This window comes from Pantoea sp. AG702, assembly GCF_003182295.1.
In the GTDB taxonomy this organism is placed as follows: Bacteria; Pseudomonadota; Gammaproteobacteria; order Enterobacterales; family Enterobacteriaceae; genus Pantoea; species Pantoea ananatis.
The window spans coordinates 403,701-461,371 of sequence record NZ_QGTU01000002.1 but is presented as its reverse complement, the minus strand read 5'-3'; the positions used below and the strand labels follow the sequence as shown (position 1 = coordinate 461,371).

The window sequence follows — 57,671 nt, the reverse complement described above, 5'->3', positions numbered from 1 at the left end:
GCCAGAGTGAAAGGCAAAGCAGCCATAGGTATCGATAATCGAATCACCCGGCAGCGGCTGTTTAAAGCGATGTCCCATGGTTAATGCGCGGCCGTCAAAATTCACGTCCCACACCATCTGGCCCAGAAACGGCAACACAATTACCGTGCCCCGTCGGTTGTGAATGCGAATGGCTTCAATGCCCGCAGGATAACGAAACAGCTCGACGCTGAAGTCCTCGCTCTCCAGCAGCAGGCAAGGCGTGTAGGTGAACTGTTCGCGACAAAGCGGTAAACGGGTTTTCATCGCCCCTCCTCCGCCAGGTTTCCGCTAAGGCGAGGCTGCTTTTTGTGGCGCAGCTCGCCCCAAAAATAGAACCCAACCCATGCGAAACACAGCAGCGATACGCCGAATGCCAGCTGCATCGATCCCAGGTGATCGGAAACAAAGCCCTGCAGCGCGGGCACAAAGGCCGCCCCCACAATGGACATCACAATAAATGCTCCCGCGACTTCGGTGTATTTACTGTCAACGGTCGCGAGCGTCCCGGCATAGATCGTCGCCCAGCACGGGCCAAACAGCACGCTGACAAACACCGCAGCGTAGACTGCTGTGAAATTGGGCATCAGCATCACGTAGCCCAGCGTTGCGATGCCAAGGAGTGAAAAGGCGATAAGCACTTTCTCTGGCCGGAAACGCGTCATTAAAATGTTGGCGACAAACTTGCCAATAAAGAAACAGATAAAGCTGTAAATCATAAAGCTGGATGCCTCGCGCTCATTGGCCGCTCCCAACGTAAGCGCCAGACGGATGGTAAAGGACCACACCGCCACCTGCATACCGACGTACAAAAACTGCGCCAGAATACCGCGTTTAAAATGGCGATTTTTAGCCAGATAGCGAAAGGTTTCCCCCAGCGTTGGCAGCGATTTTTCGTTGCTTTGCGGCTTGCAGCGTGGATAGCGGGTGAACATAAACAGCAGCATGACAACCACCAGCACCATCACCAGATATTTATAGGGTTCCAGGGTATGTTCCAGCATGGACAGGCGGAAAGCATGCGCCTGCGCCGCCGTCATGTTTGCCATTTGCGTTTCCAGGCTTTCTCCATCCTGAAACACCAGATATTTTCCCAGCACAATGCCCATCAGCGCCCCCACCGGATAGAACGTCTGACTGATGTTAAGACGCAGCGTGGCATGCTGACGCTGTCCGATCATTGAGCTGTAGGTGTTCGCCGCCGTCTCCAGAAAGCTTAACCCAATGGCAATGGCAAAAATCGCCGCCAGAAACATGGTGTAGGTTGCCATATGCGAGGCGGGATAAAACAGCAGGCAGCCCAGGATGTACAACGCCAGACCGGCTAATATAGCCAGCTTGTAACTGGTTTTACGGATCACCAGCGAGGCAGGAATCGCAATCAGAAAATAGCCGCCGTAAAAGGCGCTCTGCACCAGGGCGCTGGCAAAATCGCTCAGGGCGAAAACGCTTTTAAACTGCGTAATCAGAATGTCATTCAGGCTTGCCGCACAGCCCCACAAGGGGAACAGGCAGGAAAGCAGAATGAACTGGAACAGCGGAGTCTTATTTAGATAACCGTCATTTTGCTGAACAATGTTCTGGTGCATGGCTGTACCTCACTGAAGGTCAAGAAAGCGCTGAAATTCCGCTGTATCAGGATAAGAACGTTGTGTGCCGCGCGCCGTCACGCTACAGGCCGCGTAGGCGGAGGCTTTGGCCATCGCCGCAGGAATATCGCCCGTTTTCACCAGTTCATGAGCGAAGCAGCCGATAAACGCATCACCGGCACCGCTGGTATCCACTGCCTTAACCGGCACAGGCGCAACCTGGTGCTGTGTCTCTCCGGTCATCCACAACGATCCGCGACTGCCCAGCGTAACGATCAGGTTTTTCAGGCCACGTTTCAGCAAGGACGCTCCGGCCAGCCTGACGTCATCATCCGTCCCCACCGGCATCCCGGTAAGAATTTCCAGCTCCGTCTCATTGGGCATAAAAAAGTCGCACTGGCAGGCATAGCGGATATCCAGGTCTGCCACGGCGGGCGCAGGGTTGAGGATGACGCGAATATCATGCTGACGGGCAAAATCGATAGCGTAGTACACCGTTTCCAGCGGAATTTCGAGCTGAAGAATGATCAACCGACAGCGTTTCAACGCATCACCCGCAGCGTCAATATCCGCCGGCTTGAGGTGCTGATTCGCGCCTTTGATAATTAAAATGCGGTTTTGCGACTGATCATCAACAAAAATGGGGGCCACGCCGCTGGAAACCCCTTTTTCGGTTGTGACATAACGCGTATCCACGCCCTGCTGTTGCAAATTAGCCAGCGTGGTGGGCGCAAACAGGTCATCGCCGACTTTACTGACCAGCATCACCTCGCCACCCAGTTTTGCTGCCGCCACAGCCTGATTGGCCCCTTTTCCCCCACAGCCAATCGCAAAATCGGGTGCCTCAAGCGTCTCTCCAGCTTTAGGAAAGCTGTTGGTATAGGTGATTAAATCCACCATGTTTGAACCAATAACGGCGATATCCATTTTTCCCCCGGTAATGAACAGCTAAAATGTTATAAAAATAACACTACCAATTCACCGGCGTTTAATATGTGATAAATTTCACATTTAACGTGACATTATTCCGCGATTTATCGGATTTTTCGCCCTCCAGATGTTACTATTATAACAAAGTCAGCTGTCTGAACTGTGCGTTATTCTTAGCTTTAGTGCAGGTTTGCGGGGTAATAACATTGCGGGTAAGATGAAAAATCTTAACCGGTGAGCACGCAACACCTTATATTTTTTGAAATTTGTCACAGCCTCAATAAAACCACGGCGATTTCAGGTAAATTTAATTGCGCGATAACAATGTGACAGGCACTGACGTATGACGTCTTCTTCAAGGAATACAGGTTCAGAAATGACAATGGAAACCCGCCGCGACGAACGCATTCGCAAACTGGCTCTGGCACTTAAGCGCACCGATAAATTACATCTGAAAGATGCCGCACAGCTGCTGGACGTCTCCGAAATGACCGTGCGCCGGGACTTAAGTGAACCGACATCGAGCGTGGTATTGCTGGGCGGTTATATTGTGAGCGATCCCCGAAACCACGCCGGACACTATTTCATCTCCGATCAGCATGGCCAAAATGCGGCCCGCAAGCAGCGGCTCGCTCAGGCAGCAGCCAGCCTGATTAGTGAAAACGACACGGTGTTTTTCGACTGCGGCACCACCCTGCCCTATGTCGTGGATGCGATTCCGGATGAGCTGCCCTTTACCGCTATCTGCTGTGCCATGAATACCTTTCTGGCGCTGAAAGAAAAACCCGCCTGCAACGTGATCCTGAGCGGCGGGGAATTTCATGCAGACAATGCCTTATTCACGCCCGTCGGCGGCCATTCCATTCTGGATGACCTGTGTCCCAGCCTGGCGTTTATCTCTGCGGCTGGCGTAGATCGGGATCAGGGAGCGACCTGCTACAACCTCAACGAGCTGCCGATGAAACACCATGCCATGCTGCGCGCCCGCCAACGTATTTTGGTTGCCGACAGCAGCAAATATGGCAAAGTGCTGCCCGCGCGCATTGGCGAGCTCGCCCGCTTTGATTTACTGGTCAGCGACAGCGCGCCCGAACCCGCCCTGCGTGAGTGGTTAACCCAACAGCACATTCCCGTCCGCCTTCCCTGACGCTTTTCTGTCACGCGGCGGCAACAGGCTATTGCTAAATTCTCGTCGCGGACAGAAGACGCGCTGCGCTAAGGCGGCCGTTTGCTGCTCCATCTGACAGCGGACACAAATCAAACAGTTACGCCTGACTGCACGACTGCGCGGAATTATCCCGGCGCATCGGCTGTGAATAGGCGGCGAAAAAGGCTAAACTTCGACATCATCCAAACGACAAACAGACCCAGAGGCTCAATACAACGTGGCTCAATTCGTCTATAGCATGCATCGCGTCGGCAAAGTAGTTCCGCCCAAGCGACATATTCTCAAGAACATCTCCCTTAGCTTTTTCCCCGGCGCGAAAATTGGTGTACTCGGCCTGAACGGTGCGGGTAAATCTACGCTGCTGCGCATCATGGCCGGTATTGATAAAGATATCGAAGGTGAAGCTCGCCCACAGCCCGGTATTAAAATCGGCTACCTGCCACAGGAACCGCAGCTTAACCTTGAGCACACCGTGCGCGAGTCCGTTGAAGAAGCCCTGTCCGAAGTGGTCGGTGCGCTGAAACGTCTTGATGAGGTTTATGCCTTATACGCTGAAGAAGATGCGGATTTCGATAAGCTGGCTGCCGAGCAGGGACGTCTGGAAGAGATCATTCAGGCACATGATGGTCATAACCTGAACACGCAGCTGGAACGCGCCGCCGATGCCCTGCGCCTGCCGGACTGGGACGCAAAAGTCGCAAACCTGTCTGGTGGTGAACGTCGCCGTGTCGCGCTGTGCCGCCTGCTGTTGGAAAAGCCCGACATGCTGCTGCTGGACGAACCGACGAACCACCTGGATGCCGAATCTGTCGCCTGGCTGGAGCGCTTCCTGCACGACTTCGAAGGGACCGTGGTAGCGATTACGCACGACCGCTACTTCCTGGATAACGTTGCTGGCTGGATTCTGGAACTGGACCGCGGCGAAGGTATTCCGTGGGAAGGTAACTACTCCTCATGGCTGGAGCAGAAAGATGCCCGTCTGGCACAGGAAGCCTCTTCCGAAGCCGCACGTCGTAAATCCATCGAGAAAGAGCTGGAGTGGGTACGTAAAGGGCCAAAAGGCCAGCAGTCTAAAGGCAAAGCCCGTCTGGCTCGCTTTGAAGAACTGAACAACACCGACTACCAGAAACGTAACGAAACCAACGAGCTGTTTATTCCGCCGGGTGCCCGCCTGGGTGACAAAGTGCTGGAAGTCAGCAACCTGCGTAAATCCTACGGTGACCGCGTTCTGATTGACGGCCTGTCGTTCTCCGTACCGAAAGGCGCCATCGTCGGCATCATCGGCCCGAACGGCGCCGGTAAATCAACGCTGTTCCGCATGATGTCCGGTCAGGAACAGCCGGACTCCGGCGAGATTGTGCTGGGTGAAACCGTGAAGCTGGCTTCTGTCGATCAGTTCCGTGACAGCATGGATAATGCCAAAACCGTATGGGAAGAAGTCTCCGGCGGTCAGGATATTATGCGCATCGGCAACACCGAAATGCCAAGCCGTGCCTATGTCGGACGCTTTAACTTTAAAGGCGTGGATCAGGGCAAACGTGTCGGCGAGCTGTCCGGTGGTGAGCGTGGTCGTCTGCATCTGGCAAAACTGCTGCAGGTTGGCGGCAACATGCTGCTGCTCGATGAGCCAACCAACGACCTGGACATTGAAACCCTGCGCGCGCTGGAAAACGCCCTGCTTGAGTTCCCTGGCTGCGCCATGGTGATCTCGCATGACCGTTGGTTCCTTGACCGTATCGCGACCCACATTCTGGATTACCAGGATGAAGGCAAGATCGAGTTCTTCGAAGGTAACTTTACCGAATACGAAGAGTACAAGAAACGCACGCTGGGCGCGGATGCGCTGGAGCCGAAGCGTATTAAGTACAAGCGTATTATTAAGTAACACAGGGGCGGCAGCGATGCCGCCCTTCTCTTTTCTTCAGTGGTAGAATTCGCGAAACACCGGCGACTGCAACGCAAATTCAATGTACTTCATCAGCGCAGGCGAGTTCAGTTTTCGGCTGGGATACACCAGCCACAGTTCATTCCCCTCCATTTCCCATTCCGGCAAGACCTGCACCAGGCGCGCATCATGCATCTCTCCGTCGATTAAAAAGCGCGGCAGAAGCGTAATACCGGCACTGCCTAACGCAGATTCGCGTGCGTACAGTAAATTGTCGGTGAGGTGTGCAGGCGGGAGCAGCCAACGGTGATACTGATCGTGCCGTTTTAGCACCCACTCGTTCCAGGCCCGGTGCGCAATGCAACGGTGCGCGGCCAACTGCTGAGGATGGGTCACCGGAGGATGCTGATCGAGATAGGCTTGCGCGGCCACCAGCGAGCGCTGGCAGTAGCCAACGCGCCGACCAATCAGAGACGACTCCTGCGGCTGGCCGGTGCGCAAGGCCAGATCAAAACCGTCCTGCACCAGATCGCGGATATCATCCGAAATGGAAATATCCAGCGTCACATCCGGATAGCGCCGTAAAAACGCGGCGTTGCAGCGGGCCAGTAAGGTTGCGCCAATACCCGCCGGGCTGGTAATGCGCAGGCGACCGCTGGGATTTTCCCGCAGACTGGCAATAGCCTGCTCAGCACGTTCGCTGGCCTGCATCATCTCCTGGCAATGCAGCAGGTAGCGTTCGCCCGCAAACGTCAGGTTTAACTGGCGCGTGGTGCGGTTTAACAGGCGAATGCCCAGCCGCTGTTCAAGCTGGCTGATGCGCTGACTGACGCTGGATTTGGGTAAGCCCGCCCGTTCTGCCGCGGCGGTAAAACTGCCACACTCTGCCACTAACGCAAACAGCGCCATATCCTGCCACTGACGAAACGCCATTGTTCACCTCAGACGAACACGCTAATAACGATTGTCCATCTTATCAGTATCGCCTCAGGGTTCTACACTTGAGAAAACACTACAGGAGATAAACCATGTCTGTTCGCGCGATTGCCGTCGATCCCGAAAACCCAAAAAACTTCGTCGAAATTTTTCCAGAAACCCTCACGCCTGGCGAATATGACCTGCGCGTCGAGGTGAAAGCCGCCTCGGTCAACCCGGTGGATACCAAAGTCCACAAAGGGGCGATCAAAAATGGTTTACAGGTGCCGCGTATTCTTGGCTGGGATGCCAGCGGTGTGGTACTGGAAACCGGCAGCAAAGTCAGCGGCTTTAAGCCAGGCGATGAGGTTTACTACGCGGGCGATATTACCCGCCCGGGCAGCAACAGTACGGAGCAGTTGGTCGATTCACGCATCACCGGCCACAAACCGAAAACCCTCGACTGGGCGGCTTCTGCCGCTATTCCCCTGACGGCGCTGACCGCATGGGAAGGCCTGTTTGAACGGCTGGATATGGCAGCCGCACGTGAAGATCAAACACTGCTTGTCGTGGGCGGCGCTGGCGGCGTCGGTTCTCTGGCCATTCCGCTGGCAAAAATGCGCAGCAAAGCCAAAGTGATTGCCACCGCCTCACGGGAAGATTCCGCCCAGTGGTGCCGCGATCGCGGGGCAGACCTTGTCATTAACTACAAAGACATGGTTGGGGAGCTGGAAAAGCACGATATCAAACAGGTCGATTATATTTTCTGCCTTAACGACACCGACGGCCATTGGGAAACCATGAGCCAACTCATCGCCCCTCAGGGCCATATCTGCACCATCGTCGAGAATGAACATCCGCTGTCGATGGATCAACTGAAGTTAAAAAGCGCCGCACTGCATTTTGAGTTCATGTATACGCGCAGCATGTACAACACGCCAGACATGGCGCAGCAGGGTGAAATCCTCAATACCGTCGCCAGCCTGCTGGACGAAGGCAAGCTGCAAAGTACACTCAACGAAACGCTTCATGGCCTGAGTGTGGAAACGCTTGAGACCGCTCACCAGCGCGTGCTGGAAGGCCATATGCGCGGCAAGGTTGTCATGGTTTACTGATCACTCGCGGGTGCCAGACAATACGGGCACCCGCGTATGGTTATTTTACGGGGAAGCCGAAGCCTGACTCAGCGTTGCCGTGAAAACCTGAGGATTACCCTGATCGTCCAGCGCGGTAAAGTTAAGGCTGCCCTCACCTGTGGCTAAAGACGGCGCATCACCCATGAGGGGATACGCTTTATGGGTGAAAGGTGCCAGCGTTTTATCCCCGTCCAGATAAACGGGATAACGTTTCCCCCCTGCCGTCACCGTCATTTTTCCCGGCGTAAAAAAGTAACGGCTATGATTCATGGCCTGAATAAAAAACTGTCCCTGCTTTTTTCTTACCTGAAAGGTGACCGCGTTTACCCGTGCCGCAAAGGGCGTAATGTCCGTGAACGGCCGGTTAATCACTTTAAGCTGAGTGTTCAGCGCCATGCTGATCTTGTCGTTGCCCGCCCGTAGCGTGCTTTTTTTCACTGCGCTGATCTCGTAAAGATTGAGCCAGTACAGGGATTCCCGATCCTTTGGCAGCTGTGCGGCCAGCTCGGTGCGCAGAACCGCAATCTGCTTTTTTTCATCTTTATTCAGCGTAAAAACGCCGGGAAGCGCAACAAAGGGAAAGGCTTTACTGCCGGGTGATCGTTCCGGTGAACCGCCGTCTATCCAGGTCTGGATCAGTACAGGCGCGTCACCACTGTTGACCAACAGCAACGGAATTTGTACCTCGCCAGGATGAAAGATGAGCCGGCTTTGCTGTGGAATCACTGCGGCATGGGCATGAATCGCGATAGACATAACTAACCAAAAAAACGTTTTCATGTTATTGCAGCCGAATAAGGATGGATGCGATCGCATCGACACGGCCCGCCGTCACTGTTTGACCGGGAATCTTTGCAAGACTGGCACTGAACGTACGCTGGTACAGCTTTTCGTCACTCTGCTGGCCACCGCTGATAACCTGCGCGTCTTCCAGTACCGGCCGCCAGCCCGCATTACTGCTGAACCTGCTCCAGCTCAAAAAGGAGACAGGCTGACCACTGGACGTCTGTAACTGAATGCCGACGCCTTTTGCCAGTGAAGGATCGCTGTCATAGCGATCGGACACCAGGTAGCGCGAGATACCGCCTGCCGTCGTCAAACTCAGTTGCTCGGCCTGCAGCCAAGCCGCGTAACTTGGCTGGAAGCCCAGTGACAGCTGACCTGAATGAATACCGGAAATCTTGTCTGTCCCGTCGGCACAGGCCAGCGTAATGCTGAGCGGTGCCGTCACGCTCTGGCCTTCATTAAGCCCATTAATGCTGATGCCGGGGAAAATGACGTTTGCGGTATAATTTTCTACCCGGCAGCCCTGGGTCATATTTTGCGTCAGGGTGGCGACCGGCGCGGTATTCATCCCAAAGGCCATATAACGTCCGGAACCCCAGGTTTCAAAATGGTTCCAGCTGTCCTGACCCGCTTCGGGCACATTCATTCCCGGCCCCATAAACACCACATAGCCATTGGGCTGATTACAACTGTATGCGCCGGTATAATTATCGGCTGCCGCCCAGGGGCAGCCCCATGACGCGTAACCGGGCGTGCGGTTGTTGCTGTCGGTACGAATGAGCTCCGCGCTGATGGGGCTGAAATCGCGCCCCCTGATCTTGATTTTGTTCCCGTCTATCTCATACTGCGTGAGCGGCACTTTTTGCCAGATACGGGTAAAAGGCTTACCACTGCGCACGTGAACCAGCTTTAATGCGGTAAAAGGAAAATAGGTCTGGAAATAGTTGTTCCCCATGTCCCAGGCACCGCCAACGTTGCTGTCACCGTTGGTGGCGAAGACTTCAAACAGTTGGTCTTTATCAGCAAGGTCACACTCGTACAACACGCGATCGGGATTGTTGTTAGCCACAGACGGCACCACCCGAAACACCGAACGGGCCAGCACGGTGCCGGCGGGCTGATAGCGAAGATTCATTAATCCGATATTGCCGAAATTCAGGGGCGCACCACAGGCATCACAGCCTTGATCGACCGGCTGTATACGCGTGCAGGTCGCGTGAGCCGGGAGCCACACCGTCCAAAAAAATACTGTTATTACCGCTAAAATGCGCTTCATCATTTATACCTCAGATTCTAAAAACGACAGACGGCATCCGCGTAGGTGATCACCGCGTCGGGCTTGGGTTTCGGGATGCGGTAATCAATTAAACAGGATGACTGTGCGCCCTCTCCCCAGACGGCCTTCAGTTGCCCCTGAGTTTTAGCCACCCGCAACCAGGCATTGCCGCCCTGACCAAATGTCCCCACCCGATTGCCCGACTCGTCCAGCAGATCTGCGCCCATCGGCACCGTGTTATCGCGATTGGTGCGGGTCTTTAACATGAGCGGATAACCGCGTAAGGTTCTGAACGACACCTTCACCATCGCACCGGCATAGGGCGCGACGATTTTCTCGCTGTCCTGTATCTCAACATGGCTATCGCTGCCGCCGGCTCCCAACGAAATCCGGTTGTAGTGATAGGGGTTAAGCGACGGCACCAGGGCATAGCCGAAGCGGTCGATCTCGGTACCCTGGCTGTTGAGAACGTGGGCGTTCCTGGCGCCTTTCGCTTCGACAAGGGCGAAGGTGTCGCCGAGATAATTTCCCAACGTCACGCCGCCGCTGTGGATCACTGCTGCGCCCATCGCGTTAACGGACATCTGGTTAAACCGCGAAGAGGTCGATGCGGTACCGGTCACGCTGGCTTCTGAAAACTTTTTGCCCAGGCTGCCACTTAACGTCGTATCACGTTGCTGCTGATCGCGATTCACATTTACGCTATAGCTGGTGCCGCTCTCGCCGCTCAGTCCGCTGAGCGACGCGTTGTAGTTACTGCCGTTCTGGCTTCCCCGCGTGCCGCCCAGAGCCAGATAGGGTGAGGTGGCGTCAGAGCCCAACGGCACAGAGAGGCTGACCTGCAACTGGGTATCTTTATAAAAGGTATCGTCTGCATGCTGGGCCATCACCGCCATACGCGGATCGGTTGAGTAGGCTCTGCGCGAATACTGGCGTGAGAGCGAAATATTCAGCGCGATATTTTTGGGCAGCACCGTGCCATAGCCGACCTGAAACTGCGTCGTCCGGGAGCGTCCATCATAGTAATTTTGCTTCGAGCCAGAGAGATAGACATTGCCCCACTGCCCCAGCGTTTGATTAAGGGTCATTTGCAGGCGGTTACGCTGCATATATTCGCTGTTGATAAGGTTGCGGCCGGGCGTTTCTGCATTATTCAGTGCAATCACGTCGTTAAGATCCCGGTAACCCTGAGTGGAATACTGGTATCCGGCAAAGGTCAGTGTGGTATTGGTAGGCTGAAAGGTTCGACTGTAACTCAGTGCGTAACGCCATCCCTGGGTCGACTCACCGCCGTTCAGATCGGCTTCAGAATACGCGCTGTTAAATCCCACTGCGCCGATGTCAGAGGCCCAGACGCCGCCGGCCAGCAAAGCATGATAGCGTTGGCCCAGCCGTACGCCGCCATTAAGGGTGATGGCGTTGGTCAGTCCGTGCTTAACGGTTAATTCGGTAAAGGCGTTGTCTTTACTGTAATCCCTGACTTTACCGGCAGCAAAGTTGTAGTCCGTCCGGCCAGGACGCAGCGACTGCGGTAACACCGCATAAGGCACGCTAAATTGATGAAGGCTGCCGTCAGACTCCTGAACCTCAACGCTGAGATCGCCGCCATAGCTCACCGGACTCAGGTCATTGATGATAAACGGACCCGGCGGCACGGTTGTCTGGTATATCCGCTGCTTGCCCTGCCAGATTGTTACCCGTGCATTACTGTTTGCCACGCCGCGCACCACCGGGGCATAACCCCGAACAGAATCCGGCAGCATACGATCGTCAGAGTCCAGACTGACGCCGTTAAAACTGACAGCAGTAAATAAGTCACCGTTACTGAAAAGTTCCCCTATCCCCGCCTCACTTCGTAAAGTGGGCAGCGCACGTTGCACCCAGGCCCGGGCGCTTTGCCAGCGATTGCCGAACTCGTCATGGGTGAAATTCCCCTGCTGACGGAAACGCCACATCCCGACGTTCATACCACTGTTAATGCCCAGATAGGTGGATTCAAAACGCTGCGCATTTTTATAATCGGAATAAAACTGGTTAAGGTTGTAATTCACGAATGCCATGGTATCGCCCGCCGTCAGGTTTTCGGGCGCGATATAGCCTACGGGCCGCTGGACCAGCATCGCCTGAGGAATGGTCACATCCACGCGTAAGCTTGCCGTATTCACGTTGACGGTCGCGCCGGGCAAAAACGCCTCAGGCCGTGCGCAGTCTTCCGCCTTCAGGGCTGACAGATAAGGGGTTTTGACGCCAAACGCCCGATAAAACGGCGAGGTAAGACACACGGAGAGCGGCCCCTCGGCGCGCACGATTTGCAGAGCCGTGGATTGCTGGAACTTACCATTGAGGTAAAGATCGACATCGTAACGGCCAGGCTGAAACCAGGCATCCTGTGAATCAACGGGCATCGCAACCTGTCCCGGCATCATTTCACGGATTAAAGCAGGATCAAACGTATAGTCATTTTGCGCATCAGCCGCCTGACTTGCCCAGGCTGCAATCAGGCTTGAAGCGAAGAATAACAATAATGTGGCTTTATTCATTTCTGCTATTTTTCGTTTACGTTGATTTTTTCGTCGGCGCCAAAATCATTAATCAGGACGGCATTAAGCGCATATCCAGAGAGGGGTGAATGGCTTTTCAGCGTAATGCGCTGTTCACTAAAAGGTGCCAGCGTGACGGCATCGTCCCAGGGAAGCGTGTGATTACCTTTTACCAGGACAAACGAGCGAATATTGGCGTAAAAGGGAGACGCATTTTTAAGGAGGATTGTGTGCCCCTGGATACGCCAGGAAAGTGCCTGTCTGACTTTATCCACAGAGAAATCGAGATCCCCGGGACGAACGATGACTTTCACCCTGTTCTTGATAATCAGATAAAGTTTATTTTTATCTTCATCGCCCTTTTTAACAGAGGGGAGCTCCGTGTAGTCCAGATAAAACAGCGACTCTCTGTCCTGCGGCAAATTTTTTTCAGTGACGTTGACTTTCACCGTTTGACCGGCGACCGGTGCTATACGAAAAATTTGCGGCAGCGCCACAAAGGGCGGCGTTGAATTTGCATCAGGATTCACTGCCTGAATTTGAATAAGCGCAGGCTGATCGCCTGCGTTAGTAAACTGGATGGTCTTTTCATTTTTCGAACCATCAATAATTATCCGGGTGCCGTTTAGTACCACACTCGCCTGACACAGAGTGGCTGACAGCATCAGCAACAAAATAACGCTAGATTTAAACACAGGTTTCTCCTGCCCTCTTAAATAAAGAGGGCCTGATAGTTATGGATAGCTGACAGAATATTGGACGCTACTCAAAACTGTACCTGCACCAGCGCTTCCAGAGTCGCTGTAATATTCGACCGAAAAATTTTGTGATGCACTGGTACTTCCGCTCGCCAGCGTCATGCCGCTGACCGTCGCCGCACCGCCAGATAAATCGATCGCTTTATCACTACTATCCAGCAAACGCAGTGCCACGTTTTTCGCTGTTCCGGTATTCAGTAAATCACCAGTCGATGAAATATTGTTGCCGACCAGATTGATATTAATTGCCTGCGTTGATCCTGATGCCGGTGCAACACAACCGGTTAAGTTAATGGTAAAAGGCGTTTTTCCGGCGGTTGATTTTGCCGTACTCAGCGCGGTAGTGGAAACCGTTGGCAGCAGAATAATCGGGCTACCGGTTGCATCATTGACATTAACGTTACAGGTTTGTGCATTGACCTCGCCTTGAAAGCGAATGGTATTTTGTGATGCGGAAAAAGCATTAAAAGAAATAAAACTTGCACCGCATAAGGCAATTGTCATGCCGAGTGATAAAGACCTGGCTTTCATTGGTTCCCTCTTGTGATTCTGATTAATAAACATGCTCATTGGCGGCGAGAATCATAAGGGGCATGGGAGAGAAACTGTGTGTGAAGTGTTCTGACCTTATGTGAAGAAGGCTTTAGAAAACAAAAAATATATTTAAATTCAATATGATAATGTTAACCCTGTGTTGCTGAAGAGAGACATTTCATAAGATAACAACAGGCCAGGCCGTGCGTGCGACGACGGCGAACGCCACATTGACGACATTACTTTTCGCAAAGGTAAAGCGGTACCGGCCCAGAATAGAATACCCACGTCTGCAGGCCTGTCCTTTTAATGACAAACGGAAATGTCGCCCCGACGGTAATGAAAAATGCCGGCAGCCACTTTTGTTGCTCCTCTAAAGACATTTGATTATCCGGTGAGGGTTCTATTAATGTTGATCGCGCAAGATACAGATCACCCTCGCGCTGATAAGTAAAACGGATAATTTTACTCAGGCTGATAACCTTATGCGCGCTATCGGTGAGTCGGCCCGTAATCGCAATAATACCCTGACCGTTTCGCATATCGTGAGAGGCGATCACTGAAAATGTCTCACCGCCTCTGATGTAATTAATGTTTGCTATACAATGGACAGAATCCTGTCGAAACATAAATACGACAATGCCTGCTGCTGTCATCACGATTACAGCTAACAGAAAGGTTAACTTCACCACTGACTCCTTATATAATAATACGAAACACAGTCCGGGGAGCCGAAAAGTGAAAGGGTATTTTTACACTGTAAAACTGAAATTCTTTCACCATTGGTGAACGCTGTAATAAAAATTTTTCGTCGCTCCGTACAACCGACTTTAATATCGACAGCGACTCGTGCCACCAGACTGTTATCCGCTTTTTCATTGCCATATATTTCGCATCCATTCATATCAAAGCGTTTAACAAAATCCATTTCCTGGCGGTAAAGTGAAAAGACCATGATGGCAAAACCACAAATCAGTATCGTCAACCCCGTCAGCCCTGTCACAAACAGATGACGGGGGGAAATCGCATAGCGATTTGCGCTTTTTCTGAGTGTTAATATAGCAGATTCAGGATCGCCGATCGGTTTTTTTGATTTTGGTTCAGAATGCGGCATGTCATTAATGAGGTTTTCTGAAATATTCTCATCATCCTGAATAACGGGCTGCGTCGTATTTGGCAAAACCTCATCTTCACTGGCCGAAGGTAAGAGCGGAATGCGCTGTTCTTCTTCCTGGGCACATTTACCAGCCACTGCTTCCTCATCAGAAATACGCTTTTCAGGCGCAGTCGTCGATTCCTCAATGAGGATTGCGTTTGAAAGCATAAAGCCGCGACGCGGAATTGTTCTGATCACGTCCTGGCGGATATCGCATGCCAGCAGCGCTTTTCTGATCAGGGAAATACTTTGATATAAGGCATTGGCACTGACTTCCATACCGAACCGGCGCCAGGCATATTGATAAAATGCTTCATGATCGACAATTTCGCCCTGGCGCGCGATCAGCAATTCAAAACAATAGGAGGCCGATGAGTGCAACTTCACCGTCTGATCATGACTAATAATTTCCCTTTTCCCAGGATAAAAAACCACATCGCTACCAATACCAATCTTTTTCATCTTATTACATCCGGGTATATCATTATTTCTATCTTAAGAACATTCCCTCAATATAAACCAGTTAAAAATATTGAACTTACATTTAACAGCAACACACAGAAGAAATGAAATAATATCAGTTTTTAAATACGTAATAATGTTACCTGAGAATTCAAAATCTCTTTTTTTGTTTTCTAATGTTACGCGCGTTATTTGGCTGCACGTGGTTTTTCACGAGCCATTATTTCTCATGTTCAGGTTAGAGAGGGCGCAAATAATATGAATAAAAAATAGCCATTAAAGGGGCGACATCTTGTTCCTTCCCCGCCCCGGTATGAAGGTAAAAGCCTTAGAGCGGGCCCTGTTCGCCCAGCATTCCTTTCACCAGTTCAATACAGCGCAGGAAACGCGTATCGTAGTCTTCTTCCTGCACATGAACGAAATCGATGTGGTTTTCACCCAGCATCGAGATCAGCATGCTCTGGAACTCACGGCGATCGACAGAGCTGCCCAGGCTGCGCAATCCGTCCGCCACCCAGGGCACGTTATTCTCCAGCAAAATGACCAGGTCAAAGCGATACTCATCAATCATTGCCTGAACAAAAGGATGCTCGCGTCCCTCATACTTTTTGCAAAAGGCCTGGGTGGTGACAAAGTCGGTATCGATAAACGCCACTTTATTGGCATATTTCACCGCAAAATCGATGTACTGTGCATGGCCCAGCGCGATCTTATCGTAGTCAGAATACTGCAGTGCCATCTCATCGCCGCCCAGATGGGAAAAAACATAGTCACGGCCATATTCCCACGCACTGGACGTATTAAAGATGTTCGCCAGCTTGTTCACCAGCATCGACTTTCCGCTCGACTCACCGCCCAGAATGGCCACGGTGCGTACAAAGAAAGGCTTCACTTCGGTGGGAATATACTCCCAGAAGCGGAAGGGATCCTGACGAATCTGCGCGCCGCTGATATTCATAAACGATCGTTTTGGATCGATCAGTATCGTCTCAATGCCCAGGTGCTGTTGATACATTTCGGCATCGGGTGCTTCACTGGTATAGATGCAGTCTGCGGCAATTCCCTGCTCGTCCAGGAAGGTTTTCACCCCTGCACTCCACACATCCCAGCCGTGTGGATAGGGTTCAATGCCCTCTTCATCGAAGGCATGAATGCGAATATTTTTCTGGTACTTGAAGGTTTGCAGTAACCAACGCAGACGATCGCTAACGGTAGGCTGCTGCGACATGGCGCTGTTTTCAAACAGGCTCAGATCGCGCGGCTCGTCGTAGCCCATAATGATATGCAGCTCATCGACCTGACTACAGGCACGCTGGATCAGATAGATATGGCCGGTATGTAGCGGATAAAACTTACCAAATATCACCCCAATTTTTTTGTCGCGACGTGGAAACTCCAGACCGAGAAAACGGTGCAGGGCTTCCAGCTTTTGTGCACTGGGGCTTTTAATTTTCGCGTTAAGCAGTTGGCTTAAGTACCCTTTGGTCATGCCACTGGCATCGGCCACCTGTTGTAGCGTGTGGCCCTGCTGGCGAATGGCCGTTTTTAAATAATCAAACGCCGACATGTGGTGCCTCCTGCAAAAAATGATCAACGACGTGAGGACAGTTGTCCCTCACCGGCCCTTTTGCGCAACGGCAAAAGGGCATCGGGGAAAGCTTAAAGGTCATCGAGAATCGCCAGCGCATCCGCCAACTTTTTCACGCTATAGACGCGCATGCCCTCAATCGGCTTTTTCGGCGCGTTACCGGCAGGCACAATCGCCCGTTTGAAGCCATGTTTAGCCGCTTCTGAAATCCGTTCCTGGCCGCTGGGCACCGGGCGAATTTCGCCGGCCAGCCCGACTTCGCCAAAGATAACCAGATCCTGCGGCAAGGGGCGATCGCGCAGGCTGGAAACCATTGACAGCATCAGCGCCAGGTCGGCGCTGGTTTCTGTGACTTTCACGCCGCCCACGACGTTGACGAACACATCCTGATCCGCCATTTGCAATCCACCGTGACGATGCAGTACCGCCAGCAGAATCGCCAGGCGGTTTTGTTCAAGCCCGACGGCAACACGACGGGGATTTCCCATCATCGAATGGTCCACCAGCGCCTGAATCTCGACCAGCAATGGCCGGGTTCCTTCCCACAGCACCATGACCGAACTGCCCGACGTAATCTCTTCACCGCGCGACAGGAAAATGGCGGAAGGATTGCTCACCTCACGCATGCCCTGCTCCGTCATGGCAAAAACCCCCAGTTCATTCACGGCACCAAAACGGTTTTTATGGCTGCGCAAGGTGCGGAAGCGCGAATCGGCATCGCCATCCAGCAGCACCGAACAGTCGATACAGTGCTCAAGGACCTTCGGCCCGGCCAGCGATCCGTCTTTGGTGACATGGCCCACCATGATAATCGCCACGCCGCGGGTTTTGGCAAAGCGCGTCAGATAAGCGGCGGTTTCGCGCACCTGGGCGACGCTGCCGGGTGAAGACTGGATATCGGCCATGTGCATCACCTGGATGGAGTCGATGACCATGATTTGCGGCGCTTCCTGCTCGGCGATCAGGCAGATCTGTTCGATGCTGGTTTCCGACAGCATGTTCAGGTTTTCAGTCGGCAAACCCAGCCGATGGGCGCGCATTGCCACCTGCTGTAAAGATTCTTCGCCGGTGACATACAGTGTTTTCATGTTCTGCGCTAAGCGGCACATGACCTGCAGCAACAAAGTGGATTTACCGGCCCCGGGATTACCACCAATCAGAATGGCACTGCCGGGCACCACGCCACCGCCCAGCACACGGTCAAATTCTTTAAAGCTGGTCGAGAAACGGGGCAAGGCTTCCAGGCTGATTTCGGACAGCTTTTGCACCCGACTGGTCCCGGCACTGCCCGCATAACCGCTGAGGCGCTCATTGCGCGCTGCAGCGGGTGAGGCGGCAATCCGTACCTCGGTAATGGTGTTCCAGGCGTGACAGGCGCTGCATTGCCCCTGCCAGCGCGGATAATCTGCGCCACACTCGTTACAAACAAATGCGCGTTTTGCCGCTTTGGCCAAAACAACTCCTCAGTTAACGCTCTTCGTGAATCAGGCTTCCGGTCAGGATGCAAAACACGCCCATTAAATCGGCATGGCGAATGGTGACGGCCGTTTGCTCATTGACCTTCGGTTTGGCGTGGTAAGCAATGCCCAGCGCCGAGGCTTTGATCATCGGCAAATCATTCGCCCCGTCACCCACGGCGACGGTTTGTTCTGGCGCAATCCCGAACCGCTTCGCCAGTTTTTTTAACGTCTCGGCTTTGTACTGGGCATCCACAATCTGGCCCAGCACTTCACCCGTGAGTTTACCGTCGCGGATTTCCAGTTCGTTAGCCGCGATGGCCGACAGATGCAGCTTGTCGCGCAGGAACTCCGCAAAATAGGTAAAGCCGCCAGAGGCGATAGCCACCTGCCAGCCCAGCGCCTGCAATTTTTTGGTCAGCGTGGTTAAGCCTGGCATTAACGGTAGCTCATCGCGCACCTGTTTAAGAATATTGGCGTCGGCATCTTTCAGCTTGCCCACGCGCTGGCGCAGGCTGGCGGTAAAATCCAGCTCGCCGCGCATCGCCCGCTCGGTGACCTCTGCCACCTGCTCGCCGCAGCCCGCCAGTCTGGCTATCTCGTCGATACATTCGATTTGGATCGCGGTGGAGTCCATGTCCATGACCAGCAGGCCCGGCGTTTTCAGATGCGGGATTTTCCCGAGCGGTGCCACATCCAGCGCCAGATCGTGCGCCAGTTTGCTGGCAAACGGCGTCAGGGAACCTGCCAGACGAATCACCTGGTAGTCGTCAACGTTCCAGGCACTGACGATCACCATCGCGGCGCCAAGCTGGTGCTGATAATCGGTCAAACGCTGTTTATCAAGGCCGCGACCATAGAGTAACCAGCCGGTTCGACCCGCACGGTAGTCCAGCGGCATGACTTCGTCACCGCTGAGTGAAAGGGGCAACCCCGGCCAGAGAGAGACATCAGCAGGCAGATCGCACCAGGTAAGATGATTTGACATCAGGGCTCCTGTAGGAACAACAAAACCACGCAAGAGGCTACCTTGTCTGCGCTGCTTCTGGCAACATAATATCCAGGCTTTCTGTCGTAACGTGATTCGGATAATTAATGGCTAAAACCGCACTGAAATTTCGCTTACATCGCACGGTGATCGTTTTGATTTCGCTGGCGCTGTTAGTGGTGCTTATGCAAGGCGCATCCTGGTTTAGCCTTGGCCATCAGATGGCGCGTTCTGAACAGGCAGAAGAGCTGGCTCAAACGCTGACCCGCCAGGTGGCGTTCAGTCTTAAGCCCCTGATGGATAACAGCGAAGACAACCGCAGTCAGATTGAAGCCATTATTAATCAGATGACCGAAAACAGCCGTATTCTGGATGCGTCCGTCTATGCAGGCGATGGCAGCCTGGTGGCGCACAGCGGCGAAAATATTAACGTGCGCGATCGGCTGGCGCTGGATGGCAAACGCGCGGGAAGCTACTTCAATCACCAAATCGTTCAACCGCTCACCGGCGGCAACGGCCCCGCAGGGTTTCTGCGGGTGACGCTGGATACGCACGTGCTGGTCACCGAATCGCGTCAGGTGGATAACACCACGAATATTCTGCGCCTGATGATGCTGCTGGCGCTGGCGATTGGCATCATCCTCAGCCGTACGTTACTGCGTGACCGCCGCACGCGCTGGCAGCAGTCTCCGTTCCTGCTCACGGCCAGTACGCCTGTGAAAGAGGATGATGATGAGGACGAGAAAAAGGACGATACCGCAAACCCCTCGGTCTGACGCGACGGCCCGGCGCGGTTTACTTTACCGCCTGCCAGACATTGCTCTCATGCCTCACCAACCCACTCGATGAAAAAAGGCCCGTCTTAAGGGCCTTTTCCTTTCCAGATCCGCGTGACGCGCCAGGATCAGCCTTTTAGCAGCGCTTCCAGCTCGGATAACGTATTCACCCGCCAGTCAGGTTTGATCGATTCGGGCAGCGGGCGCGAGCCGTGGTCGATCCAGCAGGTTTTAACGCCCGCATTCATGCCGCCGAGGATGTCTGATTCTGGCGTATCGCCAACCATCAACACGCGATCGCGTTGCGGATGTCCCATCTGTTCGAGCGCATAGTCAAAAATCCTGGCATCAGGTTTAGGCACGCCCACTTCTTCTGACACCACCAGTGCAGAGAAGTACTCGAGAAAGCCGGTACGCTCCAGACGACGCTGCTGCAGCGCGGTAAAGCCGTTGGTGATGATGCCCATTTTGACGCGGCCGTGCAGCAGCGTCATCAGGCTGACTGCACCCTCGAGCGGCAGACAAATTTCCGCCATGGCTGACAAAAAGCCATCGTTAAGGATAGCCGGTGCCACGCTGAGTTTCTGCCCCCAGCCGACAAAACGGCGGGTCTGGAGCTCCAGTGCGGACAGCTGGCCATTTTGATACTCCACCCAGAGTGGCTTGTTGACCGCCTGGTAATCCGCAAAATCCTGGTCGGTGAACTGCACATCGTATCCGGCAAACAGACGTTGCAGGCCGGCAAACGAGTCAAAGTGAAACAGCGTGTCATCCGCATCAAACAGGATGCAATCCCAGTTATCTAACATCAAAACTCCTCAGAAACGGCTACAGCGTGAGCGCCATGATCAGTGCATCTTCACGGCCGCTGGCGGTGGGATAATAGTGGGGACGGCGGCTGACCTGGTTGAAATCCAGCTGTTCGTACAGCGCGATGGCGGGTGCATTTGACGCACGCACCTCCAGCCACAATGTCATGACATCGCGCGCAATCAGTTGATCGATTAAATGCTGCAGCAGCGTCCGGCCAAGGCCGCGCCGCTGATAAGCCGGGTCGACAGCAATATTAAACAGCGACGCTTCATCCAGAACCACCTGGGTGATCGCGAAGGCGGCCATCTGGTTATCGACATCCAACCGCAGATTCAGAAAACGTTCGCCCTGATTGCTGTTAAAGGTCTCTTCGCGCCAGGGGAATGCATGGCTGCGACATTCAATAGCAAAGGCCTCGGGAATCGCGTCAGGCGTGAGGAAAGAAATGGCTGTCATGTTCACACATCTGTTGCCAGAGCGCGCGCCGGGCGGCACCGCTGCTAAGCAGTTCATTAAAAGAAGCGCTGGTTAAGGCAACGCCATTAAAGGTTTGTTCGCTCTCAACGCCCAATAGCCAGCCCGCGCAGTTGAGCGTTTCGGGCAGCATTTGCAGCTGGTCAGGCGTCACGGTCATCACCTGCGTCGGTTTAAGACTGAGCGTGTGCAGGACATCACGCAGGATGGGTTCCTGCAAACCTGGCGGATTCTCCGCCACAATAATCAGCTGCGTATCCGGCAAAAGCCGTACGGCGATCTCGCCCTGGAGCACGCGCGGGCGGCGCAGTTGATACTGCGTAATCCCCATTTGCTGTAAAAGCCAGTCGCGCCTGGACGTCATGATATACCTGCTTTGCTCGCTGAATGCGACGCTATGCTAGCAAACCCATCGAACATGCGCCAACAAACCACTATAATCTCCGCTCAGATCTTACAGGAGCCCTACATGTCTGCTTTTACCCCGGCCAGCGAAGTCATTCTGCGCCACAGTGATGAATTTACCGCCCGCCACGTTTTATTTGCTGGCGATCTGCAGGATGACCTGCCCGCACAGCTTGAGACCGCCTCTTCACGCGTGCACACTCAGCAATATCATCACTGGCAAAACCTGAGCCGTCGTATGGGGGAACAGGCGCGTTATGGACTGGTCGCTCAGGCAGAGGATGTTCAGGGCTGCGATACGCTGGTTTACTTCTGGACCAAGAACAAACCGGAAGTGCAATTCCAGTTACAAAATCTGCTGTCTCTGCTGCCGGTTGGCTGCGATGTCTTTGTGGTAGGTGAAAACCGCAGCGGCGTGCGCAGTGCGGAAGGGATGCTGGAGCAGTGGGTGACCCTGGAAAAAATCGACAGTGCACGCCGCTGTGGTCTTTATCATGGTCGTCTGGAGAAGCAGCCTGCCTTTGATGCCTCGGCCTTTGGTAACAGCTACCAGCTGGATGATCTGACCGTTCATACGTTACCCGGCGTATTCAGCCGCGACGGTCTGGATGCGGGCAGCGCATTACTGCTATCCACGTTCACGCCGCACACCAAAGGGAAAGTGTTGGATATCGGCTGCGGCGCAGGCGTGATCGCCGCGTCGTTACCGGCGCATTCACCTAAAGTGCGCCTGTGGCTGTGTGACGTACATGCCGCCGCCATCGAGGCCAGTAAAGCCACGCTGGCCGCTAACGGCCTGGAAGGCGAAGTCTTTGCCAGTAACGTCTTTTCCGACGTGACCGGGCGCTTTGACATGATTATCTCTAACCCGCCGTTCCATGAAGGCACGCAGACCAGCCTGGATGCCGCCCAAACGCTGATCCGGGGTGCCGTTAAGCACCTGAACAGCGGTGGAGAGCTGCGCATTGTCGCGAACGCCTTCCTGCCTTATCCCCAGGTGCTGGACGAAGCCTTTGGCAATCACGAAGTGCTGGCGCAAACCGGCCGCTTTAAAGTTTATCGTGCGGTTTACGGTCGCGGTGCCAAAGCCCGTTAATACATTTTCTCTGCCTTTTTCGCCGTTTTAGCGCGTCGCCAGGCTGAAAACGTTGCTTTTTGCAGCGATCGTTTCCGTCTGGCGAAATATGTGTTGACGCATTGAGTAAAATCTCTAAAATGCGCCTCCGTGGTTGTAATACGGTAACGTATTGCGGGTATGCGAAGGTGGCGGAATTGGTAGACGCGCTAGCTTCAGGTGTTAGTGTCCTAACGGACGTGAGGGTTCAAGTCCCTCTCTTCGCACCAAAATCACATATTTCATATCGCGAGCACTGCGCGAAGGTGGCGGAATTGGTAGACGCGCTAGCTTCAGGTGTTAGTGTCTTAACGGACGTGAGGGTTCAAGTCCCTCTCTTCGCACCATTGCGGTGATATGAAAAGACAACTCGATGCGAAGGTGGCGGAATTGGTAGACGCGCTAGCTTCAGGTGTTAGTGTCTTAACGGACGTGAGGGTTCAAGTCCCTCTCTTCGCACCAATGTTGTCATTCCCACTCTATTATTCCTGCATTTTCCTTTCCCTTGCGTTACCCGTTTCACTCCCCGGACAGACTACAGCCCGCTGAATTTGAAGCCTGTTGCCGCAATGCCGCCTGCCAGCGCGAGACAGGAAGGCAGCAATACATAGTGCCGCATGCGCTGATTAAACAACATAAGCAGGGTGAGCAATAACGCGATTAACATCACGACGCGCCACTGTTCAAAGGTAGGCTGCCATGCTGTTATTACCGGTATTGCCGCACATGCCAGCATACTTCCCCATGCACTATCCAGTTTGATACCGCGCATTGCTTTCCCCCTGACCACCTGTGAGCCGTTTTAGTTAATCCGATATGATAACCATTCCCATTAGCATATGATAATAATTCTCAACTTTCAGCTTGTTTTTTTACAGGCGGGCGGGAAGATGACAGCTAAACAAGAAAATGTTAAATTGCAACCGATTACACTTTTTATAACAGCAATATAATGCCTGTCGACCGGCTGAAATCCTGCGCCGGTTTTTGCTTTGTTATTTCAGGGCCGTCACGAGTATGAATAATGAAAATAGAATCTTATGATGAATTGAAACACAGCAAATACCGCCTCTCGTTGATGCTCTTTTTGTTTTTAAACGCATCCGTTTCGCTATTTTGTCTGCTCCCTTTGGCCGAAAATAATGAAACACAAATCACCGTGCCGGTGATGATGGTGGCGTTCTTTAGCCTGACCATGCTGAGCACGTGTTTAATAAAAACTAAACTAAAATTACCGCTGTTAAATCCCGTCGCGCTCATCCTGGGCGCGCTATGGGCATGGCATATTCAGTATCGCTATCATTCTGTTTTAATTGACGATGGTGGTTTTTTGATTGTCAGTCTGCTGTGCGTTTTTTTTATCAGCGCCATTGCACTGAGCGATTATTTGGTCGCGTTTTGCCTGCACATTACCCCTTCCATGTTAACAGTGCTCATGCTGGATCACGGGCAACATCTGCCGTTGATTTTATTGACGATTGCCTTACCCTTGATTGGCTTTTCATTGCAACATCTGATGCGACGCCGTTCGGAAGACTTTACGCTGCGCTTAATGTATCAATTGTATGAAGAAAAAGAGTCATTCAGCGACCTCAGTATGCTCGATCCCTTAACAGGCTTATATAACCGACGCGGACTGAAAAATCGCCTTGATAACATTCTGGATAATCATGTCGGCAGTCATTATGTGTTGCTGTTAGATATCGATCACTTTAAGGCTTACAACGATAATTATGGTCATGCGATGGGTGATCAGGCGCTGGCACGCGTTTCGGTTGCCATTCGCGATGCGGTACGCTCACGCGATGTGGTAACACGTTACGGCGGAGAAGAGTTTTTAGTATTAATGACCAACGTCAATGCATCAATCGCTATGAAGCTGGCGGAAAGAATTCGCCAATATGTGGTGAATCTGGAAATTCCCCATTTGTTTAATGAGCGCGTTTCGACGCATGTCACCATTAGTGCAGGTATTGCGCCGATTTACGACAATGAATTTGATCAGGCCGTTGCCAATGCTGATCGCGCATTATACGTCGCAAAAAATCGGGGGCGAAATACGATTCTGGCCTGGGAAGATCTGCCCGGTGTTCCCAGCCCCGCGACGAGTGACGTCATATAAGTGCGTGCCGGATAGCCATGTTATCCGGCGGCACTTAGTGAAAACAGGAAGAGATAAAACCGTGCCAGCCCCTTAGCGCCCTCTCGTTTTGCCTCCGCCCTTCCCCAGCCCTCTCGCCGCTATGCATTCTGTTACCTATTCTTTCTCTCTCTCGTTTACACCGCTGCGGGCTTGTGGCAATTTTTACGCCTTCAATTAGCATGGAGAGAAAAATGAGCCTGGAGTCTGTACGCCAGTTTTTTGCCGAGCGTGCGCCGGAAATCGACATCATTGAGATGCCTTACAGTACGGCAACGGTAGAAATGGCGGCTCGCGTTCACGGTGTGGCGCCGGGACAAATCGCCAAAACCCTTTCCCTCAAGGTCAAGAATGAGGTGATCCTTGTGGTGACCCGTGGCGATGCGCGGCTAGACAACCGCAAACTCAAAGCCGTCCTGGGTGCCAAAGCGCGGATGTTAAGCGTGGACGAAGTGATCAACTGGACCGGGCATCCGGTTGGCGGGGTTTGCCCTTTTGGCCTGGAAAATCCGGTCACGGTATATTGTGATATCTCGTTAAAAAGCTTTGATGAAGTGTTGCCCGCCGCGGGCGCGGTTCACAGTGCCGTACGCATTTCGCCGCAGCAGATGGCTGAACTTACTGCGGCAAAATGGGTAGACGTCTGTGAAACGCGTTAATGTGTCTGCTTTGCCATCGCGCCGGAAATTTTAATTCCGCGCGTTTCGCGGCCAAAGGCGACAAAAACACAAATCAATACGGCCACGGTTCCCGCTACGATGGCCATACCGAGCCCGTAGTTGCCACCGTGCGCTTCAGCAATACGTGACTGCAGCGTCGCGTTGACGGACGCAATGAGATTACCTAACTGATAAACAAAGCCGGGCAATACCGCTCTTGCATTCCCCGGCACCAGTTCGTTCAGGTAAGTCGGTATCACGCCCCATGCGCCCTGCACCATAAACTGCATCAAAAAGGCACCAAGACCAATAGCCCATGAACCGCTGGAAAAGGCCCACAGCGGCAGCACCGGCAGCGTCAGCAATGCGGCGATAATAATGGCTTTCTTGCGGCCAATACGTTCAGACAGCGTGCCGAAGAAGATGCCACCCAGCATAGCGGCAATGTTATAGCTGATGGCAATAATACTCACGGTGTGGGCATCAAACTGGTGCTGCACTTTCAGGAAAGTCGGGTAAAGATCCTGCGTACCATGACTAAAGAAGTTAAAGCAGGCCATTAACAGCACCATGTAGATGCAGATTTTCCAGTGCTGGCGCAGTATCGGCATCAGTGCGCTGCTCTCTTTGCGCTCACGTGCCGCCAGCCACACGGGCGATTCAGGGACGTTGAAATAGATAAAGGGTAACAGCAGAATCGGAACAGCCCCGATGAGGAACATGCCGCGCCAGCCCACCGCATCAAAAAATAAACCAAAGACGATGGATGCAAGCAGGTAACCGCACGGATAGCCGGCCTGGAAAAGTCCCGACATCAGACCGCGGGAGCGATCGGGAATGGTTTCCATTGCCAGCGAAGAGGCTACGCCCCAAATGCCGCCCATGGCTATACCATAGAAAATGCGGAAAGCCAGAAATGCAGCGAAGGTCGGTGACCAGGCAGACAGCAGTTCGAACACGGAGAAAAAGACAATGTTCAGCATTAAGATCGGCTTACGGCCATATTTCTCCGCCATCCGCCCAAACAGTAGCGCGCCAATCGGGCGCACCGCCAGCGTTAGCATAATGGCGACGGACACATCGGTGACAGAATTGTGGAAGTACTGAGCAAGGTTACTCAGTACAAACACCAGAATAAAAAAATCGAATGCGTCCAACGTCCAACTGGCAAAACAGGCGAAAGCAACGTTGCGCTGGGTCGATGTCCAGTCAAGCATACACGTCTCCTCTGTGAGACACTCTGGCGCATCGCCCATAACGTTCCTGGCCGCTGTCGGAGAGTGATGTAATTGTTAATCAAATGTATACATCATGTTCTAGAGGAGAGCGTACCGCGCAATTGTCAGGCAGTGGATCAGGCTGTAAGAAAGCGTGTCTGACGGCAGAGAATCCAGGCGACGAATCGCCTGGGTTTTACTCGGGAAGGTGGTTAAAGGCCTGCTCAATGATTGACAGCAGGAGCGCGTTATCCACACTGTGCAACACATGCACCAGCGCGCCGGCGTCAGGCGGAATACCCACGTCCAGACGCAGTGGTTGCCGATAGCGCCAGGTTTTACCGCGCGTCGCGCCCGGACGAAGCTCAATATCAACACGGTAGTCCGTTCCCCATGCCACGCGCTGATTAAGCAGCCAGGCGACGACCAGCGCATCATGGATCCAGCATCCGGCCAGGCGACGGGTTTGCATTGAGTAGTCGATCCAGGGCTGCAAGGTGTCATGCACAAAGCGCGTCAGCGGATGTTCGCGACAGGTCATGCGCGTCAGATCGTCCTGAGTCAGCAGCGTTTGCGTGGTGACATCCATGGGGAGCAGCGTAATGGCGGCGCCGCTGTGTAATACCTGATGAGCAGCTTCCGGATCGATGCCGAAATTGGTGTCTTTGATGTAATCATCCAGCGCAAAAACGCCGCCCATAATCACTATCTCTGCCACCGATTCCGCCATGTCCGGAAAACGCTGCATGGCCAGCGCCACATTGGTGAGTGGGCCAATCGCAATCAGCGTGATTTCGCCGGGGTTATCGCAGATGAGTTGCCCCATCGCCTGCGCGGCATCCGTTGCATCGGCCTCTAACATGGCAGGCTGAGGAACGCCCTGCCAGAGTGACAGCAGATTGAGCTGTTCAACCCGCTTGTCCAGCACAGCGCGCCAGGGGCCGGGATCTTCACACAATGCCTGACGGGCCCCCTGCACGACAGGCACGGCACAGCCCAGCCGTGTCACCAAATCTTTGGCGACCCGCGCACCGACATCACTCGGCGTATTCCCTGCTACGGTGGTAATTAATTCTAACGACAGCCCTGGTGAGGCTAATGCCAGAGAAAGTGCAAGGCCGTCATCCGTGTTCGCCCCTGCAATACCATTCCCCGGATCACAATCAATAATCAGTCTTTTCATTATTTGGTTTATTTACTCTGGCCTGTGATGGCCGACAGCCACAAGATTCACCAATTTCAAGATGGTGTGGAAACGATTCAATGCGTGCCTCGCCATTCCACTGTTTCAACATATGGATAGCGCAGCGTGCCATCTCTTTTACCGGCTGACGCACGGTCGTTAATGCCGGAACGTGATAGGCAGACTGTTCTGTGCCATTAAAGCAGACCAGCGCGACATCTTTCGGCACGCGAATGCCGTGCTGACTCAAGGCGCGGATACAGCCAATGGCCTGGCCTTCGTTACTGGCAAACAGCGCGCGGGGCAGCTTCTGGCTGGCTATCATGCGCAGCGTTGCCTGATAACCGCCCTCACGGGTATAGGTGGTGGGGAAAATCAGTGATTCATCAATCTGTACATTGTGCGCCTGCATCGCGTCACGCCAGCCCTGAATACGATCCTGGGCATTGAGCATATCCAGCGGTCCGCTAATCATGCCGACCTGCTGATAACCATGGCTCAGCAAATGTGCGCACACCTGAAAGGCGGCTTGTCGCTCATCCACCCGTAACATGCTGACCCCGGGCTGCGCTTCAACCCGATCAAGCATAACCAGCGGTGTCCCGCTGGCTGTGATGATATCAATGAAAGGATGGCGATCCACGCTGTTATAAAACAGGCCGTCGACCTGACGATTCAGTAGCCCCTGAATCAGCTCCAGCTCCCGTTTGCGATCGTCGCCTGCATCACCAAGCAGCATTACATGCCCGTGATTGAGCGACTCCTGCAGCAGCATGTGCGCCATCGACGCGACAAAGGGGTTGCTGATATTCGGCACCACCAGCCCAAAGGTTTTGGTGTGGCCTGACGCCAGGGCGCGGGCGGCGGCATTCGGGCGATAGCCGGTTTGCTCGATGGCGGCAAGCACCCGCTGACGGGTGGCATCCGCGACCGGGCGTGGTCCGTTATTAATGACGTAACTGACCACGGCAACCGAGGTCCCTGCGGCTTTTGCCACGTCGTTGCGCGTGACCGTCGTTTTTACCGGTTTCGCCACTTCGCCCTCCTCATCTAATGCCGCTTGCCATGTAACTTCATCGTATTCAGATGGCGTCCTCTGGCAGATTAAGATCGCGCCCGCGCGTTTCCGGTGCCACAAAGGTAGTCAGGAAACCAATGGAAGCCATCGCAGAGAAATAGATCGCAATGGACCACCAGTGCCCGGTGTACGACAGCATCGCCGCCGCCACCAAAGGTGCAGTGCCACCTGAAATAATCGAGCCCAGCTCTTTGGCCACGGCCATCTTAGTATAACGGTGGTTCACGCCAAACAGTTCCACGCCCCAGGCCGCCTGGACGCCAAAGATGCCCAGAGAAGCCAGCGCCATGCCCACCACGATAACCGGGATAACAATCGCAGGTTCGCGCGTATCCAGCAGCGTAAAGGCTGGCCAGGCATAAATCATCAGCAACAGGCAAAAAACCCGATAAACGACCCGGCGACCGAAGCGGTCTGACAGCCAGCCGGCCAGGGGAATAATCAGGAAGCCAAGCAGCGAGGCAATAAAGACCGCCGTGGTCGGCACGGATTTATCGACCATCAGAACCTTAGCGACATACCCGACGATAAAACCCTGCGCCAGATAAGAGGGACCGTTTTCGCCAATACGTAAGCCGACCATGGTCCAGAAAGCACGGGTACGCTGAAAGAAGGGGCGCGTATCAACCGTCTGATGCTGCGTGGCGATAAGGTTCGCCCGCTCCGCTTCCAGTTGCGCTTTCTTGCGCTCGAACACCGGGGTTTCCCGCAGGTTGCGGCGGATCCAAAGTGCCACAAGGGCAATGACGGCGCTGCTCAGGAAGGGAATACGCCATCCCCATTCCAGCAGGCTTTGTTTATCCATCTGCACCACCAGCAGCCAGACAAGCGATGCCAGCAGCGTGCCGCTGTTAGAGCCGAGGGCGATAACGGAAGACACCAGGCCACGCCGCTTAACCGGCGCATATTCTCCCAGCATCACGGTTCCGCCGGAAAGCTCAGCGCCTGCGCCAAACCCCTGACTGAAACGTAGCAGAACCAGACAGGCAGGCGCCCAGATGCCAATGGAGGCGTAGCTGGGAATCAAGCCGATTAGGGTTGTGGATGCGCCCATCAGAATAATGGTGGTTACCATGACGACTTTGCGACCTTTTCGATCGCCCAGCCAGCCAAAAAATAACGCGCCGATAGGGCGGGCAACAAATCCAACCGACCAGGTTGCAAAGCTGGCAAGCAGCGCCATGGCGGGGGTTTGTTCAGGAAAGAAAACATCACCGAAGATAATGCCGGCGGCGAGGCCATAGAGTGCGAAATCCGCGTACTCCATTGCCGTCCCTAACCAGCATGAAACCGTCGCGCGCCAAAAATCTTTGCGGCCGGCTGGGGTAGTAAACCGCTCATCAGCGGCGGAGGTGGAAGGCTGTGCTGCCTGCTGCGTAACGGAGTGCTGTGCCGTCATAAACGCTGTCCCTTGAAAATATGCAGATCGATAAATGCCATTCCGAGAGACGGTTCCCTGACTACGAGCAGAACGCCCCGGTGGCGACATTCAGTTGGCTAACCATGATGAAAGGAAAGTTAAAGATTCCCTGGTGTTGGAATCCGCAGTATCGCGAGCTTCGCCGCTGTATATTTCAGCGGTCGTATTAATCTGGCGAATGTAACTTGATCCTCGATCGGCCTACCGTGCATCGAGCACCGTGAGCAATCACTGGAAGCTAGTGTATCTACGCGCGTAGATAAATCAATAGCCTTTGAGAAAATTTGTTAGATTTCCTTCACTATCAAGCTTCATTAATATGCCATTTTAAGCGCAAAATCAGGCGGTTAATCCCGACCCGGCGCACAAAAAAACAGCATACACCGGAACCAGAGGCACTTTTCTTTTAACATTAAGCCAAACTGGCTGTCTGACCCTTTCATCGCCTGATGTTGTCGCACATTGGTGTGACTGCCTGATGACAGCACAGGCAGCGATTGCCACATACCGCATCCTCAGATATACCTGACTGGCGCATAAACCGGAGAACGCCGTTAAATCATTATGACCATTATCCTGATGCGACATGGTAAACCTGACCACCCTTTTGCCGGACGTTTAAGCGCACAGGGACTGGCAGACTGGTGTGAAGCCTATGATCTGTCACTGGTGAGCGATGGCCCGCCCGATCGCAGCATCAGCATCGCCAGAAAAGCGGCGGTTGTGGTCTGCAGTCCTCTACCCCGCGCCCACTCTTCGCTGGAGCGCCTCGGACTGCATCCCCATCACGTTGATGCGCTGTTCAGTGAAGTCGGTATTCCTTTGCTCCGGGCTGATCGCATTCAGTTACCCACCTTTGTCTGGCAGGCCATCCTGCGCGCCATGTGGTTTTGTGGCTATGCCGGGGAGACCGAGTCGCTGCAGCATGCGCGCGCCCGCGCCTCGCGTGCCGCCGATCGGCTGATCGCCCTGTCGCAGCAGGGTACGGTTTTGTTGCTGGGGCACGGCATTATGAACAAGATGATTGCCCGTGAATTGCGTAAGCGCGGCTGGCAGGCGGAAAAACACGCCAGCAGCCGCCACTGGAGTTCGGCCATCTACCATCGCCCCTTTATTTAACCAATTTGAAAGTAGCTCAGCGTTTCGTAGCCAGCCCCCACCTCGGTTGTCGCAAGAACGGTTTTCTGTACCAGATCAATGACGCTCAGCGTCCGGTTATCATCATGGGTGATCAATAGCCGTTTCTTGTCCGGACTGAAACAGCCATCCAGCGGCTGGTGAGTCAGCGCTATATGCCCCAAAGGATTCAGTAATTCATCAAAAAGCGTGACGATGGGTTCCTGGTGCCCGATCGCCATCAGATACTCGCCATCCGGACTAAAGCGAACCTTCTGACAGGGCTGTTGATGGCCAGGAAGCGCCAGACGCTGGCGGATTCGATGGCTCTGGCGATCGACGACATAGAGCAGCGGCACATCGGCGGCGCTGGCGATGAGATAGGGATGCCTGGGTGATGCAGTAAGGCCTGAAACCGGGCCGGGCATCAGGATGGTATCAATGACTCGCCCTTCCGCTTCGCACAGGTCGACGACGGTAATGGTGGCATCCTGCTCATTGTCGGTAAAGAGCTTGCGGCCGCTGGGTGAAAGCGTCAGGCGATGGGTATTATCAAGTGGAATGGGAATCGTCTTTTCAACGCGGTGGGTAAGGGGATCGATCACCACCACGACAGTAGGATTTTCACAGCACAGATACACTTTGCCGTCGCGCCCTAACTGACCGCTGTGCGGCGCTTGTGACGGTGAGAGGTCGATATAGTCATTAATCGCCCGCTGTCGTAAATCAATGACCGCCACTTTATGGCCAGGATGAGGCGCATCGCCTTGCATATCGTCACCGTACAGAGGGAGAAAAGCCTTTTCCCAGGGCGCGAGCATCAAAAGCTCGTGCAGTCGCGTTGGGACAACGTCCACTGCCTGGCTGACGTCAAAGGTGTCAGGATCGAGAAACAGCGCCCGTCTGGTTTGCCTGTCAATCGCCAGTAATCCTCGAGATTCAAACGGCATGTCATCTCCTTTTCGTCTGTATAGCTAAAGCGTAGACAATGACTGTCAGGCTGCGCACATCTGTGAATTCATTAATCATGCTGAATATTTCACTTATCTCAATTCCGCACTGATTCTCATACTCGCGCACTGTTTATCGGTTTCACGACAGAAAAACGCCCCCTCTGTCGATATAAAGATATTGCCATAGCGGAATAAAACATTAGCGTAAATAAATATTTATTTTTATTTCAGGCGAAGGCTTATTTCCGTTTTATCCTAAAGTTTCCATCAGGAATAGCGAATTGTTGAATTGTGTTCTATTAAATAAATGAGTCGCGGCCGCTCACGTCACGCATGTGCACAGAAACTGTCGTGGCTCGCCATTGAACCATCACCAGGGAAATACAATAAAAATTGCGCAGCGCAGCATGTCTGCGTTTATGGCGGTTTATATACGGGATGACAGCTTAAGCCCTTATTTTGCCGACTGGCATAAACACTATAATCAAAATAACAGGTGAAACATGAATTCACACCGCCGTTCCTTGCATCATCTCTGGCGTCAATGGGAAAAACTTGCTTTCACCAGCCGCATGCTGTGGACGATTAAACAACACCGGGCCGTAAGCGCGCCTGAATACGATCCTACGCTGGAACAGGACGTGCTGCTGGAATCCGTACCTAAGACCCTGCCTGCCATTGCTAAAAAAGTCTGGCTGTACTGGCCCGGCGACCGGCTACCTGCTTCCGTTGCCCTTAACGCCAGTAAAATTTGCCGTGATAATCCGGATCATGAGATCCACCTGCTTACCCCTCAGACGCTGGGACAGTGGCTGCCGGATGTGCAATTTGTCTCTTCCGATCTGACTCCGCAGCTAAAAAGCGACATCATCCGGCTGGAGCTATTATTACGTTACGGTGGCATCAGCATCGACTGCAACACGTTGCTGTTCGAGGATCTTGCCTGGGTCCATCAGGCCCAAAGCGACCGCCCCATGGATGTGCTGGGATATTATCGTCAGCAAAACACGGTTAACCCACTCAGACCGATGATTGAAACCGGCTTTATCGCGGCGCCTGCTCAAAACCCCTTTATTCGTGAATGGCTGAAACAACTGGCCCCGGTAAAATACGTGGGGAGACAAAACTATCTGCTGGAGTTAATGAAACGCAGTGATTTCCCTGCAGTGCAACAGAATCTCAGCAACCCCGGTAACGAACTCACGGCGCTGGCACATCAGTTGGCTATGGATGAGCATCGTCGGGTTAATACCAGGTTACGTAAAGCGGAAGCCAGCGTCGGCTATTATCAGCAGGTGCATGCTGGCAGCAACGATGCCTGTGTGCGCTCTGTTCTGTTTCAGCAGCGTCCGCTCACGCCGCCGCCGGTCATCCGGCTCAGTGACAGTGCGCGCGCGCACCTCGATTTTAACCTGCGGTTACGCTTTTACAATCGTGCCAGCCTGGTCGGAGAAGCGATGCACGACAGCCCATCCTCTCCCGCCAGACTTTCAGCGCCGCAGGAACAACGCGCGTAATCCGCCCCCTGCCCGGCCGTTTCATTAGAAATCGCCGGGCACTTCGCCCCTGTTTAACGTCGAATTGACTGTACTGTGAGTCTGCAGCCAAATCTGCGCAGAGATGTTGCAGCCTGATGACAGCCACTATAGATTGAGTCAAAAATCCATGGAATGTCCCCCTGTTGATAAGAGACATATTCATACGATAAGAGGATTTGACGTTGTCTGAATTCGTGTCAGTGATACTTTTTCTGACCGCGATTGCTGTTTATTCCTGTAAAGCAGGCCGAAGCAGAATCTGGTTTTCCCTCACCTTGTGCTTGTTAATGCTGTTCGTGCTGCTCAACGCCACGCTGTTCGCCAGTAATTATTTTACCGGCGACGGCATTACTGACGCTGTAGTGTATACCTTAACGAACAGCCTCACCGGTGCCGGCCTGAGTAAATACGTTGTGCCCGCCCTTGGGCTGGTCATCGTGCTGTTTTTACTGTTTTGTGCCCTGTCATGGCTGCTGCGCCGCCGTGAGCGGCCCTTTCATTCAGGCTGGAGCCTGGTGGCTTTTGCCTGTGCCGCAGGCGCGGTACAAACAACGCCAGCCTTTCAGCAAGTGAGTTCTCTCATTACCTCGCACTCACTGCGCGAAAACTCCGACTTTGCCACCGTCTATAAAGTCCCGAAAAAGCGCATTGCGCAGCCCGCACTTAACGTGGTGTATATTTATGCTGAAAGCCTGGAGCGGACCTATTTCGACCCGATTGCCTTCCCTGAGCTGGCTCCCGAACTCAGCCGGGAAAAAGAGCAAAGCATCGACTTCACCCAGACCGAGCAGCTTCCCGGCACGGATTACACCATTGCCGGTATGGTCGCATCGATGTGCGGTATCCCGCTTTTTGCCCCTTTCGACGGAAATGCTTCCGCCTCCCTTTCCAGTTTTTACCCACAGAACGTTTGCCTGGGCGATATTTTAAAAAATTCCGGTTATGAAAACTGGTTTATTCAGGGCGCTGACCTGCGCTTTGCGGGTAAAGATGTCTTTTTACGTTCTCACGGCTTTGACCCTGCGCGCCTGTACGGTTCACAGGAACTCAAAGACAAGGTTAGCGATCCCACCTACCGCAACAACTGGGGTTATTACGACGATACCGTGTTGGACGAGGTGTTTGAAACCTATGAGGCACTTTCGCGCCAGCAGAAACGTTTTGCGCTGTTTGCGCTCACGGTGGATACGCATCATCCTGATGGGTTTATTTCCCGAAGTTGCCAGCGCAAAAGTTACAGCTATGCGGGCAAGCCAAATCAGTCGTTCAGCGCCGTATCCTGCTCGCAGGAGCATATCGCACGCCTGATTGCCCGTATTAAGGCTTCTCCCTGGTTTAAGAATACCGTGATTGTGGTGGCATCCGATCATCTGGCCATGAACAACACGGCGCATCCCTTTCTGATCAAGCGTCCTCGTCACGATCTGTTTATGGTGATCCGTGGCGATCAACCGCAGGCAGAAGTGATAGATATGAAACGCAGTACGCTGGATAACGGCGCGACGTTACTGGATATTCTGGGCGGCGACAATGCGATAGGTTTGGGACGTAGCAGCCTGTCTGCAGTGTCGTTGTCGAGCCAGTTTGAGGATATGAAAACCAAAGTGTTGAGCTGGAAAGCCGATATCATTCAGCTGTGGAACTTTCCCAAAAAGATCGACAGCATCACGCTGGATCAGACGAAAAATACGCTCAGCTTTTCCGGGGCCAGCTTTGCCTTGCCCATTCTGCTGCGGGTGACGGAGAAGCATGTAGAGCCACTGCCTGAGGGGGAATATTCGGCGCCTTTACGTTATCAGCTGGCCGACTTTACCTCGGCGGAAAAGTTTGTCTGGGTCGATCGCTGCTTTAAAATTGCCCGTATCTGGCAACCGGCGCTGGCCCTGTCCAGCGACTGGTGCCTGGCAATGGGCCAGCTCGCGGGCCATCCCTCCGTCATGCGTATGGATAGCCCCCTGTGGAAAGGAAAGGTGCAGTTCCCGGCAGGCCCCCAGAACGATGCAAACTATCAACATGCCGTGGCGCAGCTGCGCATCGACGATAATGCGATTCGTTATGATGCCGACAGCTTTCTGTTCGCGGTTCCCGGCGCACCCGCAAGCGTGAAGCAGTTCAGCGGCCTTTCCCGTACGGAAAACTGGGGCCGCTGGTCAAACGCCAATCTTGCCCCGGAAGTGACCATAGAATTCGTTAACCCTTTGCCCGCCAGATTTGATCTGGTGATTACCGCTCGCGCCTATGGCCCAAATGCGCACCGACCCACAAGGGTGCAGGTAGGCGACACAAAACAGCCCCTGATGCTGGGAGAAGAAGCATCAACCCAGACGCTGCGTTTTGATAACACCCGCGGAAGCCATCGGTTAACGTTTACCCCACCAGAGCCGCAACTCAGCAATCTTAACAACATCGCAGGTCAGGACCCACGCAAACTCGGCATCGGTCTGATTACGTTAAAGGTTGTCCCCGTTCCCTGATGTTTATTCACGATGACGGTTAGCCCCCACCTTTTACACTGCCTGGTAAGCGGGCTGTGTAAAAGAGGCTAACTGACAACGTTTTTTTTGCGGCCCACCCCGCAAAAAGATGAAAACTACGCGTTTAACTAATTGATATAATGGAATTTATTTCGCAATATGTTTTTTATCTTCTGTGACCAGACCGGCTCTCCTGACATGATATTCAAATAACGTGATGAATCGGGAAGGCTCTTGAATGACACTCACCATGATGAATACACACAAAGCGTTTAAACGTTTACAGCGCGCAGGCATCAACGATCGCCAGGCAGAAGCGATGGTGGATATTTTTTCGGCATTAAAGCAGGACAATGCGCTGTCCCGTGCTGATGTCATGCAGGCTTTTCAGCGTCAGAATCAGCATATCTTTTCGCTAAGCACGCAACTGAAGAAAACGGAGTCGTGCCTCAGAACCGATGTGGATGAACTCAAGGCAGACGTCAGCGTACTCAAAACGGACGTTGCCGTGCTCAAGACCGATGTCAGCGTACTCAAGACCGACGTCGCCGAGCTCAAAACGGATGTCAGCGTACTCAAGACCGACGTCGGGAGTTTAAAAAACGATATGCGTTGGGTACAGCGTCTGCTGATGATCATGACCACCACGTTGCTTATGGCGACCATTAAATATGTGCTTGCCTGAGCCGTTACCCGCGCTTCAGGCCTTAACCTCGCAGAGTTTCCAGCTTTTCACGCTGTCGCCCGTCGGCTGTAAAGTTAGCCTCTGCCAGCCAGCGTTCCAGCCCATTTTTAACAGCTGGCCATTCACTGTCGATGATTGAGAACCAGCTTGTATCGCGCGTGCGGCCTTTATAAACGCGGGCCTGACGAAATTCACCTTCAAAGCGAAATCCCAGCCGAAGCGCGGCCCGACGCGAAGGCAGATTACAGCTGTCACATTTCCATTCATAACGCCGGTAGCCCAGTTGCTCAAAGGCATAACGCATCAGAAGAAAATGCGCTTCGGTCGCCATTCTTGTTTGCTTTAGCAATCGGGAAAAGGTGACATATCCCACTTCCATCACCCCATTTTGCGCATCAACACGCATCAGCGATAGCGTTCCGACGGCCTTACCGGTTTCAACATCAATGACGCTGAAATGCAACGGATCCTGACTCGCCTCCATCGTAGCAGCATGGGTGAGCCAGGCGGCTTCATCATTAAACGGCCCATCAGAAAGATAGGTCCAGTCACGGCCATCTTCTGCCAGCGACCAGGCCTGCCAGAGTGCTTCAGCATGCGAAGCCACGCTAAAGGGCTCCAGACGGCAAACCTGACCTTGAAGCACCTCACGCTGAGGTAAGGGACGTGGCTGCCAGTCGGGCATGGATTGCCCTACAGGTTGACCATACTGATTGACGTGTTGCGACATCATGCCTTCTCCATTGCAGTGAATAAAAACACGTTGCCATGTTGCAAACACGTTGAGAAGTCATCACTGATAAAAAAGACAGAAATAGAAAACGGCCGCTTAACGCGGCCGTTGAAAGAAGAGATAACTAACAAAGCGCCGCAGGACTATCCGCGGAAGAAGATATCGCCGGATTTACCCATAACGATCTTACCGGTGTCGTTAGTAATCAGAATGTAATTGGCATTGATATAAGCCCAGTGGGTATCTGGCTGAGGCGCAGGCAAATTACGTTTCTGCCACTCTGTGATAGTGTAAGTCTTGCTGCGGTACTTATCAGGCACGGTATCACCGATTTTATGCTCTTTATAATCAATGATAATGGTGCTGAGATCGTAATTTGGCTTACCTGGATTGCCTGCTGACTGCGAAGGCGTTGTTGGGGTAATACCGTCGTTAGAGTCAGAACTCATCGGCGCCTGCGGCTGGGCAGGTGCTGCAGCACCGGGCTGCGCGTTGTTATCGCCAGGTTGAGCGGTTGGATTGGCCGGTTGAATCTGCGGCGGCGGTGGCACATTGTCGGTGGTTTCACCCGCAGCCTGAGCGGCGGGGATCAGGCTCAGCGAGCCGAACAGTAAACCAGCTGAAATAAAAGCAATTTGAGTCCTGCGCATAATAATTTCCACATTGAATTGATTTTAATAACAGTAGACTACTCTGAAGACAATCTAAACAGGGCTGCGGTTCCGTCACTCATAAAGGTAAGTGTAAGGAATCACGACTCATTCTGGACCCAACCTACACCTTACCTGTCTTTCTCTGCCAGGTTAAGCAACAATGTGATACCAAGATAGTTGCTCCAGTTAAACGCGTTTTGCAGTACCACGATGGCATTGCCTGCCTGCTTGTCAAAACCGATAAAAGCGGAATAACCACCAATATAGCCGACCTGATAGGTAATGTTCCTTCCTGCCAGCCTGTCTGTAACCCAGGCGATATTCTGCGTCTGTGCGCCCTGCTGATACACGCCTTTATTGATCTCAGCAAAGGCACGATTACGCGCCGGATCGCTGCCCGCAGTGAGATGTGCACGCAGATAGACGCTCAGATCCCGTGCGTTGCTGTAAAGACTGCCCGCCGCGACCATATTACGCTGGAAACGCCAGTCCGGGGTGAGATCACCGCGCGGGATAAGCTTTGGCTGATCGCCAGCATGCCCTAACGCCCGTGTGGAAAAACCGCTTAAACGCTCAGGCACAAAGCTGGTGTTGTTCATTCCCAGCGGTCGGAAAATCCGTTGGTGGGCAAGCGTTTCAATATCACTATGGCAGCGTTCACGCAAAATATAGCCCAGCAGCGCATAGCCAAGGTTAGAGTATTGCGCTCCCCGCTGACGCGGCGCAGAAAAATCCGCCAGGTATTCCAGAACGTCATCACTATCCAGGTTGCCATAAAAGTTCTGACCGCTGCGCAGATAGCCCATAAACTGCATAAACATCGGCAAATCCATATCCTGACGCGGCAAACCCGAGGTATGGGTCACTAACTGTAATAGCGTGATTTGACGTGCATCTTGGCTCAATCTGACGTCAGAGGGCAACAAATCGGCCAGCGTGTCACTCCAGTGCAGTTGGCCTTCGTTAACCAACTCAATAATCACCTCTGCGGTTACGCCTTTACTCAGTGAGCCGAGCGCAAATAAGGTTTCAGGCGTAATCGGATAGCGATGTACGTCATCGGTGACACCCGCGCTGTAAAACAAGGTGGGATTAAGATGATGGATAATTGCAATACTGATGCCGGACACCTGTTTACGCTGCATATAATGGCGCACCAGATCGTCCAGGTTGTCATGAAAATCGCTGTGCGTCAGATAAAGCTTGTCGCCTGCTGGCGCAGAGGTCTGCGACAGCGTGCCGCAGGCAGCCAATAACAGCGCGCTTATCATCAGAACTGCACTGCGTCTAAACAGGTGCCCGCATCCGCTCAACAGGCGGTGTAACCTCTGGGGTGAATACTCTTTTCTGGTCACGTCCTCGCGCCCATTTTATTGTTGTTATCAGGCACTGACGAACGTTCATATCAGCATCATGCCGGGGGATTATTCCGCTGTGCCTATATCGACACAGATTAGCCAAATCTTTATGCTTCTGGTCATCGTTTCCTACTGAAGGATGTCACCCCTGGCAGGACACACGTAAGGGAAACGAAGCAGGTTGGCGCCTGATATAGCCACGATCGTGCAGGAAAACGTATTGCAGGCCGCGAAGAGTAACATAGCAGGCCTGGTAATGCCTCTGCTGAGTCCGCTGCCGTTCAGGGCAACCCGACGACACTGCCATCAGCGCAATAAGCGTGTACACTGCGCGTTTTTACACGCAGTAAATTTTCTGCTGCACCAGACACGTTCGGAGATATCCCATGAAAGAAGGCCCGTTAAGCGAAAAAGAGCTGCAATGGCTCGAAGATATGCTGGAAAAATACGGTAGTGAAGCGTCGATTCTTGATGTTTCAGAACTGGATGGCCTGCTTACTGCCGTGCTTTCAGGTCCGACGACGGTAGAGCCAAGCCGCTGGCTGGTCGCGCTCTGGGGCGGCGAAAAGCATATTCCCAAATGGAGTAATGAGCGCGAAATGACGCGCTTTATGGAACTCAGTTTCCAGCACATGAATGACATTGCTGACCGCCTGTCTGAGTTTCCAGAACAGTTTGAACCCCTGTTTGGCGTGCGCGAAATGGAAGGTCTGGAATTTACCGTCGTTGAAGAGTGGTGCTACGGCTATATGCGCGGCGTGGCCTTAACCGACTGGTCTGCACTCCCTGCTGAACTCCAGGACTCACTGGACGCCATCGCCCTGCACGGCACAGAAGAGAATCTGGAAAAGGTTGATGCGCTCACGCCTGAAGAAATGGAAAGCAGCATTGATGCTATCCGCCCTGCCGCCCTGGCGCTTCATGATTACTGGATCTCACAGCCCGAAGCGATTCCTCAGGTGCAGCAGCCGGTCACTGCGGAAAAACAGCCGGGCCGCAACGATCCCTGCCCCTGCGGCAGCGGAAGAAAATACAAGCAGTGCTGCCTGCATTGATTGAAGAGGGAGCCCGGTCCACTGGCTCCCTTGTTTATTCTGCCACAGTTAACTTCACCACTCACGTCGGAAGAGCCCTATGGCTAACCTGCCGCTTCGCCCTCATTTCTTACAGAATGCTGGATCGCTACGTGCTCATGACCCAGACCAGCGCGTTACTGGCGATAAAACGGACCAGCAGGGCAATGGCAATAAGAAGCCTGTCACGGTGAATCCTGTTTTCCTCAGCCTGCAGAAGGGGTGGCTTTTTTCGCGTTCCCGCAGCGCGAAACAGCCTATTCCCCCTCTTCTTTTTTAATCATATCGATGGCGACCACGTTATGTTTCATCGCCTCATTCAGCACCTGTACCGCCGAGGACGCATCGCGGTTTTTAATCGCCATAAAGACTTTGATGTGCGCCTCAACACTTTCAAGCGTAATGCCCAGTGAGCGATTCAGTTCTTCAAGATAATAGTAATAAATATCTTTGATTGACTTCATCACGTTGTAAAACACGCTGTTATGAGAGGCGCGGATAATCGCCAGATGAAATTCGTAATCCGCTTCCGAATATTTCTTATAATCGCCTTTATTAATAAGCATGTTATTGAGCGCCTGCTCCAGCAGGCCAATATCCTCTTCTGTGGCATGTTCCACTGCCAGCTCAACACATTTAAACTCGACGGTCTGGCGAAAAACCATCATGTCGTTAAAGGCTTCCCGGCTCAGATGCATTAACGGTCTGGCATTGTGATTAAGCATCTGTGGCGAAAAGTCTTCACACACGTAACTGCCGCTGCCCTGACGGGTAATCACGATACCCAGATCGCGCAGGCGCTGCACCGCGCTGCGTATACTGACCCTGCTGACATTAAAAGAGTGCGTCAGCTCCGCTTCAGAAGGTAAACGCGTGCCTGCGGACCAGCTACCGTCCAGTAGCTTCGCCTTAATTTGCTCGAACACTTCGTTAACGACGTTCTGTTTCTGAATGGATTTTATGCTCACAACACCTTCTCATATGATGTCCTACATGACGCCATTCTATCTTATCCTTTCCAGCAAAGTCCTGCGCTAACGCAGTGACAGACAGGGTTCAACCTTGCCTTACTCGCCGCTTCCTGCCCGGATCGAGGGGGCAACAGGATGACAACCATCCGGCACGCCGCCCGAGGCATCGGCCTCTGCGGTAAGATCCCGATCCACCACCTCTGGCATTATCAGTGAAGCCAGCAGGCCGATACAGGAATAGCCGATCAGCATGATCGCAATCGGATACCAGGTGCCCGTGAGCTGGCAGAAAATACCGGCCAGGAGCGGCCCTAAGCCAGTGGCAAACAGCCCACCGATCTCCTTAGAGATGGCCATTTGCGCGAAACGGTTTCTGGAACCAAACATCTCTGCCATGGTGATCCCTTCAATCGCCGCCTGGCCCAACACTGCGATATTGTGAATGACGATCAGGCAAACCATGATGGTACTCACCGCCTGCGCGTTATCGACGATGAGTGAAATCATCGGATAAGCCAGAATAATCGAGCCCAGCGTCAGAATGCGGTAAGGAATACGGCGCCCTATCCGGTCTGAGAGCCAGCCGATAAGAGGAATTGTCATAAATCCTATTACCGAGCTCACCATGATGGCATCGGTGGGAACCGCCTTATTGAACAACAGCGTCTGAACCATATAACCCGCCAGAAAGGTCTGGATGATGCCCGAGTTACCCGCCTGACCAAATCGCAGCCCGGTAGCAATCCAGAAGGCTTTGCCTTTGATTAACTGGAAAACAGACTGTGCCGGCTGATCGTGGGGCTTGACGGTGGCAGACTCGGCAACGTTTTCAAACACCGGACTTTCTTTCAGGTTGAAACGCAGCCAGATAGCAAATCCCATCACGACGAAACTGGCCAGGAAAGGAATACGCCATGCCCAGGCAATGACTTCGTCATTGGTGAAGAAAAAGAACATAGCCGCCCAGATGGCGGTTGCGCTTAACGTGCCGCAGTTGGTGCCCATGGCAACCAGCGAGGCAATAATGCCCTTTTTCCCTTTGGGCGCATATTCAGCCAGCATAGTGCTGGCACCCGATATTTCTGCACCGGCGCCTAATCCCTGAATAATACGCAGCGCCACCAGCAGCAAGGGCGCTAAAATACCCACCTGCTGGTAAGTGGGTAATACGCCAATTAAGGTGGTACAAACGCCCATTAAGGCGATAGTGATAAACAGGACTTTTTTTCGGCCAACACGGTCGCCCATTTTCCCAAAAAAAACGGCGCCGACGATTCGCGCGATATAACCTGCACCGTAGGTTCCCATTGCCAGAATCAGCGCCATCGCACCCGACTGTTCGGGAAAAAAGACTTCATGAAAAACTAACGCCGCACCAAGAGAATAGAGCTGGAAATCCATAAATTCTAACGTTGTACCCAGCCATCCTGATACGGATGCCCGGACCAGATCAGAGGTATTACGTTCTGTGGTGTTGGTATTTAAATGACTCATGTTTTCACCCTGAGGTCGACGATGCGTTAACAGGCGACTAAATGACAGGCGAGTGCCGCTTACGCGGAGCGTGAGGATCTCTTCACCCGCGACAATCACCGATGTTTTAAGCCAGAGTAATAACTACAGGTTCTGAGATATTTTATGAAAACTGAACTAATACTTTTGAATGTTGTGTTTTATCACTGGCCGCCTTTAATGCCGCCTCAATATCGTGATAGGCATAATTGCCGGAAAGAATCGGACGCGGATCGATAATGCCCTTTTCCAGCCATTTCACCGCCACATCAAATTCATCGATAAAACGGAAGGAGCCTTTCCAGCTAATTTCTTTTACCAGCATCTGCGCTACCGGGAAATTAAGCGGACTTTTTCCCATCCCAATTTGAACCACAACGCCGCCAGGCCGCGTAACCAAAATACTGGATTCAATCGCTGCTTCGGCTCCGCTGGCTTCCAGCGTAACGTCGAAATATCCCCGATTTTCACCGTAGCGGGCAACGGCGGCACGATCGCTCGCATCCACTGCCGAGTCAGCCCCCATTTCTACCGCGATGCGGCGGCAGCGCTCGCTCGGATCGAACGCCACGATCTCTGCCGCGCCGGAAGCGCTTGCGGCGGCAATCGCTAAGGCGCCGATGGGGCCCGCGCCCATCACCAGCACCCTTTTCCCGACGATGCTGCCTGCCACGTTGAGCGCATGGATCACGACGGCGGTAGGCTCAGCAACGGCCATGACGCTGGCCGGAACCTGCTCATCATAAGTCACGCACTGCTTCGCAGGCACCACGACATATTGTGCAAATCCACCATTCACGTGCGGAGTGAACTGGGCGCTCCCCATAAAGCGCATGGTGGCGCAGGCATTCTGTTTACCTGCCCGACAATACTCACACTGACCACATGGCTGTGATGGATTAATCGCGACTTTTTGTCCCGGTTCTAACCCTGATGCTGCCGGCGCCTGGAAAATCCGCCCCACAAATTCGTGACCTATCACCAGCGGTTGCTTAATCACGGATAATCCGGCACGTCCTTCATGGTAATAATGAATATCCGAGCCGCAGATGCCGCCGCATTCCACTTGAACAACGACATCATCATCCGAATACTTCAGTTCGCGCTGCTCAACCGCGATCTCTTTTTTGCCCTTTGCCACGCAGGCATGCGTCATTATGCTGTGCACATGTTTTTCCTCTTCCGGGTCAATAACGCTTACAGCATGGCCAGCCAGCCGCCATCCACGTAGATAATCTGACCATTGATATAATCTGAGGCAGACGATGAAAGAAAAACGGCCGTACCGGCCACTTCTTCTGGCCGTCCCCAGCGCTGCGAAGGGTTACTGCTTTTCACCCAGCTGTCGAACCGGGCATCGTCCACCAGCGCACTGTTCATGTCCGTCAGGATATATCCCGGCCCAATCGCATTGGTCTGGATATTAAACTGCGCCCATTCGGCCGCCATTGAGCAGGTCAGCATCTTAATGCCGCCCTTGGCAGCGGTATAAGGTGCAACGGTTGGCCTGGCCGCCTGGCTGGTCAACGAACCGACATTGATGATTTTGCCGCCCCGATCGCGGGCAATCATGCGTTTGGCTGCCGCGCGCGAAACCAGAAAGGCGCTGGTGAGGTTGGTATCAATCACCTTTTGCCAGTTTTCCAGTTCCAGCTCCAGCATGGGTTTGCGGTACTGGATCCCGGCATTATTTATTACGATATCGACTGCGATGCCCTGCTCATCCAGACTGGCGAACACCTGCTCTATCGCGCTTTCACAGGTCACATCAAACACCCGGCCGGAGACGCGATAGCCTTTATTTTTAAGCTGTTCAACGGCCTCGTTCAGCACCGCTTCACGCGTGCCGTTCAAAATAACCGCTGCCCCGGCAGCGGCTAATGCTTCGGCGTAGGCAAACCCCAGGCCGCGGGAGGACCCCGTTATCAAAGCCGTTTTACCGGTCAGATCGAACATTGCAGTCATAATCCACCTTCAAATATGTATGACAACTATCTTATTAAGGTGAATTTGCCGACAGATTAAATCAATACACAAAGCGTATTTATGAGGCACATATCACAAATGCTTAACAGAAAAATACATCAAATCATTGTATTTAATAGACATAAAAACAATGCATTTAGCCTGAGACGTTTCATTAGATCGCCGTCACAAAAATAGCAGTGCAGAATTCAAGCCGGATAAATTTATGATAGAAAGGAAATGTTGTATGACAACATACCATTAAACCCTGCGTAGCAGAGATGAGTACGGTGCGGTTAATGTTCTGAATAATAAGGAGCTAGTGTGAGCAATCTGTTCATCACCAATGTAAAAACAATTTTGACTGCGCCGGGCGGCATCGATCTGGTGGTGGTTAAAATTGAAACGAATGAGCCCGGACTGTACGGTTTGGGTTGCGCCACCTTTACCCAGCGCATTTACGCCGTACAAAGTGCCATTGATGAGTACCTTGCCCCGTTTCTGATTGGCAAAGATCCCGCCAGAATAGAAGATATCTGGCAGTCCGCCGCAGTGAGTGGCTACTGGCGCAATGGTCCGGTAATGAATAATGCCCTTTCCGGCATTGATATGGCGCTATGGGATATCAAAGGTAAACAGGCTGGCCTGCCGGTTTATGAACTGTTGGGTGGGAAATGTCGCGACGGTATTGCGCTCTATGTGCACACCGATGGCGCCGATGAAGTTGAAGTGGAAGACAGCGCTCGCGCCAAAATGGAAGAAGGCTACCAGTATATTCGCTGCCAGATGGGCATGTACGGCGGTGCCGGTACTGATGACCTGCGACTGATTGCCAATCGCATGGTGAAAGCGAAAAATATTCAACCCAAGCGCTCGCCTCGCACCAAAGCCCCGGGGATCTATTTTGATCCGGAAGCCTATGCGAAAAGCATTCCGCGTCTGTTTGATCATCTGCGCAATAAACTGGGTTTCAGCGTGGAGCTACTCCATGATGCCCATGAACGTATTACGCCGATTAATGCCATTCATATGGCTAAAGCGCTGGAGCCTTATCAGCTTTTCTTCCTTGAAGATCCGGTTGCTCCCGAGAATACGGAGTGGCTGAAAATGTTGCGCCAGCAGTCTTCCACGCCGATCGCAATGGGCGAGCTGTTCGTTAACGTGAATGAGTGGAAGCCGTTGATCGACAATAAGCTGATTGATTATATCCGCTGTCATATCAGCTCGATTGGCGGTATCACACCGGCGAAAAAAATCGCCATCTACAGTGAATTAAACGGTGTTCGCACCGCCTGGCACAGCCCTGGGGATATCTCCCCGATTGGGGTTTGCGCAAACATGCATCTGGATCTGAGCTCGCCTAATTTCGGCATTCAGGAATACACGCCAATGAATGATGCGCTACGTGAAGTCTTCCCGGGCTGTCCTGAAGTGGATCAGGGCTATGCTTACGTCAATGACAAGCCGGGGTTAGGGATTGATATCAACGAAGCGCTGGCGGCGAAATTCCCCTGCGAGGGCGGCAATCCGACCTGGACGATGGCCAGGACTCCGGATGGCACAGTCTGGCGTCCCTGAGTCATCAGGTCTTTTTGCAGAGGCTCAGCAATGGGCCTTTTTGCTTTTCCCTGGCATTGTTGGCCTGGCCGGCCTGGACCACAACAGGCCGTTCAGGTCGGCTTTACTGTGTTCAGGGACAGATAAATAACCAACAAGAACACGCTTCTCTGCTTTTTTAAGCCTGGTCTGCGCGCTGTATAAACCTCCCGTCCCCTCGCGAACATTCCCTCTGTTATGGCGATTATTCTTCGGGTTTATTCACGATATTATTGTCCTCATCCATCTGGTAAGGCATATCCGCTTCTATTCCTCCCTTTCCGGTTTTAGCGACCACGTTAGTGTAGCGCTTTCCATCCCAGCAGCGAAAAATCAGAACTGAGTTTTCCCCGGCGGTCAGGGTTGAACCATTGCTTCCTATCAGCTTGCTACGGCATCCGGCGGTGAGAATGCTGTTGATGCCCGCCGTCAGCTTGCTTCGATCTCCCGCCATGAGGATGCAGTCATTGCCTGCCGTGAGTTTGCTGCGATCGCCAGCGGTGAGATAGCTGTTGTTGCCTGCCAGAAGCTTGCTGCGATCCCCGGCGGTTTGGGTGCTGTCCGCTCCGGCAATCAGCTTGCCGCGCTCTCCGGCCATTTGCACACTGTCTGCCCCGGAGATCAATGTGCTGCGATAACCCGCCGTTTGTGAGCTGCCCTTTCCCGCAATCAGCATGCTGCGGTTGCCGGTGATCTGGGTGCTTTCCGGGCCAGCAATCAACGAGCTTCGGTGGCTGGCGATCTGATTACTGCCATATCCCGCCGTCAGACTACTGCGTCTGCCCGAAATCAGGCTGCTTCCGTAACCGGCGGTGAGTACGCTGCGAAGTCCGCTGATCAACGTACTGCCATAACCCGCCGTCAGGAAGCTGCGAATACCGCTGGTCAGCGAACTGCCGTAGCCTGCGATCAGGGAGCTGTCGGCGCCCGCCGTTGCGGTACTGCCGTAACCTGCCGTTAGCGTACTACTGTGCTCGGCCGTTTGCGTGCTGCCGTAACCGGCTGTCAGCGTACTTTGATAACCCGCCGTCTGGGTACTACCGTAACCGGCAATCAATGAGCTGTCATAACCGGCCATTGAGGTACTGCCGTATCCGGCAGTCAACGAACTCTGTTCTCTGGCAGTCTGCGAACTCCCGTAACCAGCCATCAACGTACTTTTAAAACTGGCGGTCTGGGTGCTGCCGTAGCCTGCGATCAGTGAACTCTCATAACCTGCCGTAGAAGTACTGCCGTAGCCGGTCGTCAGATCGCTATTCTCCTGCGCCGTCTGGGTGCTGCCGTAACCGGCCGTCAGAATACTGTTGTAACCGGCGGTCTGCGTGCTGCCGTAGCCCGCGATCAGGGAACTGTCGGGGCCTGCCGTCGAGGTACTGCCGTAGCCCGTGGTCAGATCGCTGCGCTCCTGCGCCGTCTGGGTGCTGCCGTAACCGGCCGTCAGAATACTGTGATAACCGGCGGTCTGCGTGCTGCCGTAGCCTGCAATCAACGAACTGTCGTAACCCGCCGTCGAGGTACTGCCGTAGCCCGTGGTCAGATCGCTATTCTCCTGCGCCGTCTGGGTGCTGCCGTAACCGGCCGTCAGGATGCTGTTGTAACCCGCTGTCTGCGTGCTGCCGTAGCCCGCGATTAACGAGCTGTCGTAACCCGCCGTCGAGGTACTGCCGTAGCCCGTGGTCAGATCGCTATTCTCCTGCGCCGTCTGGGTGCTGCCGTAACCGGCCGTCAGGATGCTGTTGTAACCCGCTGTCTGCGTGCTGCCATAGCCCGCGATCAGAGAACTGTCGGCGCCGGCGGTTGAGGTGCTGCCGTAGCCCGTGGTCAGATCGCTGCGCTCCTGCGCCGTCTGGGTGCTGCCGTAACCGGCCGTCAGAATACTGTTATAACCCGCTGTCTGCGTGCTGCCGTAGCCTGCAATCAGAGAGCTGTCGGCACCGGCGGTTGAGGTGCTGCCGTAGCCGGTCGTCAGCACACTCTGTTCGCGCGCCGTCTGCGTACTGCCGTAACCCGCCGTCAGGCTACTGTGATAGCTGGCGGTCTGGGTGCTGCCGTAGCCCGCAATCAGGGAGCTGTCGGCACCGGCGGTTGAGGTACTGCCATAACCTGCGGTGAGATCGCTGCCCTCCTGCGCCGTCTGGGTGCTGCCATAACCGGCCGTCAGAATACTGTTGTAACCGGCTGTCTGCGTGCTGCCGTAGCCTGCAATCAGGGAGCTGTCGGCACCGGCGGTTGAGGTACTGCCATAACCTGCGGTGAGATCGCTGCCCTCCTGCGCCGTCTGGGTGCTGCCATAACCGGCCGTCAGAATACTGTTGTAACCGGCTGTCTGCGTGCTGCCATAGCCTGCAATCAGGGAACTGTCGGCGCCGGCGGTTGAGGTGCTGCCGTAGCCGGTCGTCAGCACACTCTGTTCGCGCGCCGTCTGCGTACTGCCGTAGCCCGCCGTCAGGCTACTGTGATAACTGGCGGTCTGGGTGCTGCCGTAACCTGCAATGATTGAGCTGTCCGAGCCTGCCGTGCCGGTGCTGCCGTACCCGGCAGTGAGGTCACTGCCTTCTCTCGCCGTCTGGGTACTGCCGTAGCCCGCCGTTAGCACACTGTTGTAGCTGGCTGTCTGCGTGCTGCCATAGCCTGCGATCAGTGAACTATTTGCCCCGGCTGTAGACGTACTGCCATAGCCGGTGATGAGATCGCTTTCGTTCTGCGCGGTCTGCGTACTGCCGTAACCCGCTGTCAGCGTGCTACCGTAACCCGCTGTCTGGGTACTGCCATAGCCCGCGATCAATGAACTTTCATAGCCTGCCGTAGAGGTACTGCCATAACCGGCCGTAAGATCGCTGCCCTTCTGCGCGGTCTGGGTACTGCCGTAACCGGCTGTCAGCGAGCTGTCTTCGCCCGCCGTCTGGGTACTGCCGTAACCGGCGATCAGGGAGCTGTCGTCACCCGCCGTACCGGTACTGCCGTAACCGGCCGTAAGGTCGCTGCCCTTCTGCGCGGTCTGGGTGCTGCCATAACCGGCTGTCTGGGTGCTCTCTTCCCCGGCCGTCTGGGTGCTACCGTAGCCCGCGATTAATGAACTGTCGGCACCCGCCGTGCCGGTACTGCCATAACCTGCAGTAAGATCGCTGCCCTTCTGCGCGGTCTGGGTACTGCCGTAACCGGCTGTCAGCGAGCTGTCTTCGCCTGCCGTCTGGGTACTGCCGTAACCGGCCGTAAGGTCGCTGCCCTTCTGTGCGGTCTGGGTGCTGCCATAACCGGCTGTCTGGGTGCTCTCTTCCCCGGCCGTCTGGGTGCTGCCGTAGCCCGCGATTAATGAACTGTCGGCACCCGCCGTGCCGGTACTGCCATAACCCGCGGTAAGATCGCTGCCCTTCTGCGCGGTCTGCGTGCTGCCGTAACCGGCTGTCAGCGAGCTGTCTTCTCCCGCCGTCTGGGTACTGCCGTAACCGGCGATCAGGGAGCTGTCGGCGCCCGCCGTGCCGGTACTGCCGTAACCGGCGGTGAGATCGCTGCCTTTCATGCCGGTCTGCGTGCTGCCGTAACCCGCCATCTGGCTGCTCTCTTCACCTGCGGTTTGGGTACTGCCGTAGCCCGCGACTAATGTGCTGTCTGATCCCGCTGTACCGGTGCTACCATAACCGGCAATTAATGTGCTGCTATCACCCGCCGTCTCAGTACTGCCATATCCGGCAATCAGCTGACTCTGATGCGTGCCGCTGAGCGTACTGCCATAGGTTGCGATTTCAATCGTTTGTGTCGGCTGCGTACTGCCTGATTCGATGGTCGCATCAATATCATCTGTTACAGGCAGCGATCGATTGCCTGCCTTTACCTCTGAAGTGACATCAGGCGCTCCAGGCCCGGCCTGCATTTCCGTACAGGCAACGTAATCAGCCCGATGGTGCAGGATAAATTGCATCGCACTGGTTTTCGTTCCAACGTGAAGAACCTCAGCACGGGGAAATTTAATCCAGCCATGAGTTTCAATAGCGATACACTCATCGGCATCCACTTCAGCGACAACCCACCTGGCATCAGCGTGCAGGCTCAGCGGTGAATCCGATCCTTTTCCCCAGATTAGCCCCGTTAGTCCGTTCTCAAAGCCTTTAACCGGCTTCCAGTATTTACACTCTACGATACCGCTTAACGGCCAGATGATTCCGCCGTGATCGGCCATATTATTAGCACAGGTACGTAATATTAAAACCTTGTCTTCTTTCATGTCTAAACCTTCATTTCATTAGGGCATGAAAACAGTCTTACTCCTCTGGTTCTAAAAGAACCTAATCCTAATTGTTTAACCATCGCCCAACTCACAAACATTAATGAGATCACGAAATATTAATAAATAATAAATTACCGCCACTTAATTTTCAGAAACCATAAAATTAATAAATAAAACAGAATTAAATATTCACCAATAATCAATTCACCCCAAAATAATAAGAGAAAAAAACACGAACAAGCCAGTTAAACAACTGGCTTTCAATGTGCAGGCAATGAATTATAGTCATCAAATACCACAATAAACCATTTACCTCTGCGGAATAAGAACAGTGTAAACCGCGTTTATTTATCTTTCAGAAAGGATTATTGCCTTGAGAATCTTTCAGGCACCATCCCGTGCAGAGTAACGGGATGGTGTAAGGGATAACGCAACCTTTTGCTGAGCGAGCAGAATTAAAACTCAACGTCTTCCAGACTAAAATATTCGGTCTGATCGTTATAAGAGAAGATCTCTGCATAGCGGCCCCAGTTGATCACGCTGTCCAGCGTCTCTTTGGCGGCGCTGTCAGCCAGTGAGTCTTCCAGCTCCTGCTCGAAACGCATGCGTGGCGCACGATGACCGGGACGTTCATCCAGCACGGTTTTAATCAAGGCGGCCAGCGGCACATAGCGCAGCAGATGATCGGCAAACATGACTTTGCGCTGCTGGGTATCCGATTCGGCAAAAACCCGGGCAGGTGGCGTCAGGAAAATATCCCCTTCCCTGACGTCGGCAAAGCCCAGTGACTGTAGCACTTCGGCTATCGGGAACAGCTCATCGACCTCCAGATGCAGCGAACGCGCAACATCCGGCATGTCTGCACGACCGTGATAGGGCGCGGCCGCCAGGGTTTCAATCAGGCCGGCCATCAGGTTAGTTGATACCTGCGGCAGGTGCGTGCCCAGCCTGAGGCTCTTTTTCACATTATCGCTGGTTGGCCTGGCGGTCATCTGCGTGTACACATCATCAACCAGACGACGGAATGCGGGATCAAGGCGATTGCGAGGATGGCCAAAGGGCACTTTGATTTCAGCCACCACGCGTCCAGGATTCGACGACAGCACCAGAATGCGGTCGCACATAAACACGGCCTCTTCGATATTGTGAGTGACAATCAGCACCGACTTCATCGGCATCTGCCCTTCGTTCCACAAATCGAGTAAATCCGTACGCAGCGTTTCGGCGGTTAATACGTCCAGTGCAGAGAAAGGCTCATCCATTAATAAGAGAGTGGGATCAACCACCAGCGCGCGAGCAAAACCGACACGCTGACGCATTCCGCCTGACAGCTCGCGTGGGTAGGCGTTTTCAAAACCGTCCAGGCCGATCAGGTCGATGGCTGCCAGGGCGCGTTTTCTGCGCTCCGCTTTTTCCACGCCCAGCGCCTCCAGGCCAGCTTCCACGTTTTGCAGTACCGTCAGCCAGGGAAACAGCGCAAAGGTCTGGAACACCATCGCCACGCCTTTGGCCGGCCCGTTAAGCGGCTTGCCCAGATACTCGACCGCGCCCGAACCTGGCGTGATCAGGCCAGAAATGATGCGTAACAACGTGGATTTCCCTGAGCCTGAGCGGCCCAGCAGGCCGACAATTTCCCCTTCCTGCAGGGTGAGATTAACGTCATCCAGAATCAGTACTTCACCATGCGTTTTATCATAACCGTGCTTAATGTCTTTCACCGTCAGGACCGCTTTGCGCCCTTCTGGTTTCCTGTTCGACACGTCTGGGTTCAGTGTGGGTGGATTATTTAACATCAGGTGTCCCTTAATTGGCACGGAATTTTGATTCGGCGTACACGTACAGCGGTCGCCACAACAGACGGTTGAACAGGGTGACAAACAGCGACATCACCGCGATACCAAGAATGATTTTGGGGAAATCCCCGGCGGCGGTGGTTTGTGCGATGTAGGCACCTAAACCGTGCGCCGTGACCTGCGTATTCCCCCACTGCACAAATTCAGACACGATGCTGGCGTTCCACGCGCCTCCGGAAGCGGTAATCGCGCCCGTAATGTAATAAGGAAAAATGCCGGGCAACATCACCTGGCGCCACCATTGCCAGCCACGGATATGAAAGTTCGCTGCGGCCTCTTTGTAGTCATTCGGAAACGCAGTAGTCCCTGCCACAACGTTAAACAGAATGTACCACTGGGTGCCAAGCACAATGAGCGGTGACAGCCAGATATCGGGATTAAGATGAAAATGCACAATCATAATCACGAAAACTGGGAACATCAGGTTTGCCGGGAAGGCTGCCAGAAACTGAGCCACGGGCTGAATCTTGCCCGCCAGAGCAGGCCGCAGGCCAATCATTACGCCTAACGGCACCCATATCAGCGACGAAATCAGAATCAGCACCGTCACGCGCAATAAGGTAATCAGCCCCAGCGTGAAAACGTGTTTCACCTCATCCAGCGTCACGCCGATCTGAACGTAAGTAATGACCCGGTAAACCACATAGAGGGTCAGTAAAATGACGAACGCGCCCCAGACAATGTCACCCAGCCTTGAAGCACGGCGAGTATTGTTCTCGAAACGCACGGGTGCCGCTGTCGGCCAGCGCCATGAGATACGCGCCAGCGCTGACAGCAGCAGCCGTAACGGCGTGAAGATCTGATGAATCAGACGGGTTCGACGCATTAAATCGCGCACCCAGGAGGTTGGCGCATTTCCTGAGCGGGTGTTTTCCATGCGGAACTTATCTGCCCAGGCGACCAGCGGTCTGAACAGCAACTGGTCGTAAGCCAGAATCACAATCACCATGGTGAGTAACACCCAGCCTACCGCGTGGATATCTTTATGCAGAATAGCCTGCGCCAGATAGCCACCGACACCGGGCAAGGTAAAGGTGTTATTGCCGACCGTGATCGCTTCAGAGGCGACAATAAAGAACCAGCCGCCTGACATCGACATCATCATGTTCCATACCAGCCCCGGCACAGCAAAAGGCGCATCCAGCTTCCAGAAACGTTGCCATCCGGTCAGATGAAATCCGCGCGACACTTCCACCAAATCGGCTGGCACGGTGCGCAGCGACTGATAGAAGCTAAAGGTCATGTTCCACGCCTGGCTGGTGAACAGGGCAAAGATGGCCGCCAGTTCTACGCCCAGCACCTGCCCCGGAAAAAGCGCAATAAAGAAGGTGACGGTAAAGGAGATGTATCCCAGCACCGGCACGGACTGCAGGATATCCAGAATTGGCACCAGCACCTTTTCAGCACGGCGGCTTTTGGCGGCCAGCGTGCCGTAAATCAGGCTGAACACCAGGGAAGCCAGCATTGCCACCAGCATGCGCAGCGTGGTGCGCATGGCATATTCCGGCAGATTAGTGGGATCGAGCGAGATAGCCTGGGTTTTTAAACTGTCTATCGGCATCAACGTTTGATGAAAGCCGACCGCGACCATAGCAATCAGACAAATGATCAAGGGAAAAGCCACGGCATCCCAGACGTTAGGCAATAACCGTCTGTTGGCCGCCAGCATGGTGAATCGGAAGTTCATGAACCCTCTCTTCTTTTCATCACGGGAGCGACTGAATTATTTCAGGTGAGGGATTATCAGGCAGGATTGTTAAACGTATGCTCACCTGATGACCGGGTTTTTATTAATTTTTTGTGAAAGCAATACTGGGCGCTTATCGCCCATCCTGAAATGCATTAATTTCCCATGAAAAACCGGATCTCCAATGTCGTCAGGACGCTTCAAACCCCAGATGGTTAGTGAATCACAGATTAGCTTTATCACTATGATTAACCCGTTACAAGAGTGTTAATGACACCCGAGGATTCATCATATCCTGCTACATCACCCCTGATGGATGAATGCCGCGTCAGGCCTTATTCAGGTGATAACAATCAGGGAGGTGCCGACATAAAATATTAGAAAAATTGAAGCAGAGATTGCTTGCCTGCGTGTTGATAAATATGGCGCTAAATCAGGCTTAAAATCTTACCTTAAAAAATGAGGCCTGTTCACTTTTGTAAGATCCACGCCTTGCGACGGGATGACAACACTGGAGGCCATAAACTTCCCGCTCAAGTAATGCAGGCGATTTCCACATTGATGTTCAAATGAAGACCGAGTCTTAAACGTTACGATGTGTAAACCTGATGAAAAGAACCCGCTTTAAAGGCAGGACGCAACGAGATAAAGGCTTTCTTGAAATAACGCTGGATATAAAACGGATATTCCCTGTCCGACGGACAGACAGGGAAACGCTTTTTAGTTATGTACTTTGACGGGTGTACATTTTGGCACGGTAACAACGGGTTCCTGCCCCAGGATCCCGGGGATCATCTGAGACTGACAGTCAAAAATGCGACCTTTATCTGTAGTGGCGCGATAAGAGAGCATTTGAGAGCCCAAGGTATCTGGTTTAGTCGCGGATACATTAGTTACAGTGATTTCATCGGAAGAGCTCAGACCCAGCATTTTTGCAGTCTCAGCCTGAAGGGGAGGAATGGCTTCATTAGATGACATCGTGCTACAGCCACTCAGCGCAAGCAGAGAAAAAGCAACAAGTACCCTGTTTTTCATGATTTTGTTTATCCCAAACATAGTAAAAGGAGAGGTTAAAAAAACTCAAGCATTTGATCAATTCCTGCACAATAGTTTTAAACCTTTCTGCCACATTAAAGCAACATATTATGTAGGCCGAGTTTGACCCGTTTGGCTGAAAAAAGGCGTTTAACCGAGCGCCCTGTAAACAAGTCGCCTCCTGGACATGCTGGATTGTCATGAAATGTAAAGCCGGATTAATCACTTGATAAGCAACAGACTTCTGACAAAGGGATGACTGACAAGGACGGGGGCAGTAACACATTGATGGCTCTAATGGATCATTAAGACTATTCTTAATTAATTCGTTTCCGCTGCGCTTTACCCTTGACGCTTCGCAATCCGGTTTTCATCAGCAAGGAGTGAGCTAATGGCCTTACCAGGACAGTCTTCAAACAATCTTCCTGACTACAATATCGCGCGACGACTGGGCATGGTGTCCGCAGATGACATTGATTTCACCGCTTTGGCCAATCGTCTGGATTGCACGCGGGATTTCAGTCAGGTGGGCATCATCTATTCCGATGGCCGCGAACAATGGCTTGTTCGCCCTTCGCGTCGCTACGCTTCGTCGAACCAAAGTAATGTAAGTCATGTGGTGATTACGAAGGTTCCGACTGTGACATCTCAGACGGCAGCCAAATCCATCACCGACACATTGAGCAAGCCCTCTCTTGCGAATGAAATAACGTCCACTGCGTTTTCATGCGGGGCTGCTGTAGCTACTGCATTTCTCGCGATCGCAGCAGGAAGTACGGTGCCATTGACAGCAGGCGCAACAGGCGTTGTTGCTGGGATAATCGCAGCCGGAACATTTGCGACTGTAGGTCAGTGCATCAATGGCGGCGCCCGATTACTGTTAATCAGTGCAGGCCATGAAGAAAGCGTCAACTGGATAGATAGTCAGGGTTGGTACACAGCGACCTGTACCGCTTTGGATCTTATTTCTTTGGCAGGCGCTGGTGCAGGACTCAAAGGCATATTTGATACTTACAAACTGATGCGAGGCGCTTCTTCCGCGCGCGCAATTGAGTGGTTAAAAACGTTGAGCAGAGCAGAAAGGAAGCGGATCACTCAAGAGATCATTCGAATTCAAAACCCAGGTATCTCAAATTCCGGCATAAAAGCGATTATGCATATGGGTGGCTATCCAAAGCGCTTTCCAACAGAGGCGTTGCAGAAATCACTACAAAAAGAGCTAGCTAACGCAATTATTAACACCTCTGCATTCGCTGGCAGTGCTTTGACGGGTACTATTCGTAATCCACAGACTGTATCACAATCAGGAAAGTATATTATAGGATTACTCCAGTCATTTAACGCTACAGGAATTAATTGATATACATGCTAAAAAAACTAAAAAAAACACTTACCTTAAGTAAAAGTTATAGCAAAAAAATTGATACATTTGACATTGCCAAACTGGAAAAGGTAAAGGATGAAATGATTGATGAAATGGAAGAACCTGTCGGTTGGCATACCATGGGACTTCCGCTTGTCGCAAGCTGTTTTCTGGCTATATTCAGTTTTGTCATTCCTCAGACGTCTTTATGGCAAGGCATATATACGCTAATGGGCTGGCCAAAATATGCCTTAATGATTGGCATTATGGTTGCCGCTTTTTTTTATGCTTTCCTTGTTGTCCTGTCATTGTTATTTATCTCGAAAGGCAGTTATGTTTTTTTAAGATTTCATCTACTTGTCCTTGCGATAACAACTTTATTCTCTTTGTTCTTTGTCTGTTACTGTTTCTTTTCA

The 57,671-nt window shown here is 53.1% G+C and carries 49 protein-coding genes and 3 tRNA genes (2 of these 52 cut by a window edge); 19 read left to right on the top strand and 33 right to left on the bottom strand.

What is annotated here, in order from left to right; translation table 11 throughout:
- The 3 genes in view from DFO57_RS08530 to rbsK are tightly spaced (at most 9 nt apart) and all read right to left on the bottom strand, a layout consistent with a single transcriptional unit that may run on beyond the window.
- A protein-coding gene (locus DFO57_RS08530) for an aldose 1-epimerase family protein (RefSeq protein WP_013024529.1) crosses the window boundary here: on the bottom strand, positions 1 to 285 show its 5' portion. 729 nt of this gene lie to the left of the window's left edge; 285 of the gene's 1,014 nt are visible here — the first part of the coding sequence; it begins with the start codon at positions 283 to 285; the stop codon falls past the left edge of the window.
- A complete protein-coding gene (gene fucP / locus DFO57_RS08525) occupies positions 282 to 1,607 on the bottom strand; it encodes an L-fucose:H+ symporter permease (protein WP_110015269.1) in 1,326 nt (441 codons plus the stop codon). The genes DFO57_RS08530 and fucP overlap by 4 nt, the downstream gene beginning before the upstream one ends.
- Before the next feature lie 9 nt (positions 1,608 to 1,616).
- Positions 1,617 to 2,534, bottom strand: coding sequence for a ribokinase (rbsK, locus tag DFO57_RS08520; RefSeq protein ID WP_013024527.1), 918 nt, complete (start codon positions 2,532 to 2,534; stop codon positions 1,617 to 1,619).
- Positions 2,535 to 2,919: 385 nt separating this feature from the next.
- Here rbsK and deoR point away from each other — a divergent pair, with 385 nt between their 5' ends.
- Together deoR and ettA are read left to right on the top strand one after the other, a co-directional pair.
- Positions 2,920 to 3,684 carry a DNA-binding transcriptional repressor DeoR gene (gene deoR / locus DFO57_RS08515; RefSeq protein WP_024472311.1) on the top strand — a complete coding sequence of 255 codons (765 nt, stop codon included), beginning with the start codon at positions 2,920 to 2,922 and terminating at the stop codon, positions 3,682 to 3,684.
- Positions 3,685 to 3,922: 238 nt separating this feature from the next.
- The gene (gene ettA, locus DFO57_RS08510) at positions 3,923 to 5,590 is read left to right on the top strand and encodes an energy-dependent translational throttle protein EttA (protein ID WP_013024525.1); all 1,668 of its coding nucleotides are present in this window, start codon (positions 3,923 to 3,925) and stop codon (positions 5,588 to 5,590) included.
- A gap of 36 nt (positions 5,591 to 5,626) precedes the next feature.
- Here ettA and DFO57_RS08505 read toward each other — a convergent pair whose 3' ends face one another.
- Positions 5,627 to 6,523: a LysR family transcriptional regulator gene (locus tag DFO57_RS08505; RefSeq protein ID WP_013024524.1), complete on the bottom strand. Its 897-nt coding sequence runs from the start codon at positions 6,521 to 6,523 to the stop codon at positions 5,627 to 5,629.
- Between the two features lie 95 nt (positions 6,524 to 6,618).
- Here DFO57_RS08505 and DFO57_RS08500 point away from each other — a divergent pair, with 95 nt between their 5' ends.
- On the top strand, positions 6,619 to 7,620 hold the full coding sequence (locus tag DFO57_RS08500) for a zinc-binding alcohol dehydrogenase family protein (protein WP_029568440.1): 1,002 nt from the start codon (positions 6,619 to 6,621) through the stop codon (positions 7,618 to 7,620).
- Positions 7,621 to 7,665: 45 nt separating this feature from the next.
- Here the strand turns inward: DFO57_RS08500 and DFO57_RS08495 are convergent, their stop codons facing one another.
- The 10 genes from DFO57_RS08495 to serB all read right to left on the bottom strand — a co-directional run bounded on the left by DFO57_RS08495 (position 7,666) and on the right by serB (position 19,186).
- Positions 7,666 to 8,421 carry a molecular chaperone gene (locus DFO57_RS08495; protein ID WP_199226572.1) on the bottom strand — a complete coding sequence of 252 codons (756 nt, stop codon included), beginning with the start codon at positions 8,419 to 8,421 and terminating at the stop codon, positions 7,666 to 7,668.
- A gap of 1 nt (position 8,422) precedes the next feature.
- Positions 8,423 to 9,706, bottom strand: coding sequence for a fimbrial protein (locus tag DFO57_RS08490; RefSeq protein WP_110015267.1), 1,284 nt, complete (start codon positions 9,704 to 9,706; stop codon positions 8,423 to 8,425).
- Positions 9,707 to 9,720: 14 nt separating this feature from the next.
- On the bottom strand, positions 9,721 to 12,243 hold the full coding sequence (locus DFO57_RS08485) for a fimbria/pilus outer membrane usher protein (protein ID WP_110015266.1): 2,523 nt from the start codon (positions 12,241 to 12,243) through the stop codon (positions 9,721 to 9,723).
- Positions 12,244 to 12,248: 5 nt separating this feature from the next.
- Positions 12,249 to 12,938 (bottom strand): molecular chaperone, encoded by a 690-nt coding sequence (locus tag DFO57_RS08480; RefSeq protein ID WP_019106382.1) that lies wholly within the window; start codon positions 12,936 to 12,938, stop codon positions 12,249 to 12,251.
- A gap of 39 nt (positions 12,939 to 12,977) precedes the next feature.
- Positions 12,978 to 13,532, bottom strand: a complete 555-nt coding sequence (locus DFO57_RS08475; RefSeq protein ID WP_014606641.1) for a fimbrial protein — start codon at positions 13,530 to 13,532, stop codon at positions 12,978 to 12,980.
- A 242-nt stretch (positions 13,533 to 13,774) separates the two neighbouring features.
- A complete protein-coding gene (locus DFO57_RS08470) occupies positions 13,775 to 14,224 on the bottom strand; it encodes a hypothetical protein (RefSeq protein ID WP_014606642.1) in 450 nt (149 codons plus the stop codon).
- Complete coding sequence (locus DFO57_RS08465; protein WP_072404416.1) at positions 14,221 to 15,153, bottom strand: winged helix-turn-helix domain-containing protein; 933 nt, start codon at positions 15,151 to 15,153, stop codon at positions 14,221 to 14,223. The genes DFO57_RS08470 and DFO57_RS08465 overlap by 4 nt, the downstream gene beginning before the upstream one ends.
- A 328-nt stretch (positions 15,154 to 15,481) precedes the next feature.
- Positions 15,482 to 16,720 carry a multifunctional transcriptional regulator/nicotinamide-nucleotide adenylyltransferase/ribosylnicotinamide kinase NadR gene (nadR, locus tag DFO57_RS08460; protein ID WP_014595284.1) on the bottom strand — a complete coding sequence of 413 codons (1,239 nt, stop codon included), beginning with the start codon at positions 16,718 to 16,720 and terminating at the stop codon, positions 15,482 to 15,484.
- Between the two features lie 92 nt (positions 16,721 to 16,812).
- On the bottom strand, positions 16,813 to 18,195 hold the full coding sequence (gene radA / locus DFO57_RS08455; protein ID WP_041930968.1) for a DNA repair protein RadA: 1,383 nt from the start codon (positions 18,193 to 18,195) through the stop codon (positions 16,813 to 16,815).
- A 13-nt stretch (positions 18,196 to 18,208) separates the two neighbouring features.
- On the bottom strand, positions 18,209 to 19,186 hold the full coding sequence (gene serB, locus DFO57_RS08450) for a phosphoserine phosphatase (RefSeq protein WP_014595282.1): 978 nt from the start codon (positions 19,184 to 19,186) through the stop codon (positions 18,209 to 18,211).
- A 107-nt stretch (positions 19,187 to 19,293) separates the two neighbouring features.
- Between serB and DFO57_RS08445 the strand changes: the two genes are divergently transcribed.
- The gene (locus tag DFO57_RS08445) at positions 19,294 to 19,962 is read left to right on the top strand and encodes a YtjB family periplasmic protein (protein ID WP_013024512.1); all 669 of its coding nucleotides are present in this window, start codon (positions 19,294 to 19,296) and stop codon (positions 19,960 to 19,962) included.
- 128 nt (positions 19,963 to 20,090) lie between these two features.
- On the opposite strand, the gene yjjG is transcribed toward DFO57_RS08445, so the two are convergent.
- The 3 genes from yjjG to DFO57_RS08430 are packed head-to-tail and all read right to left on the bottom strand — an operon-like array spanning position 20,091 to position 21,613.
- Positions 20,091 to 20,771: a pyrimidine 5'-nucleotidase gene (yjjG, locus tag DFO57_RS08440; RefSeq protein WP_014606646.1), complete on the bottom strand. Its 681-nt coding sequence runs from the start codon at positions 20,769 to 20,771 to the stop codon at positions 20,091 to 20,093.
- A 19-nt stretch (positions 20,772 to 20,790) separates the two neighbouring features.
- A complete protein-coding gene (gene rimI / locus DFO57_RS08435; protein ID WP_041457469.1) occupies positions 20,791 to 21,231 on the bottom strand; it encodes a ribosomal protein S18-alanine N-acetyltransferase in 441 nt (146 codons plus the stop codon).
- The gene (locus DFO57_RS08430; RefSeq protein ID WP_013024509.1) at positions 21,203 to 21,613 is read right to left on the bottom strand and encodes a DNA polymerase III subunit psi; all 411 of its coding nucleotides are present in this window, start codon (positions 21,611 to 21,613) and stop codon (positions 21,203 to 21,205) included. Before DFO57_RS08430 ends, rimI begins: the two co-directional genes overlap by 29 nt.
- A gap of 105 nt (positions 21,614 to 21,718) precedes the next feature.
- Between DFO57_RS08430 and rsmC the strand changes: the two genes are divergently transcribed.
- The 4 genes from rsmC (at position 21,719) to DFO57_RS08410 (ending at position 23,230) form a co-directional block, all read left to right on the top strand.
- Positions 21,719 to 22,750 carry a 16S rRNA (guanine(1207)-N(2))-methyltransferase RsmC gene (gene rsmC, locus DFO57_RS08425; protein WP_029570981.1) on the top strand — a complete coding sequence of 344 codons (1,032 nt, stop codon included), beginning with the start codon at positions 21,719 to 21,721 and terminating at the stop codon, positions 22,748 to 22,750.
- Between the two features lie 161 nt (positions 22,751 to 22,911).
- Positions 22,912 to 22,998: transfer RNA gene (locus DFO57_RS08420), tRNA-Leu, on the top strand.
- Between the two features lie 30 nt (positions 22,999 to 23,028).
- Positions 23,029 to 23,115: transfer RNA gene (locus DFO57_RS08415), tRNA-Leu, on the top strand.
- 28 nt (positions 23,116 to 23,143) lie between these two features.
- Positions 23,144 to 23,230, top strand: a tRNA-Leu gene (locus tag DFO57_RS08410).
- 73 nt (positions 23,231 to 23,303) lie between these two features.
- On the opposite strand, the gene DFO57_RS08405 is transcribed toward DFO57_RS08410, so the two are convergent.
- Complete coding sequence (locus tag DFO57_RS08405) at positions 23,304 to 23,540, bottom strand: DUF1435 family protein (RefSeq protein ID WP_024472370.1); 237 nt, start codon at positions 23,538 to 23,540, stop codon at positions 23,304 to 23,306.
- A gap of 252 nt (positions 23,541 to 23,792) precedes the next feature.
- On the opposite strand from DFO57_RS08405, the gene DFO57_RS08400 reads away from it, so the two are divergent.
- Together DFO57_RS08400 and DFO57_RS08395 are read left to right on the top strand one after the other, a co-directional pair.
- Positions 23,793 to 24,890: a diguanylate cyclase gene (locus tag DFO57_RS08400; RefSeq protein ID WP_024472369.1), complete on the top strand. Its 1,098-nt coding sequence runs from the start codon at positions 23,793 to 23,795 to the stop codon at positions 24,888 to 24,890.
- Positions 24,891 to 25,102: 212 nt separating this feature from the next.
- A complete protein-coding gene (locus DFO57_RS08395) occupies positions 25,103 to 25,567 on the top strand; it encodes a YbaK/EbsC family protein (protein ID WP_014606651.1) in 465 nt (154 codons plus the stop codon).
- Here DFO57_RS08395 and DFO57_RS08390 read toward each other — a convergent pair.
- The 4 genes from DFO57_RS08390 to DFO57_RS08375 form a co-directional block, all read right to left on the bottom strand.
- A complete protein-coding gene (locus DFO57_RS08390; protein WP_014606652.1) occupies positions 25,564 to 26,784 on the bottom strand; it encodes an MFS transporter in 1,221 nt (406 codons plus the stop codon). The genes DFO57_RS08395 and DFO57_RS08390 overlap by 4 nt on opposite strands.
- Positions 26,785 to 26,980: 196 nt before the next feature.
- On the bottom strand, positions 26,981 to 27,967 hold the full coding sequence (locus tag DFO57_RS08385; protein WP_015701009.1) for a nucleoside hydrolase: 987 nt from the start codon (positions 27,965 to 27,967) through the stop codon (positions 26,981 to 26,983).
- Positions 27,948 to 29,003 (bottom strand): LacI family DNA-binding transcriptional regulator, encoded by a 1,056-nt coding sequence (locus DFO57_RS08380; protein ID WP_014595275.1) that lies wholly within the window; start codon positions 29,001 to 29,003, stop codon positions 27,948 to 27,950. The genes DFO57_RS08385 and DFO57_RS08380 overlap by 20 nt, the downstream gene beginning before the upstream one ends.
- Before the next feature lie 46 nt (positions 29,004 to 29,049).
- The gene (locus DFO57_RS08375) at positions 29,050 to 30,444 is read right to left on the bottom strand and encodes an MFS transporter (RefSeq protein ID WP_015701011.1); all 1,395 of its coding nucleotides are present in this window, start codon (positions 30,442 to 30,444) and stop codon (positions 29,050 to 29,052) included.
- 585 nt (positions 30,445 to 31,029) lie between these two features.
- Here DFO57_RS08375 and DFO57_RS08370 point away from each other — a divergent pair.
- Positions 31,030 to 31,584 (top strand): histidine phosphatase family protein, encoded by a 555-nt coding sequence (locus DFO57_RS08370; RefSeq protein WP_014595273.1) that lies wholly within the window; start codon positions 31,030 to 31,032, stop codon positions 31,582 to 31,584.
- Here the strand turns inward: DFO57_RS08370 and DFO57_RS08365 are convergent.
- A complete protein-coding gene (locus tag DFO57_RS08365; protein ID WP_013024499.1) occupies positions 31,581 to 32,531 on the bottom strand; it encodes a YncE family protein in 951 nt (316 codons plus the stop codon). The genes DFO57_RS08370 and DFO57_RS08365 overlap by 4 nt on opposite strands.
- A gap of 506 nt (positions 32,532 to 33,037) precedes the next feature.
- Here DFO57_RS08365 and DFO57_RS08360 point away from each other — a divergent pair.
- The 3 genes from DFO57_RS08360 (at position 33,038) to DFO57_RS08350 (ending at position 37,231) form a co-directional block, all read left to right on the top strand.
- Complete coding sequence (locus DFO57_RS08360) at positions 33,038 to 34,051, top strand: glycosyltransferase family 32 protein (protein ID WP_072404414.1); 1,014 nt, start codon at positions 33,038 to 33,040, stop codon at positions 34,049 to 34,051.
- Between the two features lie 203 nt (positions 34,052 to 34,254).
- On the top strand, positions 34,255 to 36,546 hold the full coding sequence (gene opgB, locus DFO57_RS08355) for a phosphatidylglycerol--membrane-oligosaccharide glycerophosphotransferase (protein ID WP_072404412.1): 2,292 nt from the start codon (positions 34,255 to 34,257) through the stop codon (positions 36,544 to 36,546).
- A 250-nt stretch (positions 36,547 to 36,796) separates the two neighbouring features.
- Complete coding sequence (locus DFO57_RS08350; protein ID WP_230957789.1) at positions 36,797 to 37,231, top strand: coiled-coil domain-containing protein; 435 nt, start codon at positions 36,797 to 36,799, stop codon at positions 37,229 to 37,231.
- A 22-nt stretch (positions 37,232 to 37,253) separates the two neighbouring features.
- Here the strand turns inward: DFO57_RS08350 and DFO57_RS08345 are convergent, their stop codons facing one another.
- The 3 genes from DFO57_RS08345 to DFO57_RS08335 all read right to left on the bottom strand — a co-directional run bounded on the left by DFO57_RS08345 (position 37,254) and on the right by DFO57_RS08335 (position 39,888).
- Positions 37,254 to 37,961 (bottom strand): GNAT family N-acetyltransferase, encoded by a 708-nt coding sequence (locus DFO57_RS08345; RefSeq protein WP_024472367.1) that lies wholly within the window; start codon positions 37,959 to 37,961, stop codon positions 37,254 to 37,256.
- Positions 37,962 to 38,107: 146 nt separating this feature from the next.
- On the bottom strand, positions 38,108 to 38,614 hold the full coding sequence (locus tag DFO57_RS08340) for an RcnB family protein (RefSeq protein WP_014595268.1): 507 nt from the start codon (positions 38,612 to 38,614) through the stop codon (positions 38,108 to 38,110).
- 131 nt (positions 38,615 to 38,745) lie between these two features.
- Positions 38,746 to 39,888: a serine hydrolase gene (locus DFO57_RS08335; RefSeq protein ID WP_024472366.1), complete on the bottom strand. Its 1,143-nt coding sequence runs from the start codon at positions 39,886 to 39,888 to the stop codon at positions 38,746 to 38,748.
- 473 nt (positions 39,889 to 40,361) lie between these two features.
- Between DFO57_RS08335 and DFO57_RS08330 the strand changes: the two genes are divergently transcribed.
- A complete protein-coding gene (locus DFO57_RS08330; RefSeq protein ID WP_014606658.1) occupies positions 40,362 to 41,030 on the top strand; it encodes a YecA family protein in 669 nt (222 codons plus the stop codon).
- Between the two features lie 275 nt (positions 41,031 to 41,305).
- Here the strand turns inward: DFO57_RS08330 and DFO57_RS08325 are convergent, their stop codons facing one another.
- The 4 genes from DFO57_RS08325 to DFO57_RS08310 all read right to left on the bottom strand — a co-directional run bounded on the left by DFO57_RS08325 (position 41,306) and on the right by DFO57_RS08310 (position 45,496).
- Positions 41,306 to 42,016: a FadR/GntR family transcriptional regulator gene (locus DFO57_RS08325; protein WP_013024491.1), complete on the bottom strand. Its 711-nt coding sequence runs from the start codon at positions 42,014 to 42,016 to the stop codon at positions 41,306 to 41,308.
- Positions 42,017 to 42,115: 99 nt separating this feature from the next.
- Positions 42,116 to 43,513: an MFS transporter gene (locus DFO57_RS08320; RefSeq protein ID WP_014595264.1), complete on the bottom strand. Its 1,398-nt coding sequence runs from the start codon at positions 43,511 to 43,513 to the stop codon at positions 42,116 to 42,118.
- Positions 43,514 to 43,655: 142 nt separating this feature from the next.
- Positions 43,656 to 44,687, bottom strand: a complete 1,032-nt coding sequence (gene idnD, locus DFO57_RS08315) for an L-idonate 5-dehydrogenase (protein ID WP_028714786.1) — start codon at positions 44,685 to 44,687, stop codon at positions 43,656 to 43,658.
- A 41-nt stretch (positions 44,688 to 44,728) separates the two neighbouring features.
- Entirely contained in the window at positions 44,729 to 45,496 is a 768-nt protein-coding gene (locus tag DFO57_RS08310; protein ID WP_110015265.1) for an SDR family oxidoreductase, read from the bottom strand.
- A 324-nt stretch (positions 45,497 to 45,820) separates the two neighbouring features.
- Between DFO57_RS08310 and DFO57_RS08305 the strand changes: the two genes are divergently transcribed.
- A complete protein-coding gene (locus tag DFO57_RS08305) occupies positions 45,821 to 47,074 on the top strand; it encodes an enolase C-terminal domain-like protein (RefSeq protein WP_013024487.1) in 1,254 nt (417 codons plus the stop codon).
- Between the two features lie 223 nt (positions 47,075 to 47,297).
- Here DFO57_RS08305 and DFO57_RS08300 read toward each other — a convergent pair whose 3' ends face one another.
- The 3 genes from DFO57_RS08300 to DFO57_RS08290 all read right to left on the bottom strand — a co-directional run bounded on the left by DFO57_RS08300 (position 47,298) and on the right by DFO57_RS08290 (position 54,857).
- Positions 47,298 to 51,269: a beta strand repeat-containing protein gene (locus tag DFO57_RS08300; RefSeq protein ID WP_369974474.1), complete on the bottom strand. Its 3,972-nt coding sequence runs from the start codon at positions 51,267 to 51,269 to the stop codon at positions 47,298 to 47,300.
- Between the two features lie 503 nt (positions 51,270 to 51,772).
- Positions 51,773 to 53,110, bottom strand: coding sequence for an AAA-associated domain-containing protein (locus DFO57_RS08295; RefSeq protein ID WP_014595259.1), 1,338 nt, complete (start codon positions 53,108 to 53,110; stop codon positions 51,773 to 51,775).
- A 10-nt stretch (positions 53,111 to 53,120) separates the two neighbouring features.
- On the bottom strand, positions 53,121 to 54,857 hold the full coding sequence (locus DFO57_RS08290) for an ABC transporter permease subunit (protein ID WP_014595258.1): 1,737 nt from the start codon (positions 54,855 to 54,857) through the stop codon (positions 53,121 to 53,123).
- Between the two features lie 958 nt (positions 54,858 to 55,815).
- Here DFO57_RS08290 and DFO57_RS22665 point away from each other — a divergent pair.
- The 3 genes from DFO57_RS22665 to DFO57_RS08275 form a co-directional block, all read left to right on the top strand.
- Entirely contained in the window at positions 55,816 to 56,019 is a 204-nt protein-coding gene (locus DFO57_RS22665) for a hypothetical protein (RefSeq protein WP_024472318.1), read from the top strand.
- A 264-nt stretch (positions 56,020 to 56,283) separates the two neighbouring features.
- On the top strand, positions 56,284 to 57,252 hold the full coding sequence (locus tag DFO57_RS08280; protein WP_013024482.1) for a hypothetical protein: 969 nt from the start codon (positions 56,284 to 56,286) through the stop codon (positions 57,250 to 57,252).
- Between the two features lie 5 nt (positions 57,253 to 57,257).
- Positions 57,258 to 57,671 carry the 5' portion of a hypothetical protein gene (locus DFO57_RS08275; protein ID WP_064373173.1) on the top strand. The gene runs 183 nt beyond the window's last position, so only the first 414 of its 597 coding nucleotides appear in the window; it begins with the start codon at positions 57,258 to 57,260; the stop codon falls past the right edge of the window.

Bases quoted from the DNA above. Each gene is read 5' to 3' on its own strand.
- DFO57_RS08475 (WP_014606641.1), bottom strand. From the start codon at position 13,532: ATGAAAGCCAGGTCTTTATCACTCGGCATGACAATTGCCTTATGCGGT.
- DFO57_RS08345 (WP_024472367.1), bottom strand. From the start codon at position 37,961: ATGTCGCAACACGTCAATCAGTATGGTCAACCTGTAGGGCAATCCATG.
- DFO57_RS08445 (WP_013024512.1), top strand. From the start codon at position 19,294: ATGGCTAAAACCGCACTGAAATTTCGCTTACATCGCACGGTGATCGTT.
- rsmC (WP_029570981.1), top strand. From the start codon at position 21,719: ATGTCTGCTTTTACCCCGGCCAGCGAAGTCATTCTGCGCCACAGTGAT.
- nadR (WP_014595284.1), bottom strand. From the start codon at position 16,720: ATGTCGGCGTTTGATTATTTAAAAACGGCCATTCGCCAGCAGGGCCAC.
- DFO57_RS22665 (WP_024472318.1), top strand. From the start codon at position 55,816: ATGGCTTCATTAGATGACATCGTGCTACAGCCACTCAGCGCAAGCAGA.
- DFO57_RS08365 (WP_013024499.1), bottom strand. From the start codon at position 32,531: ATGCCGTTTGAATCTCGAGGATTACTGGCGATTGACAGGCAAACCAGA.
- DFO57_RS08370 (WP_014595273.1), top strand. From the start codon at position 31,030: ATGACCATTATCCTGATGCGACATGGTAAACCTGACCACCCTTTTGCC.
- DFO57_RS08340 (WP_014595268.1), bottom strand. From the start codon at position 38,614: ATGCGCAGGACTCAAATTGCTTTTATTTCAGCTGGTTTACTGTTCGGC.
- DFO57_RS08290 (WP_014595258.1), bottom strand. From the start codon at position 54,857: ATGAACTTCCGATTCACCATGCTGGCGGCCAACAGACGGTTATTGCCT.
- DFO57_RS08400 (WP_024472369.1), top strand. From the start codon at position 23,793: ATGAAAATAGAATCTTATGATGAATTGAAACACAGCAAATACCGCCTC.
- rimI (WP_041457469.1), bottom strand. From the start codon at position 21,231: ATGACAGCCATTTCTTTCCTCACGCCTGACGCGATTCCCGAGGCCTTT.
- DFO57_RS08350 (WP_230957789.1), top strand. From the start codon at position 36,797: ATGATGAATACACACAAAGCGTTTAAACGTTTACAGCGCGCAGGCATC.
- rbsK (WP_013024527.1), bottom strand. From the start codon at position 2,534: ATGGATATCGCCGTTATTGGTTCAAACATGGTGGATTTAATCACCTAT.
- DFO57_RS08505 (WP_013024524.1), bottom strand. From the start codon at position 6,523: ATGGCGTTTCGTCAGTGGCAGGATATGGCGCTGTTTGCGTTAGTGGCA.
- yjjG (WP_014606646.1), bottom strand. From the start codon at position 20,771: ATGTTAGATAACTGGGATTGCATCCTGTTTGATGCGGATGACACGCTG.
- DFO57_RS08300 (WP_369974474.1), bottom strand. From the start codon at position 51,269: ATGGCCGATCACGGCGGAATCATCTGGCCGTTAAGCGGTATCGTAGAG.
- DFO57_RS08385 (WP_015701009.1), bottom strand. From the start codon at position 27,967: ATGAAAAGACTGATTATTGATTGTGATCCGGGGAATGGTATTGCAGGG.
- DFO57_RS08330 (WP_014606658.1), top strand. From the start codon at position 40,362: ATGAAAGAAGGCCCGTTAAGCGAAAAAGAGCTGCAATGGCTCGAAGAT.
- idnD (WP_028714786.1), bottom strand. From the start codon at position 44,687: ATGACGCATGCCTGCGTGGCAAAGGGCAAAAAAGAGATCGCGGTTGAG.
- DFO57_RS08495 (WP_199226572.1), bottom strand. From the start codon at position 8,421: ATGAAAACGTTTTTTTGGTTAGTTATGTCTATCGCGATTCATGCCCAT.
- DFO57_RS08335 (WP_024472366.1), bottom strand. From the start codon at position 39,888: ATGATAAGCGCGCTGTTATTGGCTGCCTGCGGCACGCTGTCGCAGACC.
- deoR (WP_024472311.1), top strand. From the start codon at position 2,920: ATGGAAACCCGCCGCGACGAACGCATTCGCAAACTGGCTCTGGCACTT.
- DFO57_RS08485 (WP_110015266.1), bottom strand. From the start codon at position 12,243: ATGAATAAAGCCACATTATTGTTATTCTTCGCTTCAAGCCTGATTGCA.
- DFO57_RS08405 (WP_024472370.1), bottom strand. From the start codon at position 23,540: ATGCGCGGTATCAAACTGGATAGTGCATGGGGAAGTATGCTGGCATGT.
- DFO57_RS08390 (WP_014606652.1), bottom strand. From the start codon at position 26,784: ATGCTTGACTGGACATCGACCCAGCGCAACGTTGCTTTCGCCTGTTTT.
- DFO57_RS08430 (WP_013024509.1), bottom strand. From the start codon at position 21,613: ATGACGTCCAGGCGCGACTGGCTTTTACAGCAAATGGGGATTACGCAG.
- DFO57_RS08500 (WP_029568440.1), top strand. From the start codon at position 6,619: ATGTCTGTTCGCGCGATTGCCGTCGATCCCGAAAACCCAAAAAACTTC.
- DFO57_RS08310 (WP_110015265.1), bottom strand. From the start codon at position 45,496: ATGACTGCAATGTTCGATCTGACCGGTAAAACGGCTTTGATAACGGGG.
- DFO57_RS08490 (WP_110015267.1), bottom strand. From the start codon at position 9,706: ATGATGAAGCGCATTTTAGCGGTAATAACAGTATTTTTTTGGACGGTG.
- fucP (WP_110015269.1), bottom strand. From the start codon at position 1,607: ATGCACCAGAACATTGTTCAGCAAAATGACGGTTATCTAAATAAGACT.
- DFO57_RS08465 (WP_072404416.1), bottom strand. From the start codon at position 15,153: ATGAAAAAGATTGGTATTGGTAGCGATGTGGTTTTTTATCCTGGGAAA.
- DFO57_RS08375 (WP_015701011.1), bottom strand. From the start codon at position 30,444: ATGACGGCACAGCACTCCGTTACGCAGCAGGCAGCACAGCCTTCCACC.
- DFO57_RS08280 (WP_013024482.1), top strand. From the start codon at position 56,284: ATGGCCTTACCAGGACAGTCTTCAAACAATCTTCCTGACTACAATATC.
- DFO57_RS08320 (WP_014595264.1), bottom strand. From the start codon at position 43,513: ATGAGTCATTTAAATACCAACACCACAGAACGTAATACCTCTGATCTG.
- DFO57_RS08360 (WP_072404414.1), top strand. From the start codon at position 33,038: ATGAATTCACACCGCCGTTCCTTGCATCATCTCTGGCGTCAATGGGAA.
- serB (WP_014595282.1), bottom strand. From the start codon at position 19,186: ATGTCAAATCATCTTACCTGGTGCGATCTGCCTGCTGATGTCTCTCTC.
- DFO57_RS08395 (WP_014606651.1), top strand. From the start codon at position 25,103: ATGAGCCTGGAGTCTGTACGCCAGTTTTTTGCCGAGCGTGCGCCGGAA.
- DFO57_RS08295 (WP_014595259.1), bottom strand. From the start codon at position 53,110: ATGTTAAATAATCCACCCACACTGAACCCAGACGTGTCGAACAGGAAA.